This is a genomic window from Vibrio sp. 1151_11 (assembly GCF_029478525.1).
Lineage (GTDB): Bacteria > Pseudomonadota > Gammaproteobacteria > Enterobacterales > Vibrionaceae > Vibrio > Vibrio anguillarum.
Window position 1 is genome coordinate 1 of record NZ_SHMN01000015.1, and the last position, 57,671, is coordinate 57,671.

General features: G+C 44.6%; 49 protein-coding genes and 1 pseudogene (1 of these 50 running past the window's edge). 25 read left to right on the forward strand and 25 right to left on the reverse strand.

What is annotated here, in order from left to right; translation table 11 throughout:
* Nucleotides 1-604: retention module-containing protein (locus EXZ60_RS11830; RefSeq protein WP_277435737.1), on the reverse strand; the 604-nt coding region annotated here is incomplete at its 3' end.
* Between the two features lie 432 nt (nucleotides 605-1,036).
* On the opposite strand from EXZ60_RS11830, the gene EXZ60_RS11835 reads away from it, so the two are divergent.
* From EXZ60_RS11835 to EXZ60_RS11845, 3 genes are all read left to right on the forward strand, one after another.
* Nucleotides 1,037-2,347, forward strand: a complete 1,311-nt coding sequence (locus EXZ60_RS11835) for a TolC family outer membrane protein (protein ID WP_013856940.1) — start codon at nucleotides 1,037-1,039, stop codon at nucleotides 2,345-2,347.
* Nucleotides 2,328-2,963 carry an OmpA family protein gene (locus tag EXZ60_RS11840; protein WP_017042438.1) on the forward strand — a complete coding sequence of 212 codons (636 nt, stop codon included), beginning with the start codon at nucleotides 2,328-2,330 and terminating at the stop codon, nucleotides 2,961-2,963. The genes EXZ60_RS11835 and EXZ60_RS11840 overlap by 20 nt, the downstream gene beginning before the upstream one ends.
* 117 nt (nucleotides 2,964-3,080) lie before the next feature.
* Nucleotides 3,081-3,431 carry a DUF2750 domain-containing protein gene (locus tag EXZ60_RS11845; RefSeq protein WP_013856942.1) on the forward strand — a complete coding sequence of 117 codons (351 nt, stop codon included), beginning with the start codon at nucleotides 3,081-3,083 and terminating at the stop codon, nucleotides 3,429-3,431.
* Nucleotides 3,432-3,554: 123 nt separating this feature from the next.
* Here the strand turns inward: EXZ60_RS11845 and queC are convergent, their stop codons facing one another.
* Nucleotides 3,555-4,250 carry a 7-cyano-7-deazaguanine synthase QueC gene (queC, locus tag EXZ60_RS11850; protein ID WP_170899192.1) on the reverse strand — a complete coding sequence of 232 codons (696 nt, stop codon included), beginning with the start codon at nucleotides 4,248-4,250 and terminating at the stop codon, nucleotides 3,555-3,557.
* A gap of 10 nt (nucleotides 4,251-4,260) precedes the next feature.
* Nucleotides 4,261-4,929, reverse strand: a complete 669-nt coding sequence (queE, locus tag EXZ60_RS11855) for a 7-carboxy-7-deazaguanine synthase QueE (RefSeq protein ID WP_017047667.1) — start codon at nucleotides 4,927-4,929, stop codon at nucleotides 4,261-4,263.
* 174 nt (nucleotides 4,930-5,103) lie between these two features.
* Between queE and yidA the strand changes: the two genes are divergently transcribed.
* A complete protein-coding gene (yidA, locus tag EXZ60_RS11860) occupies nucleotides 5,104-5,922 on the forward strand; it encodes a sugar-phosphatase (RefSeq protein WP_013856945.1) in 819 nt (272 codons plus the stop codon).
* A 58-nt stretch (nucleotides 5,923-5,980) separates the two neighbouring features.
* Here yidA and EXZ60_RS11865 read toward each other — a convergent pair whose 3' ends face one another.
* From EXZ60_RS11865 to EXZ60_RS11900, 8 genes are all read right to left on the reverse strand, one after another.
* Nucleotides 5,981-7,405 carry a bifunctional NUDIX hydrolase/phosphatase PAP2 family protein gene (locus EXZ60_RS11865; RefSeq protein ID WP_277435738.1) on the reverse strand — a complete coding sequence of 475 codons (1,425 nt, stop codon included), beginning with the start codon at nucleotides 7,403-7,405 and terminating at the stop codon, nucleotides 5,981-5,983.
* Nucleotides 7,406-7,434: 29 nt separating this feature from the next.
* Entirely contained in the window at nucleotides 7,435-7,917 is a 483-nt protein-coding gene (locus tag EXZ60_RS11870) for a GNAT family N-acetyltransferase (RefSeq protein WP_017046144.1), read from the reverse strand.
* Between the two features lie 224 nt (nucleotides 7,918-8,141).
* On the reverse strand, nucleotides 8,142-10,019 hold the full coding sequence (locus EXZ60_RS11875) for a propionyl-CoA synthetase (protein WP_277435739.1): 1,878 nt from the start codon (nucleotides 10,017-10,019) through the stop codon (nucleotides 8,142-8,144).
* A gap of 27 nt (nucleotides 10,020-10,046) precedes the next feature.
* Nucleotides 10,047-11,237: a 2-methylaconitate cis-trans isomerase PrpF gene (gene prpF, locus EXZ60_RS11880; protein ID WP_277435740.1), complete on the reverse strand. Its 1,191-nt coding sequence runs from the start codon at nucleotides 11,235-11,237 to the stop codon at nucleotides 10,047-10,049.
* A complete protein-coding gene (gene acnD, locus EXZ60_RS11885; protein ID WP_277435741.1) occupies nucleotides 11,234-13,840 on the reverse strand; it encodes a Fe/S-dependent 2-methylisocitrate dehydratase AcnD in 2,607 nt (868 codons plus the stop codon). The genes prpF and acnD overlap by 4 nt, the downstream gene beginning before the upstream one ends.
* Nucleotides 13,841-13,975: 135 nt before the next feature.
* On the reverse strand, nucleotides 13,976-15,103 hold the full coding sequence (prpC, locus tag EXZ60_RS11890) for a 2-methylcitrate synthase (RefSeq protein WP_115339749.1): 1,128 nt from the start codon (nucleotides 15,101-15,103) through the stop codon (nucleotides 13,976-13,978).
* 26 nt (nucleotides 15,104-15,129) lie between these two features.
* Nucleotides 15,130-16,026 (reverse strand): methylisocitrate lyase, encoded by an 897-nt coding sequence (gene prpB, locus EXZ60_RS11895; protein ID WP_277435742.1) that lies wholly within the window; start codon nucleotides 16,024-16,026, stop codon nucleotides 15,130-15,132.
* Between the two features lie 113 nt (nucleotides 16,027-16,139).
* Nucleotides 16,140-16,850 carry a GntR family transcriptional regulator gene (locus EXZ60_RS11900; protein WP_026028009.1) on the reverse strand — a complete coding sequence of 237 codons (711 nt, stop codon included), beginning with the start codon at nucleotides 16,848-16,850 and terminating at the stop codon, nucleotides 16,140-16,142.
* 272 nt (nucleotides 16,851-17,122) lie between these two features.
* Here EXZ60_RS11900 and EXZ60_RS11905 point away from each other — a divergent pair, with 272 nt between their 5' ends.
* The 7 genes from EXZ60_RS11905 to EXZ60_RS11935 all read left to right on the forward strand — a co-directional run bounded on the left by EXZ60_RS11905 (nucleotide 17,123) and on the right by EXZ60_RS11935 (nucleotide 24,115).
* Nucleotides 17,123-17,953 (forward strand): hypothetical protein, encoded by an 831-nt coding sequence (locus EXZ60_RS11905; RefSeq protein ID WP_277435743.1) that lies wholly within the window; start codon nucleotides 17,123-17,125, stop codon nucleotides 17,951-17,953.
* 250 nt (nucleotides 17,954-18,203) lie between these two features.
* A complete protein-coding gene (locus EXZ60_RS11910) occupies nucleotides 18,204-19,175 on the forward strand; it encodes a tripartite tricarboxylate transporter substrate binding protein (protein WP_277435744.1) in 972 nt (323 codons plus the stop codon).
* Nucleotides 19,176-19,377: 202 nt separating this feature from the next.
* Nucleotides 19,378-19,875 carry a tripartite tricarboxylate transporter TctB family protein gene (locus EXZ60_RS11915; protein ID WP_176428337.1) on the forward strand — a complete coding sequence of 166 codons (498 nt, stop codon included), beginning with the start codon at nucleotides 19,378-19,380 and terminating at the stop codon, nucleotides 19,873-19,875.
* Nucleotides 19,876-19,884: 9 nt separating this feature from the next.
* A complete protein-coding gene (locus tag EXZ60_RS11920) occupies nucleotides 19,885-21,411 on the forward strand; it encodes a tripartite tricarboxylate transporter permease (RefSeq protein ID WP_017046152.1) in 1,527 nt (508 codons plus the stop codon).
* Between the two features lie 141 nt (nucleotides 21,412-21,552).
* Nucleotides 21,553-22,254 carry a response regulator gene (locus tag EXZ60_RS11925; protein ID WP_019282824.1) on the forward strand — a complete coding sequence of 234 codons (702 nt, stop codon included), beginning with the start codon at nucleotides 21,553-21,555 and terminating at the stop codon, nucleotides 22,252-22,254.
* Between the two features lie 27 nt (nucleotides 22,255-22,281).
* Nucleotides 22,282-23,583: an ATP-binding protein gene (locus tag EXZ60_RS11930; RefSeq protein WP_277435745.1), complete on the forward strand. Its 1,302-nt coding sequence runs from the start codon at nucleotides 22,282-22,284 to the stop codon at nucleotides 23,581-23,583.
* Nucleotides 23,584-23,746: 163 nt separating this feature from the next.
* Entirely contained in the window at nucleotides 23,747-24,115 is a 369-nt protein-coding gene (locus EXZ60_RS11935; protein WP_277435746.1) for a diacylglycerol kinase, read from the forward strand.
* Between the two features lie 161 nt (nucleotides 24,116-24,276).
* On the opposite strand, the gene mglC is transcribed toward EXZ60_RS11935, so the two are convergent.
* The 3 genes from mglC to mglB all read right to left on the reverse strand — a co-directional run bounded on the left by mglC (nucleotide 24,277) and on the right by mglB (nucleotide 27,915).
* A complete protein-coding gene (gene mglC / locus EXZ60_RS11940) occupies nucleotides 24,277-25,284 on the reverse strand; it encodes a galactose/methyl galactoside ABC transporter permease MglC (RefSeq protein ID WP_013856962.1) in 1,008 nt (335 codons plus the stop codon).
* Nucleotides 25,285-25,294: 10 nt separating this feature from the next.
* Nucleotides 25,295-26,803: a galactose/methyl galactoside ABC transporter ATP-binding protein MglA gene (gene mglA / locus EXZ60_RS11945; RefSeq protein WP_277435747.1), complete on the reverse strand. Its 1,509-nt coding sequence runs from the start codon at nucleotides 26,801-26,803 to the stop codon at nucleotides 25,295-25,297.
* A gap of 137 nt (nucleotides 26,804-26,940) precedes the next feature.
* On the reverse strand, nucleotides 26,941-27,915 hold the full coding sequence (gene mglB / locus EXZ60_RS11950; RefSeq protein WP_026027227.1) for a galactose/glucose ABC transporter substrate-binding protein MglB: 975 nt from the start codon (nucleotides 27,913-27,915) through the stop codon (nucleotides 26,941-26,943).
* A gap of 551 nt (nucleotides 27,916-28,466) precedes the next feature.
* Between mglB and EXZ60_RS11955 the strand changes: the two genes are divergently transcribed.
* Both EXZ60_RS11955 and nqrM read left to right on the forward strand, forming a co-directional pair.
* Nucleotides 28,467-28,952, forward strand: a complete 486-nt coding sequence (locus EXZ60_RS11955; protein WP_234913579.1) for a NifB/NifX family molybdenum-iron cluster-binding protein — start codon at nucleotides 28,467-28,469, stop codon at nucleotides 28,950-28,952.
* Nucleotides 28,952-29,155 (forward strand): (Na+)-NQR maturation NqrM, encoded by a 204-nt coding sequence (gene nqrM, locus EXZ60_RS11960; RefSeq protein ID WP_013856966.1) that lies wholly within the window; start codon nucleotides 28,952-28,954, stop codon nucleotides 29,153-29,155. Before EXZ60_RS11955 ends, nqrM begins: the two co-directional genes overlap by 1 nt.
* On the opposite strand, the gene EXZ60_RS11965 is transcribed toward nqrM, so the two are convergent.
* Nucleotides 29,152-29,430, reverse strand: a complete 279-nt coding sequence (locus EXZ60_RS11965; protein ID WP_026027228.1) for a DUF134 domain-containing protein — start codon at nucleotides 29,428-29,430, stop codon at nucleotides 29,152-29,154. The two genes, nqrM and EXZ60_RS11965, sit on opposite strands and share 4 nt — an antisense overlap.
* A gap of 39 nt (nucleotides 29,431-29,469) precedes the next feature.
* Here EXZ60_RS11965 and EXZ60_RS11970 point away from each other — a divergent pair, with 39 nt between their 5' ends.
* From EXZ60_RS11970 to EXZ60_RS11980, 3 genes are all read left to right on the forward strand, one after another.
* Nucleotides 29,470-29,877: a PaaI family thioesterase gene (locus tag EXZ60_RS11970; RefSeq protein ID WP_013856968.1), complete on the forward strand. Its 408-nt coding sequence runs from the start codon at nucleotides 29,470-29,472 to the stop codon at nucleotides 29,875-29,877.
* A 104-nt stretch (nucleotides 29,878-29,981) separates the two neighbouring features.
* Complete coding sequence (locus EXZ60_RS11975) at nucleotides 29,982-30,278, forward strand: PTS fructose transporter subunit IIB (RefSeq protein WP_013856969.1); 297 nt, start codon at nucleotides 29,982-29,984, stop codon at nucleotides 30,276-30,278.
* A gap of 6 nt (nucleotides 30,279-30,284) precedes the next feature.
* Nucleotides 30,285-31,079: a PTS sugar transporter subunit IIA gene (locus EXZ60_RS11980; protein ID WP_277435748.1), complete on the forward strand. Its 795-nt coding sequence runs from the start codon at nucleotides 30,285-30,287 to the stop codon at nucleotides 31,077-31,079.
* A 2-nt stretch (nucleotides 31,080-31,081) separates the two neighbouring features.
* On the opposite strand, the gene EXZ60_RS11985 is transcribed toward EXZ60_RS11980, so the two are convergent.
* Nucleotides 31,082-31,984: an AraC family transcriptional regulator gene (locus EXZ60_RS11985; RefSeq protein WP_277435749.1), complete on the reverse strand. Its 903-nt coding sequence runs from the start codon at nucleotides 31,982-31,984 to the stop codon at nucleotides 31,082-31,084.
* Between the two features lie 327 nt (nucleotides 31,985-32,311).
* Between EXZ60_RS11985 and EXZ60_RS11990 the strand changes: the two genes are divergently transcribed.
* Together EXZ60_RS11990 and manA are read left to right on the forward strand one after the other, a co-directional pair.
* Nucleotides 32,312-34,210 carry a fructose-specific PTS transporter subunit EIIC gene (locus tag EXZ60_RS11990; protein ID WP_017047683.1) on the forward strand — a complete coding sequence of 633 codons (1,899 nt, stop codon included), beginning with the start codon at nucleotides 32,312-32,314 and terminating at the stop codon, nucleotides 34,208-34,210.
* A 153-nt stretch (nucleotides 34,211-34,363) separates the two neighbouring features.
* Entirely contained in the window at nucleotides 34,364-35,560 is a 1,197-nt protein-coding gene (gene manA / locus EXZ60_RS11995; RefSeq protein ID WP_277435750.1) for a mannose-6-phosphate isomerase, class I, read from the forward strand.
* Nucleotides 35,561-35,654: 94 nt separating this feature from the next.
* On the opposite strand, the gene EXZ60_RS12000 is transcribed toward manA, so the two are convergent.
* From EXZ60_RS12000 to gyrA, 3 genes and pseudogenes are all read right to left on the reverse strand, one after another.
* On the reverse strand, nucleotides 35,655-35,831 hold the full coding sequence (locus EXZ60_RS12000; RefSeq protein WP_017042466.1) for a hypothetical protein: 177 nt from the start codon (nucleotides 35,829-35,831) through the stop codon (nucleotides 35,655-35,657).
* Nucleotides 35,832-35,956: 125 nt separating this feature from the next.
* Nucleotides 35,957-37,605, reverse strand: a pseudogene (locus EXZ60_RS12005) (methyl-accepting chemotaxis protein).
* Nucleotides 37,606-37,954: 349 nt separating this feature from the next.
* The gene (gene gyrA, locus EXZ60_RS12010; protein WP_019282877.1) at nucleotides 37,955-40,678 is read right to left on the reverse strand and encodes a DNA topoisomerase (ATP-hydrolyzing) subunit A; all 2,724 of its coding nucleotides are present in this window, start codon (nucleotides 40,676-40,678) and stop codon (nucleotides 37,955-37,957) included.
* A gap of 294 nt (nucleotides 40,679-40,972) precedes the next feature.
* Here gyrA and ubiG point away from each other — a divergent pair, with 294 nt between their 5' ends.
* From ubiG to yfaE, 4 genes are all read left to right on the forward strand, one after another.
* Entirely contained in the window at nucleotides 40,973-41,680 is a 708-nt protein-coding gene (gene ubiG, locus EXZ60_RS12015; protein WP_017044298.1) for a bifunctional 2-polyprenyl-6-hydroxyphenol methylase/3-demethylubiquinol 3-O-methyltransferase UbiG, read from the forward strand.
* A gap of 480 nt (nucleotides 41,681-42,160) precedes the next feature.
* Complete coding sequence (nrdA, locus tag EXZ60_RS12020; protein WP_017046168.1) at nucleotides 42,161-44,443, forward strand: class 1a ribonucleoside-diphosphate reductase subunit alpha; 2,283 nt, start codon at nucleotides 42,161-42,163, stop codon at nucleotides 44,441-44,443.
* A gap of 68 nt (nucleotides 44,444-44,511) precedes the next feature.
* Nucleotides 44,512-45,645: a class Ia ribonucleoside-diphosphate reductase subunit beta gene (gene nrdB, locus EXZ60_RS12025; protein WP_010318364.1), complete on the forward strand. Its 1,134-nt coding sequence runs from the start codon at nucleotides 44,512-44,514 to the stop codon at nucleotides 45,643-45,645.
* Nucleotides 45,645-45,923 carry a class I ribonucleotide reductase maintenance protein YfaE gene (gene yfaE, locus EXZ60_RS12030; protein ID WP_013857000.1) on the forward strand — a complete coding sequence of 93 codons (279 nt, stop codon included), beginning with the start codon at nucleotides 45,645-45,647 and terminating at the stop codon, nucleotides 45,921-45,923. Before nrdB ends, yfaE begins: the two co-directional genes overlap by 1 nt.
* Before the next feature lie 67 nt (nucleotides 45,924-45,990).
* Here the strand turns inward: yfaE and EXZ60_RS12035 are convergent, their stop codons facing one another.
* Both EXZ60_RS12035 and EXZ60_RS12040 read right to left on the reverse strand, forming a co-directional pair.
* Nucleotides 45,991-46,245 carry a hypothetical protein gene (locus EXZ60_RS12035; RefSeq protein ID WP_013857001.1) on the reverse strand — a complete coding sequence of 85 codons (255 nt, stop codon included), beginning with the start codon at nucleotides 46,243-46,245 and terminating at the stop codon, nucleotides 45,991-45,993.
* 263 nt (nucleotides 46,246-46,508) lie between these two features.
* Nucleotides 46,509-47,747 (reverse strand): CinA family nicotinamide mononucleotide deamidase-related protein, encoded by a 1,239-nt coding sequence (locus tag EXZ60_RS12040; protein ID WP_013857002.1) that lies wholly within the window; start codon nucleotides 47,745-47,747, stop codon nucleotides 46,509-46,511.
* 156 nt (nucleotides 47,748-47,903) lie between these two features.
* Here EXZ60_RS12040 and EXZ60_RS12045 point away from each other — a divergent pair, with 156 nt between their 5' ends.
* The 3 genes from EXZ60_RS12045 (at nucleotide 47,904) to EXZ60_RS12055 (ending at nucleotide 51,526) form a co-directional block, all read left to right on the forward strand.
* Nucleotides 47,904-48,842, forward strand: a complete 939-nt coding sequence (locus tag EXZ60_RS12045; protein ID WP_277435751.1) for a DUF3943 domain-containing protein — start codon at nucleotides 47,904-47,906, stop codon at nucleotides 48,840-48,842.
* Nucleotides 48,843-49,044: 202 nt separating this feature from the next.
* Complete coding sequence (locus tag EXZ60_RS12050) at nucleotides 49,045-49,557, forward strand: ACT domain-containing protein (protein ID WP_013857004.1); 513 nt, start codon at nucleotides 49,045-49,047, stop codon at nucleotides 49,555-49,557.
* A gap of 358 nt (nucleotides 49,558-49,915) precedes the next feature.
* Entirely contained in the window at nucleotides 49,916-51,526 is a 1,611-nt protein-coding gene (locus EXZ60_RS12055) for a methyl-accepting chemotaxis protein (RefSeq protein WP_026028013.1), read from the forward strand.
* A 54-nt stretch (nucleotides 51,527-51,580) separates the two neighbouring features.
* On the opposite strand, the gene nspC is transcribed toward EXZ60_RS12055, so the two are convergent.
* The 4 genes from nspC to nhaA form a co-directional block, all read right to left on the reverse strand.
* Nucleotides 51,581-52,714: a carboxynorspermidine decarboxylase gene (gene nspC, locus EXZ60_RS12060; protein WP_277435752.1), complete on the reverse strand. Its 1,134-nt coding sequence runs from the start codon at nucleotides 52,712-52,714 to the stop codon at nucleotides 51,581-51,583.
* A 64-nt stretch (nucleotides 52,715-52,778) separates the two neighbouring features.
* Nucleotides 52,779-54,023, reverse strand: coding sequence for a carboxynorspermidine synthase (locus EXZ60_RS12065; RefSeq protein ID WP_277435753.1), 1,245 nt, complete (start codon nucleotides 54,021-54,023; stop codon nucleotides 52,779-52,781).
* Nucleotides 54,024-54,039: 16 nt separating this feature from the next.
* Complete coding sequence (locus EXZ60_RS12070) at nucleotides 54,040-56,928, reverse strand: pyridoxal phosphate-dependent class III aminotransferase (RefSeq protein ID WP_129532453.1); 2,889 nt, start codon at nucleotides 56,926-56,928, stop codon at nucleotides 54,040-54,042.
* Nucleotides 56,929-57,471: 543 nt separating this feature from the next.
* Nucleotides 57,472-57,671, reverse strand: the 3' end of a protein-coding gene (nhaA, locus tag EXZ60_RS12075; protein ID WP_026027720.1) for a Na+/H+ antiporter NhaA. Its footprint extends 946 nt past the window's final position; 200 of the gene's 1,146 nt are visible here — the last part of the coding sequence; the start codon falls outside the window, past its right edge — the gene reads right to left on this strand; it ends in the stop codon at nucleotides 57,472-57,474.

The window sequence follows — 57,671 nt, forward strand, 5'->3', positions numbered from 1 at the left end:
CTGTGAAGCGGTTGTCGGTGTTGTCCACATCTTCTGAGGTCAAGGTGCCGCTCAAGGTCAACGCCGCATCGGTTTCATCCGCCACGACCGCTGTGTCGCCTGCGATCGTCGCCGCATCGTTCGTGCCCGTCACAATTGACCCTAAAGCACTTTGAGAATAGCTTTCTAATAGCGTTAAACTTTGTGTTTCAGAGAGGCCTAGCGCGGTGAGTGCTGACGTGGAGAATTCTGTTGCGGCTATGGTTTCGGAAGCGTCGCGAGCGATGCTGACTGAACCCGTCGGGCTTGAACCGTTCGATTCACCTGCTGCAGTGGCAAGTTCATCACCTAACTGGGTTGGATCTTGGCCTTGCTCTAATGCGGCAAAAATTTCATTGATGTCATTGGTTATGTCTACGTTGCGACCATCGGCGTTAACTCTTGATATTTGTACATCATTATTATTGCCTACATCGTCTTGGGTAGCGTTACTGGCACTGATGATTATTTCACCAGGCAAGGTTTTTTCTCCTGGCTGAAGTACCCGTACATTGCCATTTGCATCCACAACGATCATCTGACCGAAAGTTAATGTTGTACCTAAAGAAAAAGAACCAAGTTCCATATAATGCCTCTAATAACTTCCGAATTCACAACGATGCGACTGTTTACATTCCTACATCTTTGCTACGTAATTTGTCATTTCTAATGGTGATAAATTAGCATTTAACACCTGTAATACAAAGGAAAAACCATTTTTACACCTTCTTATGTGACGTAGGTGGAGACTTAAGTCACACATTTATAGTTTGAATCAATATCACACTAAAGATGTACTTTATTATAAAAATAATCAACAATGTTTAATAAATGTTAATTAATGGTTTGGTCTATGATTCTTTGCTAAAATCACGAATGTAATGAATATGTTACTGTTTACTGATGAGAATTTAATGTTATTTTGTTGCGTTTTTCCATCAAGCGTCTCGATAATGCAACAGCTAATGCCGTACTATTGCGGCTTAAAAGAAGTAGAAGTCCCTAGAGGAGTGCCCAAGTGAATTGGATGAACATGAAAACGTTGAGCTACGCCATCGCACTCAGCTTCCCGATCTCTGTATATAGCCAGACTCTTGAGCAAGCGGTGTCAATAACGCTTGCAACCAATCCAAATATTAAAAGTGCATATAACGAATATGTGAGTAAGCGCTATAATAGCGAAGCCTCTTCTGGTGCTTACCTTCCAAGGATCGATCTCGATGCTGGTATTGGCTACGAAGCGGTTGATTTAGCCTCTGGTACTGAAAATGAACTTACTCGTAAAGAAGCCACCATTACCTTAACCCAACTGATTTGGGATGGATCTTCGACTTTAAACGATATTGATCGTACTTCGGCTGATGCCGAATCGGTTCGTTTCCAACTCTTAGCTGACGCTCAAGATATCGCATTAGAGGTCACTAAGGTGTATCTCGATGCAACGAAAGCGTTTGAAATACTGACACTTTCTGAAAGCAACCTCTCAGTACATAAGAAAATATATCGTGATATACAAAAGCGTGTGGAATCAGGCATTGGTTCAACCGCTGATCTTTCTCAGGTTGAAGCTCGTTTAGCTAAAGCCCATGGCAATCTTTTAGCTGCACAGAATAATCTATTTGATATACATACCCAATTTAAACGGTTGGTAGGTCAACCTCCTCAAGATTTAATTTTCCCTAGAGCAGACCATTCTGCTTTGCCTTTTACCGTTGATGACGCTTTAGAAAAGGCCTACCAAGATCACCCGGTCATCAAAGTAGCGCAAGCCGATGTTGATTCCGCAAAGTTTCAATATAAACAAACTCAGGGAACAAATTACCCAACGTTATCTTTCGAAGCTGCACAAACATGGCGTGATGATGCCGGTGGGATAGAAGGTAGCAGCGATGAATTCTCGGCCATGATTAGGATGCGTTACAACCTATATAATGGTGGTTCAGATTCTGCGCGCACCGACAGTGCAGCCTACCAAATGAACAAAGCGAAAGATTTAAGAGATCGGACTTATCGTAGTGTTGAAGAGGGGCTGCGTTTATCTTGGAGCGCTCTTGATTTGACATTACAACAAAAAGAATTTTTAGCCGATCATGTTGATTCTGCTTCAGATACGGTTATTGCTTATGAAAAACAATATAAGCTCGGCAAGCGAACACTATTGGATGTGTTGAATACTGAAAATGAGCTTTTCGAAGCAAGAAAAGGTTATCTCGATGCCAAATACGATGAACAGTATGCAAAATACCGTGTTATGAATGCAACTGGGTCATTGTTGAGTTCGTTGAGAGTGGATACACCCAAAGAGTGGCATGATGCGGTGGAGTACTAACATGTTGAAATACTTATGGCCAATGATAGCGAGCTTACTCTTTATCACCTCGACGGCTTCATCTGCTAGAGATGATTATCCATATATTGATATGCCACTCGCTGATCAAATAGACGATTTACGTGACGATGATTTTGACGGCGTGATTAATGCCAGAGATTTGTGCCCCGAAACACCATTGAAGTCAGAGATCGATAATGATGGTTGTGGCACTTTCATTAAAACCGAAGAGCAACTCCAGCTTAGAATTCTGTTTGCGAATGATTCAGCAATAGTCAACCCTGTGTTTCTAAGTCAAATACGGTCAATGGCCAATTTTCTCAAGCAATACCCTTCAGCTTCGATTGAATTACAAGGTTATGCCAGTAAGGTTGGGAATCCAGGTTATAACTTAGAGTTATCGAAAAACCGAGCTTATAATGTCGAGAAGGCGCTTGTGAGTTACGGCATTAGCCATACTCGTGTCCGTATTGTTGGTTTTGGTGATACTGAACTGACAGAAAATGGTGATGATGATATTAGCCATGCGATGAATAGAAAAGTTGTCGCTACTGTCGTCGGCCACAAAGGTTCGGTGAAAGAAGAGTGGACCATTTTCACCAAACGCGAGCGTTGAAATCGATATTTATCGAGGATTGGGGCGTTTTCGCCCCTTTTTTCTGTCTAAAATTGTAATGAGTTTACTAGCACAAAATGCTATCCTTGCGCGTCATCACCTTATGAGATAAAGATAATGAGCAAATTAACTGCTGACCTTCAAGCAAACTTAGAATTGTTTATTGAACAAACAAAAGAGACCCAACTAGTATGGGGCTTAAAAAATGAAGATGGTTGGCTGGCATGCGACTCGACAGAATTTGAAAGTAGTGAAGTTATGCCCTTTTGGTCAACCAAAGAAGATGCACAAACTCACAATGTTGAAGAGTGGTCTGACTTCGAAGTGTTAGAAATCCCTCTCGATATTTTCGTAGAAGATTGGTTGATTACCCTTGATGAAGATGGTGTATTAATTGGCACCAACTGGAATGCAAGCTTAGAAGGTAAAGAAGTAGAACCTGCAGATTTGGCCAAAATGTACCTTTAGTACCTTGAACTATTTAGTACCTTGAGCTAAATAATGGGTGTTCTATTTGCACGCTATTCCATTTGCAAACACTAGAACACCCGTTTAAATTTCACTTGATCTATACGTTGATTATTAGATACATCATAAAGTTACAGATTGCTTTTGGTGAAGCGCATTCATCACCAGCGCTTTGTTTACTAAATAATCGTTTAAACCCGCTTTACGTAGCTCACATGATGGGCAATCGCCACAACCATCACCAATAATACCGTTATAACAAGTCAGTGTTTCGTGTCTTATGAGTTCGAGAGCATCATGTTGATCCGCCAATGCCCAAGTTTCGGCTTTGTTTAGCCACATTAAAGGAGTACGAATGTTGAATGGGCGATCCATCCCTTGCACCAAAGCACTGTTCATCGCTTTAACAAAGTCATTTCGGCAATCCGGATAGCCAGAAAAGTCTGTTTCACAAACACCAGTAATCACCTCATCTGCACCTATTTGATACGCGTAAATACCCGCAAGGGTCAAAAACAGAATGTTACGCCCCGGCACAAACGAGTTCGGTAACCCATTCTCTTGTAACTCGTGTGATACTGGAATATCGTCACGAGTGAGTGAACTGATCGCCAACTCATTGAGTAAGCTGACATCCATGACTTTATGTGCAGCTACACCTAACTTTTTCGCTAAGGTGCTTGCAACCTCAATCTCGAGTTTATGGCGTTGGCCATAATCAAAGGTGATGGCGTGCACTTCATCAAACTCTTTTAATGCCTGAACCAAACAGGTTGTTGAATCTTGGCCACCACTAAATACCACAACGGCTTTTTTCATTTTCCTCTCCTCAGGCAATACTTAAATATTTATGCGTTTGAATCGATAAACGCCAGTTCCTCGCAATGCATGTTTCAATGCACAATTGGGTTGCCCGCTCTTTCTGACTAATAGGCTGTAAAGCAATCACTGTTGAATCAGGAACTTGCGCTCGCAGCAATAACGCATCTAGCTGTTCAATATCTTTAGCCGTTGCGACGGGGTGCTTGATCTCATTTGCTCTTAACAGAGCTGAATCGAGTACAGGCAGTTTGCCCTTCATTGCAATTTTTGGTGACACTGTCACCCATGTATTTGCCGAGGTTTGAACCGGGAATGTGCCGCTGGTTTCAATTTGAATGTGACATCCGATTGCCTCAAATGCTTGCGCAAGTGGACGTAGATCATAAATACACGGTTCACCGCCCGTAATTACAATATGTTTAGCATGATAACCCTGTGTTTTATAGAGCGACACCATCTCTTCTGCACTGACTGAGCACCAAGTTGGGCTATCTTGGGTTTTGGCTAGCACGTCATTGATTGGGCGTTCATCTTGCGGCGTTGCATCCCACGTCTGCTTTGTATCGCACCAAGCGCATCCCACTGGGCATTCTTGCAAACGAATAAAAACCGCAGGAACGCCGGTATGCACGCCTTCACCTTGAATGGTCTCAAACATTTCATTAATTTTGTACAACGTAAACTCAGCCTAACTCAATATCAAAAAATGCAGGTCGCTGACCTTAATAGATGCCTTGCCTTAGGTCAAACTAAACCCATCACGTGCGTAAAAATTTGACTAAATCAGTGGCGATCATATCTCAACTTGCATAAGCTGCTGGCTTTCTTCTTCACTTAATTTAGGTAAGTCATGTATAAACTCATCGCTTTAGATATGGACGGTACTCTTCTCAATAGCCAAAAACAGATCACAGCCAGAACAAAACAGGCTATAGCCAAAGCTCGTGAAAAAGGCGTAAAAGTGGTGCTGGCGTCTGGACGTCCCATTGATGGCATGCGCGATAAGTTGCAAGAACTGCATTTAAACTCAAATGAGGATTTTGTCCTTTACTACAACGGCTCAATGGTTCAAAACATTGGCAGTGGTGAAATTATTCATCACAAAATTATCGATGGCCGCTCTGCAAAATTAGTCGCTAACCTTGCTAACCAACTTAACGTGAATACACACGCCTTTAGCCAAGTTCATGGTCTGATCACGCCTAAAATCAGTGAATATACCGAGCTTGAAGCAAGAATCAACGGACTGCCGATCACGGAAATGGATTTTGAACAGCTTGAAGATGATCATCCCATCATCAAAGCAATGATTGTGGCAGAGCCGAGCTTGCTACAGAAAGCCATTGAACAACTTCCTTCGGAACTCTATCAGCAGTTTACCATTGTACAAAGTGCACCATTCTTTCTTGAATTCTTAAACACACAGAGTAATAAAGGCGTCGGTGTCAAAGCGATTGCCGAGCACTTGGGGATCGAGGCTAAACACATTATTTGTATGGGAGATGCTGAAAATGATCATCACATGCTGCAATACGCCGGACTTGGAATTGCAATGGCAAATGCGATGGAACAAACTAAGCAGCTAGCCGACTATATTACACTCAGTAATGACAACGATGGTGTAGCAGTTGCTATAGAAAAATTTGTACTCGGTGAGTCTCACGAATAGGCATTAAAGACGCCTCAGTCGAGGCGTCTTTAATCGGGATGTTGACTAAACAACCAAGTTAAGCACGGCATTTTCGCATGAACCATGCAAAGATGAGCATGAGTATTGGCAAGCGGAGCGTCTCAACCATTAAAGAGAAAATACTGCTGTATGAAACGAGCGTGGCACCAAATAACACCACTTGATTGAGTGCTAATAACAAAATGATCAGCAGCCACATTCGTTGAAGAGTGATGTGTAGTGGTTCAGTGCTCTTTGTCATAACTAAAGCCGATGCCGTCAGCAAAATGGCTAACCAAGCGGTGAAACTAGGCAAGGGCCAGATCATAGCCAGCAGTGCAACCGTGATCGTTAAACCCCACCATACCCCACGCGAACCCAGCAGTGTTCTGACGTCGGTATAAGATTGTTCATCTAAACGAACAATGTGCCACGCAACCAGAGCGCCCAACAATCCACCTATCACCATATCGCTGATGAAGGCTTCCCCAATATAGAATTTGGCCAACATTAATAGCCCCATCAACACGATAAAACCCACAAACATTCGGTTGAAATCGAGATGATCAAAAGCTCGCAATAGTGATATCCCTACACCAAACCAAACTGCAATCGGTAAACTTGGAAAACCGTACCCGTAACTTTGGCAAAGTTCCAACAGTGGTATATAGGCATGAGGTCTTGGTAATGCAAATCCTTGCTGAGCCACCAATGACAATAATGAACTCACGGTAACCACAAAAAATATCTTATAAACAGACTCTTTACCCAGATAACAGGCAATCACTGGAAATAAAACTATCAGCAATAAAGTATCCGTCAATTTGGTGATCCATACTGCGATTTGATAAATCGACGAACTCAGCGTATACGGCCATTCCGCGACCGTATTCTGCAATTTCATCATCCAGCCTAATTCGATTTGGTGAAACCGAGGCGCAGCAGAAACCAGATTCTCTACATAAATCACGGGTTGGCTATCCGCTTCTTGATACATGGTTTTGATCCGATCCCATTGCTCAGGGTAACGATACTGACTTGCATCAATACGATACGGATCGATCAGCATTGCGCTAGCAACCTCGACACCATAATGAGGAGCAAACCAAATAGGCAACTCATGTCCATTACGGCTATTTTTTGACTCAAAAGCAATCACATCGGAATCACTGCGACAGCTGTAAACGACAGCCGTATCCGTATACCCCAACATGCGCCCTACCGTTACAACAAGGCCCGTTTCTTCCCATGTTTCTCTTTGCGCGGCCAATTCTGGAGATTCACCGGGAGATATCGTCCCTCCTGGCAATGAAATCTGCTTGGTGATCACCTCGTTAACGAGCACGATCTTATGATCGGCTTTAACTAGGCATAGGGCACCACGAATATTATCTGGTAGCGTTACCGGTTGTTGAGCAACACCAACACTTGACCAGAACAACGACAGCAAACAGACACTCAACAATGAAAACTGTTTTAACACATTAAAAATCCATGATTATTATTATCGAATTACTTGCTATCGATTGACTTTCTTAACCAATGTATATGCGATGAGAAACCAGAACGTTGATAAAAAGATTGCGCTCCTTGGTTAAAATCCCACACTTCGACAAATACTTGGGTAATACCGTACTCTTTTAATGTCTGTTCCATTTTTTGAAACAGCTGCTGTGCGATATGCTGCTGGCGATATTGTGGCTCAACGTAAAGCTCATCAATACTGCCCATTGGTACCGCTTTGCTCACGCTTGAAATTAACTCGCAAAAGTGACCCGATATAAATCCCACAATTTGACTGTCTATTTTGGCAACGTAAACCAAACATTCCGGATCATCTAAATAACGAGCAATACTTTTTTCTTGTTCAATCTCTTCTGCTGTTTTGAAATGCTCAGGGCAAGCAAGGTGATGCTCATGATGAAGGTCATACATCAACTGATTCAGTTGCGGTAAATCACGATCACAAGCAGGAGTTATGATAACTAACGACATATTTCGCGCTCTGAATGAATAAAGCTTTGGCCGTGATTCTATAAGATAGTGATTAAAAAATATATCTTCATGCGTAGTGTTTTTGGTCGATTGAGCGCTAATCTCGTCTTAGAACTAAGACAGATGAACTAAGAGAAACAAATAAAATGCGGATTGCAAATTGGCAGTAAAAACGCCTCATTCATCTGAGGCGCCTCGATTAATCGTCAACTATAGGGTAGCCGCTAGTGATGGAGCGCTTTTTCTAACTCACTCAAGCTCATTGGGTCATCAATTGTTGAAGGGACAGCATACTCTTCGCCATCGGCAATTTGTCGAATGACGCGACGCAGAATTTTACCAGAGCGCGTTTTGGGTAAACGATCAACAATTAACGCATGCTTAAAGCACGCTACCGCACCAATTTCACTGCGCACTTTGTTAACAAGTTCTTGTTCCAACTCGCGCTCATCCACCTTAACGCCATCTTTAAGCACCACCAACCCTAGCGGCAACTGCCCTTTCAGCTCGTCATACACTCCGACTACAGCACATTCGGCAACCGCAGGATGAGCACCGACGATTTCTTCCATCTCCCCCGTAGATAAACGATGGCCTGCAACGTTTATCACATCATCAATTCGCCCCATGATGAAGAGATAACCTTCTTCATCCAAATAGCCACCATCACCAGAAACATAGTAACCGTCAAATTGAGCAAGGTAACCGGACTCAAATCGTTCGTGATCACGCCATACCGTCGCTAAACAACTTGGTGGTAAGGGGCGTTTCAACGCCACAAACCCTTGTTGATTGGCGGGCATCACTTCACCTAGCTCATTGAGAATCTCGACCTGATAACCGGGAATCGGTTTCGTTGCTGACCCCGCTTTAATTGGCATTGACTCAAGCCCTATCGGATTTCCAGCAATCGCCCAACCGGTTTCGGTTTGCCACCAATGGTCAACTACCGGCTTTTGAGTGTGCTGCTCTACCCATTCAAGTGTCGGCGGGTCAAGACGTTCTCCGGCCATAAAAATAGTGGTTAAAGTGGATAAATCATAATGTTTGAGTAGATCGCCATTGGGATCTTCTTTTTTGATGGCGCGAAAGGCGGTAGGCGCAGAAAAAAGTACGTCCACCTTATACTCTTGGCACACTCGCCAAAATGCAGCCGGATCGGGTGTGCGCACCGGTTTACCTTCATACAAAATAGTGGTGCAACCGTGAATCAAGGGCGCATAAACGATGTAAGAGTGACCGACTACCCACCCCACGTCCGACGCAGCCCAAAAAACACCTTGTTGAGGCATATTGTAGATGGTTGACATGGAGTACTTCATCGCGACTGCATGACCACCGTTGTCGCGCACCACCCCTTTGGGTTTGCCTGTTGTACCTGATGTGTAAAGAATATAAAGCGGATCGGTCGCCAAAACCGGCACACAATCATGCGGCGGCGCTTCTTTAACGGCTCGATTCCACTCTAGATCTCGCTCATTATTTAAGTCAGCCACATACTCCGAGCGTTGTAACACCACCACTGTTTCCGGCTTCCATTTGCTGTCTAAAATGGCACGGTCAACTAAGGGTTTGTAGGGTAAAATCTTATTGATTTCGATACCGCAAGATGCCGTCATAATCACTTTCGGTTCAGCATCTTCAATACGTACCGCTAATTCATTGGGTGCAAAACCGCCAAAAACGACAGAGTGAATCGCGCCAAGCCGTGCACAAGCGAGCATCGCCATCACTGCTTCCGGAATCATTGGCATATAAATGATCACCCGATCGCCTTTAGCAACACCTTGCATTGCCAGCATTCCCGCCACTTTCGCTACCTGATCTCGTAATTGTGTATAGCTGTATTGACGCTTTCTTCCGGTTACTGGGGAATCATAAATCAGCGCGGTTTGCTCACCTCGCCCCTGCTCACAATGAAAATCTAGCGCCAACCAACAGGTATTGAGTACACCATCGGTAAACCAGCGTTCAATGCCATGCTCATCTTTTTGTAAGATAGTTTGGGGAAACTCAAACCACTCAATCTGCCGAGCTTGAGCCTGCCAAAATGATTCAGGTTCAGATTGAGCCCATTGATATTCCTTTAAATATGCCGACATAACATTTCCCTTAACATGATTTGAGGCTTAACGATGGACTCGCACCCAACCTTCCATTAACACCCGCGCGCTGCGGCTCATACTGGCTTTCTCTATTCCCCAATGACCCTCTCGTAAAACGGCTTTAGCGCCCACTTTCAGCGTACCGGATGGATGACCAAAAGTGACCGCTTCTTTTGCTCCACCGCCCGCCAACATATTCACTAACGTTCCAGGGACACTGGCCGCTGAAGCGATGGCCACGGCGGCCGTTCCCATCATCGCATGATGCAGTTTTCCCATAGACAGCGCGCGCACCACAATATCGACATCGTTCGCCGATACCGCTTTACCACTGGATGACAAATAGGATTGCGCTTTTGCTACAAACGCTACTTTAGGCGTATGTTGGCGCAGTTGGGCTTGTTCAATATGCTCAATCAAACCCATTTTCACAGCGCCATAAGCGCGAATTGCTTCAAACATCGCCAAGGCATGATCATCATTGTTGATCGCCTCTTGCAGTTCAGTACCTTGATAACCGATGTCGTGAGCATCGATAAAAATCGTCGGAATGCCCGCATTAATGAGCGTTGCATTCAAGGTTCCCATGCCGGGGATTTGCAGTTGGTCGAGCACATTTCCGGTTGGGAACATCACACCGCTATCATCGGCAGGATCGAGAAAATCAACCGCAATTTCAGCGGCGGGAAAGGTCACCCCATCGAGTTCGAAATCACCACACTCTTGCACTTCACCCTGCTCAATTGGCACATGAATAAGAATGGTTTTGCCAATGTTGGCTTGCCAAACGCGAACCGTCACTACACCGTTATTAGGGATCTGTTCTGGGTCGAGAAAACCGCTGTGAATCGCAAATGGCCCTACTGCCGCAGAAAGGTTACCGCAGTTGCCGCTCCAGTCTACAAACGCTTTGTCTATCGAAACTTGGCCGAATAGATAATCGACATCGTGATCGGCTTGCTCACTTTTGGAGAGAATCACGGCTTTGCTGGTGCTAGAACTTGCGCCGCCCATGCCATCAATTTGTTTGCCATAAGGATCGGGGCTACCAATGACACGCAACAGCAGTTGATCTCGTGCCTCTCCCGCTTGCTGAGCCTCTTTGGGTAAATCTTCAAGCCGAAAAAATACGCCCTTACTGGTGCCGCCTCGCATATACATCGCCGGAATTTTTAATGAGTTACTCACGTGATACTCCTTTATCCTTAGCGTCATTGAGCCAGAAAATCTTGCGCAAAACGCTGCAATACGCCACCAGCCTGATACACACTGACTTCATCAGCCGTGTCTAAACGACAAGTCACCGTAACCTTCTGCTGTTCGCCCTTATTTGCGCCTTGCGTACGAGTGATCACCAAGCTTAAGTCGACGCTCGGCTTAATATCTCCCACCACATCATAAAGCTCAGTACCATCGAGTTGCAGTGTGTGGCGGTCTGTTCCCGTTTTAAATTGCAGTGGCAGAACACCCATCCCGACTAAATTCGTGCGATGGATCCGTTCAAACCCCTCGGCAACAATGGCTTCAACTCCCGCCAAACGTACACCTTTCGCCGCCCAATCACGTGACGAACCTTGCCCATAATCGGCTCCAGCAATAATGATCAATGGCTGCTTACGATCCATATAAGTCTCTATCACTTCCCACATGCGGGTAACCAAGCCTTCAGGTTCAATACGCGCTAACGAACCTTGCTTTACTTTACCCTCCTCTTGCACCATCTCATTAAACAGTTTGGGGTTAGCAAAAGTGGCACGTTGCGCGGTCAGATGGTCACCACGATGCGTGGCATAGGAGTTAAAATCTTGCTCCGGAACGCCCATTTTGAGCAAATATTCCCCAGCGGCACTGGTCGCTAAAATTGCGTTCGATGGCGATAAATGATCCGTAGTGATGTTGTCACCTAAAATAGCCAAAGGTCGCATGGCTGACAACCGACGTTCACCCGCTAACGCACCTTCCCAATAAGGCGGACGACGGATATAAGTGCTCATGGGGCGCCAAGCATAAAGTGGCTTTTGTTTGGCCATGTGCTCATCTAATTTAAACATCTGAATGTAAATTTGTTTGAACTGTTCGGGCTTAACATGGCGCACCACCACATCATCGATTTCTTCATCGGTTGGCCATAAGTCATTGAGGTAAATAGGCTTGCCTTGCGCATCTATTCCCAACGCGTCTTTTTCAATATCAAAACGAATCGTACCCGCAAGTGCATACGCCACCACCAATGGCGGAGAGGCAAGAAAAGCCTGTTTCGCATAGGGATGAATGCGGCCATCAAAGTTTCGGTTACCTGATAGCACAGCCGTCGTATAGAGATCGCGTTCAATGATTTGCTGCTCAATCATAGGATCAAGCGCGCCACTCATACCATTACAGGTAGTGCATGCATAAGCGACAATGCCAAAACCGAGCTGTTCTAGTTCAGGCAGCAGGCCAGCTTCCTCTAAATAAAGTTTGGCTACTTTTGAGCCCGGTGCAAAGGAGGTTTTGACCCAAGGTTTGCGAACCAAACCCAATAGATTAGCCTTTTTCGCCAGCAACGCGGCGGCCACGACATTGCGCGGATTACTGGTATTGGTGCACGAAGTAATGGCGGCGATGATCACTGCGCCATCAGGTAATTCGCCTTCTTTGGTTTGCCACGCCCCCGCAATACCGCGCTCGGTCAGTTCGCTTGTCGGCAGACGGCGATGAGGATTCGAAGGCCCGGCTAAATTGCGCTGTACACTTGAGAGATCAAACTCCAGCACCCGTTCGTATTGCGCTTCAATCAAATCATCGGCCCATAAGCCGGTTTGCTTAGCGTATTGTTCAACCAAGGCTACTTGCTGTGCGTCTCGACCCGTGAGTTTGAGGTAGTTGATGGTTTGCTCATCAATATAGAACATACCTGCGGTTGCACCATATTCAGGTGTCATATTGGAAAGCGTTGCACGATCGCCAATCGTCAATGCGCGAGCGCCTTCTCCGAAAAACTCCAGATAACAAGACACCACGCGCTGATTTCGCAAGAACTCCGTAATGGCAAGCACAATGTCGGTCGCGGTGATCCCCGCTTGGCGTTGACCGGTTAGTTTAACGCCGACAATATCGGGCAGACGCATCATCGAAGGGCGACCTAACATCACCGTTTCGGCTTCTAACCCACCGACACCAATCGCCAGCACGCCTAATGAATCGACATGAGGAGTATGGCTGTCAGTACCGACACAAGTATCTGGAAATGCTAAACCGCTTTTCACTTGGATGACGGGCGACATTTTTTCTAAGTTAATCTGGTGCATGATGCCATTACCCGCCGGAATAACGCTGACATTTTCAAAGGCGGTTTTGCACCATTCGATGAAGTGAAAGCGATCTTCATTGCGGCGATCTTCAATCGCACGGTTTTTTTCAAACGCGTCCGCTTCAAAGCCGGCATGTTCAACCGCGAGTGAGTGATCGACAATCAGTTGCGTTTCCACCACAGGGTTTACTTTGGATGGATCACCGCCTTGCTGGGCGATCGCGTCTCTTAACCCCGCCAAGTCCACTAAAGCGGTTTGCCCTAAAATGTCGTGGCACACCACACGCGCCGGATACCACGGGAAGTCGAGATCGCGCTTACGCTCAATCAGCTGTTTCAGCGAATCAACCAATGTGTGCGGCTCACAGCGGCGGACTAAGTTTTCCGCCAGTATTCGTGAGGTATAAGGCAGCCGATCATACGCTCCGGCTTGGATATCATTGACCGCTTCTCGTGCATCAAAATACTCCAGCGCGGTCACTGGTAATACTTTTTTGTATTGGCTGTTGATCGTTTGATGACTCATCAATTCCACCCATAAAACTGTCTATTCGAAACATTGCCTGTTCAAAATATTGTCTACTCAAAACATCGTCTAGCGAGCTAGGTTTTACCTACCATCAAACCATACACCAAAGGAGCATGGCTTGATTTCATCCCATTAACGCTGCTCTATTGGTATCCACTCTTGATGTTCAGGGCCGTCATAATCGGCACTTGGGCGAATAATTCGGTTATTAGCGCGCTGCTCAAACACATGAGCGGCCCAGCCGGTTAATCGACTCATCACAAAAATAGGGGTAAATAATGGCGTAGGAATACCCATAAAATGGTAGGCCGAAGCGTGGAAGAAATCCGCATTACAAAATAGGCCTTTCTCACGTTTCATCACCGCTTCAACACGTTCTGATACCGCGTACAAATGCGTATCACCCACCGCTTCAGATAACGCTTTTGACCAACGTTTGATCAATGCGTTACGCGGGTCACTTTCACGATAAATAGCATGACCAAAGCCCATAATTTTGTCTTTATTAGCCAACATTTGCAGAATATTGGCCTCAGCTTCGTCCGGTGTTTGCCAGCGTTCGATCATCGCCATCGCCGCTTCATTGGCTCCACCATGCAACGGGCCACGCAGTGTGCCAATCGCCCCGGTTACGCAAGAGTGAATATCTGACAGCGTAGAAGCACAAACGCGCGCGGAAAACGTTGATGCATTAAACTCATGCTCTGCGTACAGAATCAATGAGCAATGCATCACCTGCTTATGCAGCTCGCTCGGTGCTTTTCCTGTCAGCATTTTTAAGAAGTAGCCACCAATGCATGCTTCGCTTTGATCTTCAGTCTCAATCCGGATGCCTTGGTGGCTGAAACGATACCAATAACAGATAATAGCGGGGAAAAGTGCCAACATCCGTTCGGTCGCACTCAACTGCTCAGCAAAACTGTGCTCAGTTTCAAGGTTGCCTAAAACTGAACAGCCAGTGCGCATTACGTCCATTGGATGTGTACTGGCTGGCAGCAGCTCTAGCGCGGCTTTTAACGGCTGCGGTAAACCTCGTAATCCCATTAAGCGGGTTTTGTACTGGTCAAGTTCACTTTGATTAGGTAAATGGCCAATCAATAACAGATGAGCGACCTCTTCAAACTGTGCATGGTTGGCAAGATCGGTGATGTCATAACCTCGATAAGTTAGACCCGTCCCAGTTTTTCCGACAGTACATAAAGCGGTGACTCCCGCGCTTTGACCGCGCAGACCTGCGCCGCCCAGTGGTGCGTTTGACATGTTGAACTCCTTTTCCTTTGTTTTTATTATTCCTTTGATGAAAAAAGCTCGTCGAGCTTATCTTCGTAATCGTGGTAATTGAGATAGTCATACAGCTCGCTACGGGTTTGCATGCTATCGAGCAAAGCTTGTTGGTTGCCCTGCTCTAATAAATGGCGATAGACATTCTCAGCCGCTTTATTCATCGCACGAAACGCACTCAATGGGTAAAGCACCATATCCACTTTCACTTGAGCAAGTTCTGCACATGGGTAGAGCGGCGTCTGACCAAACTCAGTAATGTTGGCTAAAATCGGCACTGACTTACCACAAGCTGCGCTTAACGCGCTGGAGAAACGATCGTACTGCTCAAGAGTGGTCATCGCTTCGGGGAAAATCATATCGGCTCCGGCCTGCACGCAAGCAATGGCACGTTCAATGGCGCTATCAATTCCTTCCACCGCTAACGCATCGGTACGCGCCATGATCACAAACTCTGGGTTCACTCGTGCATCTACCGCGGCTTTTACGCGGTCAACCATCTCTTGCTGGCTGACGATCGCTTTATTAGGGCGATGCCCGCAGCGTTTCTGCGCAACTTGATCTTCCATATGCACGGCAGCAGCGCCCGCTTTCTCCATCGCTTTGATAGTGCGAGCAATGCTAAATGCGCCGCCAAAACCGGTATCAATATCCACCAACAAAGGCAAATCACACGCATTGGTGATGCGCTCAACATCCACCAGCACATCATTTAATGTGGTGATACCTAAATCGGGCAAACCATACGAAGCGTTAGCGATGCCACCACCCGACAGATAAATGGCTTGGTGGCCTAAACGTTTGGCCATCATTGCGCAATAGGGATTGATCGTGCCGACAATCTGCAGTGGATCATTTTGTTGAACAGCGAGTCTAAATTTCGCCCCCTGACTTAAGCTCATGAGATTCTCCTAATCAGTCGCTTGGTTATCGCCCTTATTCAAGGCCGCTCTATGCGTGGTTCTTGGTTTGCTTCATTGCAGGCATGATTATTTTCTGCCCACCGCCCTGTGGCTTACTCTTTTACTATCTGCTGTTCAATCAAGATTCGACTGCCCGAAATATGGCGTCGCATCAACATCTCAGCCAGTTCTTCATCGCCGTTTTTGATCGCTTGTAGAATGTATTTGTGCTCATCCAACGCCTCCTTCGGGCGTGAATGTGAGCGTGGCGATTGATAACGATACATGCGCAGTAAGTGATAGAGCTCATCACACAATAAAGTCACTAATTTATGATTACGGCTGGCTTTGATGATGCGGTAATGAAAGTCAAAATCACCGTGTTGATGAAAATAGGAAGCCCCTTCGACTTGCTCAATATGATTCGAATGTGTCGACAATAATGCCTCTAGCCCTTGTAATTCAGAGGGCGAAATGTTGCGCGCCGCTAACCTTGCCGCCATACCCTCTAACGCTTCGCGTACTGCATAAAGCTCCACCAACTTACCGGGTGACAACTCAATAACTCGCGCGCCCACATGTGAAACACGTTCGATCAACCCCAAGCCTTCCACACGCATTATCGCTTCACGCAGTGGCCCACGGCTGACTTGAAAACGTTTGGCGAGTTCGGGTTCTGAAATCTTGCTGCCCGGTGCTATACGCCCCTCAACAATCGCCTCAATCAGATACTCCGTAAGGTTTTCCGATTTGGTGTTCTCTTTTTCTCGTTCAACAGCGTGTGATTTTGTATCAGTACTGTTTAGTGTTAGTGCACTATTCATCTTGTTATCGCTCACAGGTTGGATTCATGCTGAGACGCAAAGCACTCACACACTCATATGTGTTAACAATCATTAAAACTTATTGTTAAAATAGACCATAAAACCATCAATAATCAATAAAATTGTCGACACATTAGACTAATGTATAAGAAACTTAATGATTAAATTTGAACCAGAAGAAGATAAAACTCTGTGAGCTTGAAAAGAGAAAAGTGTCGATTTCGCAGATAGAATAAGCAGTGCAACCCATTACCGATGACCGGCCGTCACTTATGAATCTTTACAAGAGAATCACGCACTCTCCTTTTGGTTACGCTCTCGCCTGCTCGTTGCTCTTATCTGGATGCATTGCCTACAACAGTAAACCGAAAAATCCGCGCAGCTACCCACTACTGAGTGAGGCGATCTATTCTGAAGATGATCTTTCATTGGCAGACAGCCCAAATATTATTCGCACGGCAATAGAGCAGAATCAATCGGTTACGATCAATGACCTCAACGCGCTAACAAGCCAGTTACCTATTGTTTTTCCTGAATTAAATTTACACCTTGAGCAAGAACACTCATTTGATGCTCGCTTATTTCAAAGCGCAGCACAGCAACTTATTGCTCAATTTGCTTGTGAATTGTACAGCAGCCAGCAAATGTCCGATTCGGTTCAAATGTGTGCAAACGATGGCCGTGTAACACCGAACAACTTAGGTTATTTGCCTTTCCAGCAAGGCAAGTATTCGGGTGAGCGCTTAACGGTTCATCGACATTCTCAACCGCAAGGTTCTCAATCGCAAAGTGTAGCCGTTGATCTCTATCTTAAAAGCACATCGGAGCGACCATTGAGCTCAATATGGGGCTCGACGCATACTTTAGGGCGGTTCCATGGTTCGCACTTTTCATCGGACAGTGTGGTACTCACCGTCTACTTCGAAGGGCATGTGTTAGATGAGCGCCATCAATGGCAAGCCCAATATCCCGAACCTTTGATCTTTTTCTTACTGCTGCCCAGTATCACGACCTTACTTCAACAAGGTAATGACGCCTCAGCTGCGCAATTTGCAATGAATAACACCCGTTTACTGCTCGTAGATAGTGAGACAAGACGCTAGCGAAGACTCGTCACACAACGCAGCAAAATAACGCCGTGAACTTTATGAACAAAAACGTTTTTATGCCCTATATTGTTTTTATCTACGCATTAGAGACAAACCTGTAACAGGTTATTAACTTAACGTATCTGCATTAGATCATTGATGCAGTCATGATAACAACGATAAGCACCCTATCTCCGCCTGTAGCATTCAGTCACAAACGCTCCAAGGTAAAGATGAAGATGCGCCCTACATAAGGAACGTGAATATGTTTAAGCAGTTCAAACCAACCCTCACTGCATCCATTCTGGCTGCAACCTTTTCTATTAGCAGCTTCGCCGCTGATATTGAGAAACTTCACATTTTAGTACCCGGTGGCGCGGGTGGTGGTTGGGACATGACGGCTCGTGGTACAGGTGATGTACTGATGAAAACCGACATTGTCGGCAATGTGTCTTACCAAAACTTATCCGGTGGTGGTGGTGGTAAAGCGATTGCACACCTAATTGAAACCGCAGACCGCCAAGAAGATACCTTGATGGTCAACTCTACACCGATTGTTGTTCGTTCTTTATCCGGTGTTTTTCCACAATCCTTCCGCGATTTAACACCGATTGCCGCCACCGTTTCTGATTATGGCGCTATCGTTGCTGCGGGCGATTCAAAATACAAAACGTGGGAAGATGTGGTTGCCGATTTCAAAGACAACCCGCGTAAAGTGAAAGTCGCTGGCGGTTCTGCTCGTGGCAGTATGGATCACTTAGTCGCCGCAGCCGCTTTCAAAGGGCAAGGGTTGGATCCAAAAGAAGTTCGCTACATCGCCTATGACGCGGGTGGCAAAGCCATGGCGGCACTACTTTCTGGTGAAACACAACTGCTTTCAACAGGCTTAGGTGAAGTGCTTGAAATGTCCAAGTCTGGCCAAGTGAAAATTTTGGCGATCACCGCCCCTAAACGTTTGGAATCTGCCCCGAATATTCCAACATTAACTGACTATGGCAACCCAACCGTCTTTGCTAACTGGCGCGGCTTCTTCGCAGCCCCAGGGATCAGCCAAGAGAAGATTGATCAGTGGAACGCAGCATTAGCGAAAATGTACACCACCGATGAATGGAAAATCGTCCGCGACCGTAATGGTTGGATCGATAACTATCAAGCGGATAAAGAGTTTTACGCCTTCTTAGAAGCCCAAGAGAAAGAGATGGGTGATCTGATGCGTGAGCTCGGTTTCCTGAAGTAAGGTCGCTAAGGGGACAGTTCCTTGCCTTGTCCCCGCTAGCAACACTTTTGCCGTGTGCAGTTATGCTCAATACTCCTTTGTTTATCAGGCAAATATGAATAGGAAAACCTCCATACACCTATCCCTTTGCCCTTAGTTAATCAATTCATTAACTCGCTGCTACACGGCTCTTTTCTCCCCTATTTTTACCATGGAGTTGGATATGTCGGATCTGCCAACCAAATTTTTCAGCAAAGAATATTTACTGTGCCGCGATCGCGTTGGCGCGTTGATCTTCCTTGTTCTTAGCCTTTGCTACGGCTATCAAACGACTCAAATACCGATGTTTCCCGGTGATGAATACGAACCGTTTAACGCCCAAACCTTGCCGACTCTGCTGACTTACGCTGGAATTGGCCTCTCTTTGTTGATGCTGGTTTTAGGGCAGCACGATAAACAAAGCGGCGCGGTATTGCACTTCAACTGGAAATTGTTGATTGGTTTTTTAGTGTTGATGGCGCTGTACGGACTTGGTCTAACCTATTTAGGCTTCGTACTGGCCACCAGTTTCTTTCTACTCGCTGGCTTTTATATTTTGGGTGAAAGACGCAAATCAGTGTTATTTGGTGCTTCTTTTCCCTTTGTCATCGCGTTTTATCTGCTGCTTACTCAAGGTTTGGACATTTACCTTGAGCCCGGCGTTATTTTCACACTCTGGTAGGAACTGATTATGTTAGATGGAATTTTACAAGGGCTTTCTACCGCCATGATGCCAATGAACATCTTCATGGTGATTGTGGGCTGTTTCGTCGGTACTTTTATCGGCATGTTACCCGGGCTTGGCCCGATTTCGGCCATCGCGTTGATGATCCCGATCACCTATGGCCTTGAGCCATCTTCAGGTTTGATTTTAATGGCCGGCGTTTATTACGGCGCTATTTTTGGCGGCTCCACTTCCTCCATTTTGATTAATGCTCCCGGATGCTCGGCAACCGTGGTCACCGCGTTTGATGGCTACCCCATGGCGCAAAAAGGCCAAGCTGGTAAAGCGTTAGCCATCGCCGCTTACGCCTCTTTTACAGGCGGAACCTTGTCAGCGATTATGCTCTTGGTCGCAGCGCCTGCACTGGCCAGCGTGTCACTGAGTTTTCAATCCTCTGACTATTTTGCGTTGATGCTACTCGGTCTATCGGCGGTCGCCGCCTTTGCTGGAAAAGGACAAGTCCTTAAAGCATGGATGATGGTTGTTCTTGGCTTGATGCTCTCTACCGTTGGTATTGATAAAGGCGTAGGTGTGGAACGTTTTACCTTTGGCTTAACTGATTTAATGGACGGTTTTAGCTTCCTCTTGCTGGCGATGGCGACATTCGCTTTAGGCGAGACATTAATGGGTATTTTAAAACCGGAAAACGACACGCGTACAGATGAACAGAATAAAATCAGCAACTTGGGCAGTATGAAAATCACCAAGGCAGAATTTAAAGAAGCGGCTCCCGTTTCAATTCGTGCTTCCATTTTAGGTTTTTTCACTGGCGTGTTGCCCGGCGCTGGCGCAACCATCGCCGCATTTTTGAGTTATGGTATGGAGCGCAGCTTAGCGCCCAAAGATAAAAAAGAAGAGTTCGGTAAAGGGTCTTTGCGTGGGCTTGTTGCACCAGAGTCAGCCAATAACGCCGCCTCTAGCGGATCTTTTGTTCCGCTGTTGACACTCGGCATTCCCGGCTCTGGCACCACAGCGATCATGCTTGGAGCCCTGCTCTCTTACGGCATTCAACCTGGCCCTCGTTTATTTGTTGATCACCCTGATGTCTTTTGGTCTGTCATCATCTCAATGTATCTCGGTAATATTGTACTTATCATCCTTAACTTACCGCTTATTCCATATATTTCAAGGCTATTGGCGGTGCCAAGAACCGTATTGCTGCCGATGATTTTGTTCTTCTCAATTACCGGTGTTTATTTGGTTTCGTTTAACACTATGGATGTTTACGTAATGTTGATCGTCGCGATGGGGGCGATTGCTCTACGGTTAGCCAACTTCCCACTGGCACCACTGCTGCTTGGCTTTATTTTGGGTGGATTAATGGAAGAGAACCTTCGCCGCGCGTTGATGATCAGCGATGGGGAGTTAAGCTTCTTGTGGGAACGTCCGATCACTTTCGTGTTTACCGTGCTTGCAGTCGTGATGTTGACTAGCCCACTTGTGGTGATGCTGGCGAACAAACTTCGCTCTTCACCGACCAAAGCAGTTGAATAACAAGAGATTGTATCAATAGAAACTCATCCAACCATACAAAGACCTAGCGAAAATGCTGGGTCTTTGCTTTACTATGCACTTCAAATTTTTCCAATGTCAGCGATTGTCATGTCGTTCATCGTACCTAATCTAGGAGTCTCCATGACGGATAGACACTCTTTAATCATCGTTGAAGATGATCTAAAACTCAGAGAAATGTTAACAGAATACTTTGAAAGTCAAGATATTAGCGTCATTGCCCTTGCTGAAGGTGCCAAAGCGAGCGCGGTCATTTTAGAGCAACAACCAGATATCGTGTTACTGGATTTAATGCTACCCGGTGAAGATGGGCTGACAATTTGTAGACAGATCCGTCCTATGTACAACGGTAAGATATTGATGCTGACCGCCAGTGATGACGATTTTGATCACGTTGCAGCACTGGAAATTGGTGCCGATGATTTTGTGACAAAGCCGATTAAACCACGCGTCTTGCTTGCAAGAATGCGTATGCTATTGCGCAGAGTCGACAGCGAGCCAATTCAAACCGCGAAAACCGTGCTTGAATTTGGGGCCTTGTCTCTCAATCAATCTCGACATCTGTGTGAAATGAATGGTGAGGCCGTAGCGATGACCGACAGCGAATTCGACTTGCTGTGGCTACTGGCATCAACACCAGATCAAGTCCTATCACGGGATGTATTAACCAAAGCGTTACGCGGGATTGAATACGATGGGCTTGATAGAACCGTCGATAACAAGATTGTCATTTTGCGTAAAAAACTCGGTGATGATTCTTCCACACCGAAACGCATTATTACGGTCCGAGGGAAAGGATACCTTTTTGTACCAGACACGTGGTAATGACCACGTATTTTAGAAGAAACCTGTATGCATCGTATCTACGTTGAATCTTTTGTTGGTTTATTGCTCTTTTTTTTAGCGACACTCATTACCATTGAACTGGTCGTTTACCAGCTTGGTACTGACTACGATTACGTACTTGAAGATTATCAAGCTGAAGCATTTCATGACTTGGTCACTCGTATTTATCAGCATGAAGGTGAAGCTAACACCTTAAATGTACTAAAAGAATATGCCGATAAAACGCGACAACTGATAGAGACGCATACTGAAAAGACCTTACCTTCAGATGTGCGAGCGTTTTTCTTTACTACCGCCCCCAATGCCTACACTTACTACGATGATGACCGTTTTTTATGGTTGCGCCTTACATCCACCTCACCAATTTACAGCTTTAAACCCGATGAAGAATCACCACTGAGGCAAGCCATTTTCTTCGCAGATAATCTCTCACTTTTGCTGCTTGTCGTCGGCTTTGCACTGTACTGTGTGTTGCTGATCTGGTTCATCAGTCGGCGAGTGCGTGAATTGGAAAAAGTGACCTTAGCCTTTGCCGCTGGTGATCTGACCGCTCGCGCCTCCATCAAAAGCGGCGATAAAGTCGGCTCTTTAAACAAAAGCTTTAACTACATGGCGAGCAAAATTTCCGCTTTGGTGCTCAGCAATAAAGCGCTGAGTAATGCCGTAGCTCATGAGTTACGCACCCCTATCTTTCGGATCCAATGGCAAGCAGAAATGTTGGCCGATGAATCTCTGACACCAAAACAAGCGGCGAAAGTCGCCAGTATCATCGAAGATACCGAAGAGATGGAAACGATGGTCGATGAACTTCTTTACTACGCGAAAGTTGAAAGGCCAGAAAACGAACTCAATATGCAGACAATTCAGCTCAATTACTGGCTCGAACCAATACTAGATAAATGGCGCAGCAACAGCGTAGTCGAGATCCAGTTGCTGCCATTAGCACAAGTCGCCACTTTACAAGTCGATCCATACCTTCTCAAAAGAGCTCTGGATAATTTATTGGGTAATGCTCAGAAATACGCCAAAAGCAAAATAGCCGTTGAAACCTCCGTGATCAACGCAGGTCAAGCAGTGCAAATTGATATCCATGATGATGGAGAAGGGATTGACCCGCAGCACTGGCCATTCATTTTTGATGCTTTTTACAGCGCGGATCTCTCACGTGGAGAGCGACAATCAGGCTTCGGATTAGGTTTGGCCATCGTCAAACAGATCGTTTTACGCCACAACGGCCAAGTATCGGTGGCTAAAAGTGTGTTCGGAGGCGCTTGCTTTACTCTTGTACTACCCGTGGTGGGCGTTTAATATCGGGCCACTTAAGAGAATCCGTGAACTGACGTCATTGATTCTCTTTTTTAACATGAGGGTGCGGGGCGAAGGCTATTTTACGTCTACACGTAATTCACTCATGCTCATTGTCATTGTCATTGTCATTGTCATAATTATTCATTATTAGGTTGTTCATTTTATGAAACCAGGTCGTACGGGTATAAAGCGTCTGTTTTATGCCACAGGTTATTCAATACAAGGGCTGAAAGCCGCGTGGCTAAACGAAGCCGCTATTCGACAAGAAACTGTCACTTCAATTTTGTTGATTACCATTACTTTCGTTTTGCCTGTCACTAAAATTGAGCAAATCATAATGATTGGTTGCTTAGTCTTAGTTGTGATTGTGGAGTTGATGAATTCCGCCGTGGAAGCCGTGGTTGACCGCGTCGGTAGCGAATGGCACGAACTCAGTGGCCGCGCCAAAGACATAGGTTCGGCTGCCGTACTGATCGCATTGATATTTTCAGCATTTGTGTGGGCCTTTATACTATGGCCACACTACTTTTAGTTCATTTATCTAACCATCAGCATCACGTATCAATCATCAATGCTTTGATTATTGCCGAAAGGGCTATAACAAAGAGCGCCGATAAAAGCGCTCTTTGTTTATTTTATTTCGATAATTTTCGGCGATTAAATGTCGAAAATTGTATTTCTGCTCTTAGGCGGCTATTTCTTATTCGCGTACTTCATTGAGTCCAACGCGACAGCGAAAATAATAATGCCGCCTTTAATGATGTACTGCCAGTAAGGGCTCACGCCAATGTAGGTCATACCATAGTTGATCACAGTGAAGATAAGCACACCCGTGACCACACCCGCAATGCTTCCGACACCGCCAGCAAATGACACGCCACCCACAACACAGGCTGCAATCGCATCCAATTCGTACAAGAAGCCAAGATTATTGGTCGCACTGCCGATACGGCCAGCTTCCAACATACCGCCAAACGCATAGAACACACCCGATAAAGCATACACTTTCAGTAGCGTCAGTGGCACATTAACACCAGAAACTTTTGCGGCTTCTGGGTTACCACCGACCGCGAAAATGTTCTTACCAAAAACGGTCTTATTCCACAAAATCCATGTAAAGATAATCGCGATAATGGCGTAGAAGGTTATGTACGAAAACCTAAAATCCCCAAATCGAATAAAACCTTGAGTGAATGAAGAGAAACGCTCATCAAAACCTGCAATTGGAGATGCACCCACCGAATCGTAGTAGAGAGAGTTAATCCCGTAGACGATGATCATGGTGCCTAATGTGGCGATAAACGGCGTTACTTTTAAATAAGCAACAATCACACCGTTCACTAAGCCGATGATCGCGCCGATCGCGCACACACAAAGAATCACCGCCACAATCGGCACGTCACCAATGCTGGGGAATACTTTGTTGACGTTATCAATTGATTGTAAAAGCGTTGCCGAAATTACAGCGGCTAAACCCACTTGACGTCCAGCAGAAAGGTCGGTTCCTTGCGTTACAATCAGCCCCGCCACACCCAATGCAATAATAACGCGCACTGAAGATTGCGTTAATATATTACTAAAGTTGCGTAAACTTAAAAATGATGGCTCCTGAATAATAATAATTGCCAGAAGAATAAATAGAACCGCATAGATCGCACCTTCCTTTAGGTGCTTCATTGCAAATGTTTTAACTGAATCCATAATAATTTTCCTAGAGGTAACGAGAGGCCAGCTCTAATATTTCATTCTGTGAAGTATCTTTAGTATTAACGATTCCCGCAGCTCGGCCATTACTCATCACCAATATTCTATCGGTAATGCCTAACAACTCTGGCATTTCGGAAGAGATAATAATAATCCCTTTATTCTTTTTCGCTAATTCCAATATCAATTGATAGATTTCAAACTTTGCTCCGACATCAATACCCCGAGTCGGCTCATCAAGCATTAATATTTCTGGCTGAGTTAACAACCAACGGCCAATAATGACTTTCTGCTGATTACCACCAGACAAAGAACCGATTGATGTTTCATGAGAAGGTGTTTTTACACTCATGGAGTCAATTACCCACTGTGTATCACTCCTCATTTTTTTATTACTCAGTAAACCTAATTTGGTTTTGTATTCATCCACATTGGCAACCAAAGAGTTAAAGGTAATATCTAAATTACTGTAAATGCCGGTTGAACGACGCTCTTCTGTCACCAACGCAAAACCACTATTGATCGCTTCATGTGCATCACGGTTTTTCATCTCTCGGCCATGTAAGATAATGTGGCCGTTACTACGCTCACGAACCCCAAAAATGGTTTCCACAATATCAGTGCGTCTTGAACCGACGAGCCCAGCCACACCTAAGATTTCACCTTCTCTGAGATCAAACGAAATATCCTGAATAGAGGGTTGGTTCAGTGCTGTTAAATTTTTGATTTCGAGGATAATTTCTTTTGGCACATTGGTCTTTGTGGGAAAGCGCTGTGTTAATTCACGGCCAACCATCATCGAAATGATTTTGTCCATATCGAGCCCTTTCAACGACCTCGTATCAACCCATTGCCCATCACGCAAGATGGTTATCTCATCACAAATAGTAAATATTTCTTCCATTTTGTGAGAGATGTACACCACGCCACAGCCTTTTTCTTTCAACTTGTTAATGATAGTAAAAAGATGCGATACCTCTTTTTCAGTCAAAGAGGACGTGGGTTCATCCATGATCACAATGCGCGCGTTGTAAGAAAACGCTTTCGCTATTTCGACCATCTGCCTTTGTGATACCGATAATTTAGCCACTTTAATTTTCGGGTCTATATCAATATCGAGTTCATCAAAGATCTCTTTGGTATCGCGATACATTTTATCGTGATCGACAAAGAGTCCTTTCTTTGGGTAACGCCCTAGCCAAATATTATCCATTACAGAACATTGTAATACTTGGTTAAGCTCTTGGTGGACCATGGAAACACCCGCTTCCAAAGCTTGCTTAGACGATTGAAAATTCACATGTTCGCCTAAAAATATAATATCACCTTCGTTTTTTTCATAAATTCCAAAAAGGCATTTTAATAGCGTCGACTTACCTGCACCATTCTCTCCCATTAACGCATGAATAGAGTGTGGTCGAACTTTCAAATTAACTTTATCTAATGCCTTAACCCCGGGAAACTCTTTACTCACTCCTGTCATTTCTAACAGAAATTCATGCTCTTGATTTACCATGGCATCACTTATTTATTCTTTGATTAATACCATTCAATATTAAATAAAATTTAATCAGCAATTATTTATTATTGATTGTATAAACACCCTATAAGTTAGGGAGTAAAGGGGGAATGACTTCCCCCTTGAACTTTAGGTTACTCGAGTGTCGATTTATCCACACCAACATAAGGAACACGAACAATCTTATTGGCCATTTCCCATTGAGTGCCTTCGGTTGCAGCTTTGCCGTTGGCTAAATTACGTGCAAGTTCAAATGTCGCTTTGGCTTGTGAATCTGCATCATTAAGCACAGTGCCTGCCATGTCGCCAGATTTAACTAATGCTAATGCTTCTGCTAACGCATCAACACCGAATACTGGTACTTTCGCACCCGCACCACGTAACGCTTCAATCGCACCCATCGCCATACCATCATTATTGGCAATCACGACTTCGATTTTGCTGCCGTTGGGGCCAGATAACCAAGCATCCATTTTATCTTTTGCCATGGCGGTATCCCACATACCAGTATCCATGTGTAGCTCTTCTGTTTTGATGCCATTTTCGTTAATGGTTTTCACAGAATAAGAAGTACGAGCTTCCGCATCTGGGTGACCTGGTTCGCCTTTCAGCATTACATACTGCAGTACACCGTCACCGTTTTTATCCCAAGCAGGATTGGCTTTCCAGTGTTGCGCAATGAGATCGCCTTGGATGATGCCCGACTCTTTTGAATCTGTACCCACATAATAGGCTTTGTCATATGAAGCGAGCGCTTTAGCACTCGGTTCTTTATTGTAAAAAACGATAGGAACATCATCCATTTTCGCTTTTTGAATAATACTTGGTGCAGCTGCAGGGTCGACAAGGTTGATCGCCAGTGCTTTCACGCCACGAGCCAACATGACATCCACTTGGTCATTTTGCATTGATTGGCTGTTTTGTGAGTCATTCATCAAAACCTTGGTGTTGCCGTCATTATTTGCCTGTTTTTCAATCGCTTGGCGAACAACTGACATAAAGTTATCATCGTACTTATAAACGGTCACACCGATCGTTGTGTCAGCCATGACTTGAGTGCCGAAACTCATACCAGCCGCAAGCATGGCTAAAGTAGTTAACTTTCTCATTGAACAAGTCCTATTTGTTAGTGTTGTTATTACGTTGTGTAGGGGGAGAAACGTTAACTCTGAGAAACAGCAGTGAAAACGTTTACCTTTCAGAGTATAGTAGTAAAACAAACAATTAATGTGAACCAGTTAAAATTTCAGTTTTGAAATCGCATTTTCATGCAGTTTCTTGTGAATAGTTTGATAACTATTGCAAAACTAAGTAATCATACGTAACGCAATGTAACATCGAGACCTATTTCTCTTTTTAAAAGTGCGATCCACCACGAAAGAGATCATACCTCTCAAAACACCAAATGTTAACGTTTACACTTGCGAGTTTCCAATATGCAATAGATTTAACTTTCATTTGACTGCTCACAAAGTGTAGATGAGGCTTGTTACATACGACTGCAATTTATTCGCGTATTTTTACGCCATATCGGGTCTCAATTTACCAAACAGCACCACGACTTTTAATTAATGAACTCTTACATTGTCATTTTTATTATTGGCATATGCCAATAATAAGGTGTATTTTAAATACAAGAACCCGATAAACTTTAGGAGCCATGATGATTTATGCCATCCCTTGTGATCAAAACTCGCCTTTTAATCACTTTGCCAAAGCGCCTCAATTGATGATTGTGGACGATACCACCGCCACTAGCCAACGTATTGACGTTACGAAAACCGAGGGCAGTTGTGGCCACAAAAAACAGCTACTTGCACTGCTAAGAGAGAATAGAGTGGACGCTGTTATCGCCCGCAATATCGGACAAAATATGTTAGCCGCGATTTTAGAAAAGAAGATTGCGGTATATTACGCACCAAGAGGCAGCCAATTAACATCACTTCATCCAAACCATCTTCTGCCCGTCACCGACGTCTCTTTTGGCAAGCCTTCAGCCAATAAATCGAAGAAACGTTGTGCTAGTCAATGTGGATCGAAGAAAGTGGGTAAACATAACAAACTGGCACCCAGAATGCTGTCACCAACTACCATAGAAGCGTTGAAGAAAGTGCTGAAAGTAAAAGCGATTGTCGAGGGAAAATAATGACTTATGTTATAACCTTTGCGTTTTTTATTGGCATTATTGTCTTGATGGCGATCGGTGTTTTGTTTCGCCGCCGCTCGCTGCAAGGCAGTTGTGGTGGATTAGCAAATATCGATATTGAAAGAGAATGTAACTGCGTAGACGTTTGTGATGAGCATCAGAAGGTGTTGTATCAAATTCAAGAACCTGATCACGAGCGTTAGCGTTCAACCAACATCAACGCATGACCTTCCACCAAGCAAGTCGCGACTTTCGCTCTTGCTTGGTTAACGATATTACCAAAGGTTTGTCGCGATATGCCCATCTGCGTAGCCGCTTGCAATTGGCTAAGCCCCTCTTTATCAGCCAAACGCAGCGCTTCAAGTTCTTCTGGCAGTAAATCTACTGTGTTCAATTCAGATAATTTGACACCGTTGGGTTTGAAGCATGCATACGCCGCTTGACCACAAACACGACGAATTTTTTTGGGTCTTGCCATTTTCTTCTCCTAATAATTTAAAAACAGTTTGGTGAACTTATGAACATTCAGCCTCCCCTACAACATTGCCACTGCGCGGTGTGTTGTGCCCCGTTCTTTTCTGAAACGCACACACTGCAATTTAACCAAACAGAAACGGGGAGCGTATGCGCACAGATTGTAGCAACAGAAAAGATGCAAGGCTATCAAGGGGTCATGCAGGGTGGACTTATCAGCACCTTACATGACGCTGCCATGACGCATTGTCTGTTTGCACAGTGCATTTATGCGATGACGGCAGAGCTAAACGTACGTTATCTGCACCCTATTCCACTGAATGTACCATTACAAGTCGAAGCGCATCTTATCAAACAAAAACGTCACATTTACTATCTGTGCAGCACCATTTTTTATGATGGGCTTCCCTATTCTACGGCCAGTGCAAAGTTTATGTGCAAAGCCGAGTAGCCTGAGTGCTACAGTCATTAGGGTACTGGCTTAGCGTAAACTTCGGTTGAGTCACGCTTTCATCCTCCTTATACTCACTCATCATTTCTCTATTATCTTTCGTTATGAAAATTATCGCAGTAACCGCTTGTCCAACAGGCATCGCGCACACCTATATGGCCGCAGACGCACTCAAAAAAGAAGCGAATAAGCGTAATATCTCAATCAAAGTCGAAACCCAAGGTGCAATGGGTGTCGAGAACCCACTGACAGTGGCAGATATTGTCAACGCGGATCTGATCCTCATCGCTTCAGATATCGACATTGAACAGCGTGAACGTTTTGTTGGTTGCAAAACGGTTCAGGTGTCCATTGAAGAAGTGTTGACGAACGTGCAATCTGTTTTAGATCGTCATTTGTAACCGCCGATGATCACAACACGCATCACTTTTGTTTTAAAAGCAGGCGGTCTGGTCAGCTGGCAATTAAATGAATTGAAAGATCTCAACCGCCATTTTCGCTCGGTGGTGGTGCTGTTTAACATCACGCGTGACAACAAGGCAATGCTCAACCATACACTGCAAGTGTTAAGCCTTGGTTCAAACCCGGGAGATGTATGCCAAATTGCCATTGAAGGGCTCGACGCCGAGTTGGCCTGCATGGTGATGACAGAGTATTTGCGCGAGCACACACTGCTTATTTCAACATCGCACAAACAAAATGCCAAAGCGGAATGGGCGTTTGCCACCCACTCTGCTTTTAAACTGCCCTTTTCGCTACAGTGGCATTACGCCACATTAGGCCCTGAGCTTAGCAAATCAGAGGCACTCGACACGATTGCTAAGCAGATCATGCCCGCACATTGCCATGATATTTTGCATGCGCTGGAAAAAAGAGAAGCCATCTCCCCGACCATTATTGGCCGTGGAATAGCGCTACCCCATATCATTCACGCACGAGTTGCCCAGCCAACACTGGCGGTTCACTGGTTAGCAAACCCGCTATCATGGTCAGAAAAATCCGGCGATGTGTCGCTGATCATCACCTTATTACTGCCGACATCAGCGCCGCGAACCGTGATTAAACCGGTCACGCAGTTAACTCGTTGGTTGCTGGAAGAGGAACATCGTCAATGGCTACTTACGGCAAAAAGAGAAGAAACCCTTAAAGCCATTTTGCTGCACGTGATGGCTAAGCCGTGCGACCCAATACAAAATGAATAGCTTTATTGCGACAGAGTTCGATATTCAGATGGAGTCATACCCGCTTTGCTTTTAAATACGCGGAAAAAATAATTCACATCTTGAAATCCACAGCGCGTGGCCACTTCGGCTAAACGAAAGGTATATTTCTTCAACATAAATTTTGCCCGTTCAATTCTTACCCAAGTGATGTAATCAGCAAGAGTCATGTGTCCTTGTTGGCGAAACATGCGCGATAAATGGTTGGCAGAGATATTAAACCGCTGTGCGATGCTGTCACGGCAAATATTGCGATGAAAATTTTCTTGGATATAAATGCAGATACCTTGATATAAATCTTCACTGCGCTTTTTAGGAGAAGCGGTCGGTTGATCGAGCATTGTGGCGCTGTAACTCAACAGAGCCAGCAACAAATGTTCGTCCATTGGACTTTTCTGAGGCTCACGTGCTAATGCATTTAGCCCTTCGAGCATGTGATCAATCGCGTGCCCAGTACGCGTTGGGATACTGTGTTTCTGAACATCATAAAAACCACTCTCGCCTTTGTGTTTACTGACCAAACTAAACCCCATTTGACGACGGCCAAATAGCAAACTCAAGACCGAACAGCTCTCTTGCCAATCAGGTTTATTCCAGCAGTTCGGAGGTATATAAAGCGCATCACCAGATAAGATGTTGACCTTACTAATACCTTGTTCAATCTCTTCGATTTCGTTGCTATACACGCCGCTTAAAACCAATTCTAGACGAGGAAAATTGACTTGGTAACTGAACGCTGGCGGCGTTATTTTGTCCCCAGCAAACCATATTCGATTAAAACTTTCTCGCTCCGAGAGCAGCACTTCAATCACATTTTTAAATACTGGGATCACAAAATTCACCCTATACCCATCAATAAACGAGGCAACTATAATCCAATACCTCATGAATCACCAATCATTACGCATTCGATAATTCCGATCGAAAATGCAAAATAATCAATTTATCTAATTGAATTAAAATAAAAAATTAATCATAAATTCAAATTATCACCCTAAAACAAAAATAAGAGCCTGATCACGTTTGCAGCCACAGGTTACAATAATCCAGTAAATGCCAGTTTCGTACACTACCACTGTTCACCCGAGGCGCTCACAATATCTCCAACAAAAAGCGCGGTGCGCAATAACAATATCCCCAAACAGTTTGAAGTTGCAGCCAACATGGCTCAGCTCTAAGTGCGAAGGGGATAAAAACCATATAGGGGACGAAACATGATCACTCAACTCATTAATGAGAACTTGATCCGGCTTGATTTGAAAGCAACATCAAAAGATGGCGTTTTCTCAGAGCTGGTCGATGTACTGTTAGAACAAGGACGCATTAGCGATAAATCGCAGTTTTTAGCCGATATCTATGCTCGTGAAGAGCTTGGTAACACTGGATTTGAAGATGGTGTCGCGCTGCCTCATGCCAAAAGTTCCGCCGTTATCTCGCCTGCAGTTGTGATAGGCATCAGCAAAAGCGGTATCGAATATGGCGCGGAAGATGGCTTACCTTCTAAATTATTTTTCATGATAGCCTCTCCCGATGGTGGTTCAAATCATCATATTGAAGTGCTGGCAGAGCTCTCTTCCAAGCTGATTGAAGAAGGGTTCATCCAACGTTTCTTAGACGCCAAAACAGAGCAAGCAGCGCTAGATTTGTTGCTACAAAAAACCGAAAAAACAACCGATGTTGAAGCTAATAAAGGCTTCTTGATTGGCGTAACGGGCTGCCCAGCCGGTGTCGCACACACTTATCTTGCCGCTGAAGCGCTGGAAAAAGGGGCCGCCGCGATGGGTTATCAAATTAAAGTCGAAACCAACGGTTCGATTGGGGTGAAAAATAGCCCAACGGATGAAGAGATCGCTAAAGCTGATGCGATCATCGTGGCTTGCGACAAGCAAGTTGACATGGTGCGCTTTGCGGGTAAAAAACTGATTGAAACTGGTGTTAAAGCGCCGATTCGTGATGCAAAAGGGTTGATTGAAAAAGCCCTCAGCGCACCAAAATATCAAGCCGATGCCAGTACCAAGACTTTAGATGGAAAAGGCAAAGCGGCGCAAGCTCGCTCCGATTTATACCGCTATTTGATGAATGGTGTATCGCATATGATCCCATTCGTTGTTACTGGCGGTTTGTTGATTGCTTTAGCACTCGCTATTGGCGGCGAGCCAACCGAAGCTGGTATGGCCATTCCTGACGGCAGTATGTGGAACCAAGTGCTGAACGTCGGTGTGGTTGCTTTTACGTTGATGATCCCCATTCTTGCAGGTTACATCGCGTATGCGATCGCCGATCGCCCCGCTCTGACTCCTGGCTTAATTGGTGGTTGGATCGCTAACAACGGGTCATTCTACGGCGCAGATGCCGGTACAGGTTTTATCGGTGCCATTATTGCAGGCCTTTTAGTCGGTTATTTCATCAAATGGTTAACAAGCATCCATTTTCACAAGTTTATTCAACCACTTGTGCCAATCATGATTGCACCCATCGCAGGCTCACTCTTTATCTCTGGGCTCTTTATTTTTGTTATCGGCGCGCCGATTGCAAGCTTGATGGATGGCTTAACCGCACTACTTACGAGCATGAGCTCAGGTAACGTGATACTGCTCGGTATTGTGCTCGGTGGCATGGCTGGCTTTGATATGGGTGGCCCATTTAACAAAGTGGCATTCCTCTTCTCTGTTGGTATGATCGCCAGCGGTCAAACTCAATTTATGGGTGCAATGGCGTGTGCCATTCCAGTCGCGCCACTCGGTATGGCTTTAGCAACCGTTTTGGGCCGTAAACTGAACTTGTTTGAAGCCTCTGAAATTGAAGCAGGGAAAGCTTCCGGTGCAATGGGCTTGGTTGGTATCTCTGAAGGGGCGATTCCATTTGCCGCACAAGATCCGATGTCAGTCATTCCAGCAAACATCTTGGGGTCGATGGTTGCAGCGGTTATGGCGTTCACTTTTGGCATTACAAACAGTGTTGCCCACGGCGGTCCTGTAGTAGCATTGCTCGGTGCTATGAATAAGCCTTTGCTAGCTTTGCTTTGCATGGCAACCGGTGCTGTAGTGACAGGTGTTGTTTGTATCACTCTGAAAAAAATGCGCCAAGCGAAATTACAACAAGCAACGGCTTAATGATCAAGCACTCTCCCCCGAGAGTGCTTGATGTTCATCAACGCTGAGCTTCTGATTTTATGTTGTACTCCCGCTTTAACTCGGGAGTTTTTTATTTCGCTTACTCTATGTACTGCTGCTTTGTTTTTATTTTGATTTTTTGTGAGATGTACTATGACCAATAACAAACAACCTTTCTTTTTGATGGACAATGTCATCCAAAACTATGCGTGGGGAAGCACGACTTCGATTCAGCACTTGTTTGATATTGCTAACCCAAACAACGTTCCACAAGCAGAAATTTGGATGGGAGCACACCCAAATGGATGCTCACAAATTCATGTGAATGGAGAACCTGTTTCGTTGCTTGAGATGATCAACCAAGATAAAACAGCGTTTCTTTCTGCTGCTACTGCAACAACCTTTGGTGAGTTACCTTATCTTTTCAAAGTACTTGCCGCAGCGAACGCCCTTTCGATTCAAGTTCACCCAAGTAAGCAAGAAGCGGAAATTGGTTTTGAGAAAGAAAACCAAGCGGGGATCCCACTCAATGCCGGACATCGCAACTATAAAGATTCTAACCACAAGCCGGAATTGGTTTACGCCCTTACCCCTTATCAAGCGATGAATGGGTTTCGCCCAATCACAGAGATTGTTGAACAATTTCAAACGCTGAATATCAATGCGATTTCAACCCTGGTCGATGCTTTTGCACACAACCCAACATCACAAGGTTTAAAAACCTTTTTTAGTGCATTGCTATCATTAACTGGCGAGAAAAAAGAACATGCGGTGAATGCATTATTAGCGTATGCCCATCATCATTCAGATGATGATCTTTTTGAGCTCATTTTAGAGCTGGCACAACAGTACCCCGGTGATATCGGTCTATTTTCTCCATTAATGCTCAATGTACTCACTTTAGCTCCGGGTGAGGCCATGTTTTTAGACGCCAGAACGCCACACGCCTACTTGAAAGGTACCGGGCTTGAAATCATGGCCAATTCAGACAACGTGTTGCGCGCTGGCCTAACACCCAAACACATGGATATTGAAGAGCTCGCATCATGCACGCTATTTGAAGAAAAACCCGCTTCAAGCCTGTTATTGAAACCAATCGAAGAAAATGGAGCATTACTGTTCCCTGTCCCAGTCCGCGATTTTAAGTTTGCGATTTACCTCAATGCCGCGCAAGTTAACGTGAAAATCAACAGTGCCGAAATTATCTTTGCCATTGATGCTGATGCGACCTTAACCCATGACAATGGTGAGTCTCTAACCGTGAAAAAAGGTCACTCAATCTTCATCCCCGCATACGCTGAACATTATCAACTGTCATCACTTGGACGTGTCGCACGCGCGTATAATTAACAGCCGACGTGATAAACAAAAAAGCCAGCATCTGTTCTGCTGGCTTTTTATTTGGGATTATTACGAAAATTTGCGCTAATCGATTTGTGGGCAGTTAGATATTCTGCGACTGCTTCCAAACCGCCAGTTCAACCCACATTTGTTCAAGTTGTTGCAACTCTTCTTCTGTGAGCAGTGCTAAGGTCGTTTGAGATTCAGATGTCGGACCGTCTTTGAGAGAGCGAATCTGCGCATAAAAATCCTTCTTTAATTGCGATATCACAGGGTCCACAACCGATTCCTATAAAAATACTAAAATTCTCAAAAATAATACCATTTTTCATAGACATGTCTTATGTCGTGTTAAGTTATGGAATAGTTATCACATTTCTAATATCTAAGCCTAAAGTATCAAAATTACAATTTAAAATTATTCACTAGGCTATCGAGTTGCTTAGAAACTTTTTTCAAATGTTCGCTACTGACAGTGAGCTCCTCAGCTACTGTTGTTGTTTCCATGGTGAGATGATTAATATCTTCAACGGTGCGGTTGATTTCACTGACCACACTTGATTGCTCTTCCGTTGCCGTCGCCACTTGAATGTTCTGATCACTAATATTCTCTATATAAACGCGGATCTGTTTTAGCGAACTATTGGCATTTTCAGCTTGTTCAACCACCAACAAACTCTGCTCTCGGCCCTGGGACATTGCCCCAACCGCCCGTTTCGATTCTTCCTGTAAGTTATTAATGACTCTTTGAATTTCTTCGGTTGATGCAGCAGAACGGCTTGCTAAATTTCGCACCTCATCGGCAACGACCGCAAAACCTCGACCTTGCTCTCCCGCTCGCGCCGCCTCAATCGCTGCGTTCAATGCAAGTAAGTTCGTTTGCTCGGAAATGCTACGAATAGTCTCAAGTATCGAGCTGATGTTAACCACTTGACCAGCCAAAGAGCCTACGACTTGTGCAGCTTGCTCTAATTCAGTGATCAAATCTGCAATTTGCACTTGTGCTTTCTCTACTACAGTGGTGCCATTTTCCGCCTGATGAGTGGCCTGTTTCGCAACGTCGGCAGCTTGAGCTGCGTTGTTTGCAATTTCGCCTACCGTTGCGCCTAATTCATGAATGGCAGTGGCCACTTGAACTGTTCTATCACGTTGCGAAGTGCAGTTGTTTTTGGTTAATAGTGCCCGAGCTGAAACTTGGTTAGCCGTATTCGCTAATTCATAAGAACTCGAAGCCACTTGCTTGATCGCTACATGTACTTTCTCAATGAAGTCGTTAAAACTGTCACTAATTTTCGATAACTCATCTTGACCACCTAAATCAATGCGAGCATCTAGCGCCATGTTTTCAGCTGCCAAAGCAATGGATTTTTGTAGGCTGGCCACTCTCGTTTTTAGGCCGATAACAATAAAGAATGAAGTGACAAACGAAATTAGCACGCCAATACCAATAATGATAAACATGTGATTTTGCCCTTGGGCATAACTCTTTTGGCTATTGACGTTCTGCTGTTTGGCCTGCTCTAGTAGCGAATCGAGGATCACATTGGCTTTTTTACGCAGTTCACCATAGGTAACCGCATATTGATCTCGGTATATGTTGCGCGCCGTATCTAGATCGCCCTTTTCAAATGCCGCCAACATAGGATTAAGCTGAGTACTGACCATTTTTTCAAAGTCAGTCAACAGCTGCTGAACTTGTCTACGCTGTTCTGGATCCACTTGTGACTGAACTGCGTGCTCGACAGACTGCCTCATTTCAGGGATATCTTCGTCACGTGTCTCTTTCACGCGTGTGAGGACACCCTTTTTTTATCTCTTAACGACGTCTCTTGAAGTAACATCATATCGATACCAACCCGCATACGGGGAATTCGAGAGGCAACTTCAGCCATTGAACGCATTGGCGCGGCCGTATTGAGATAGAGCTGTTCTGCCTGTCGTTGAATCGTCGACATGCTATTGAAGCTCGCCATTCCAACAATAATCAACGCAACGCAAGGTAATAACACCGCAAAAATTAATCGCGATTGTAAGGTAAACCGATTAGCAAACATCTTTTATATCCTTTTTAGTTGTAGCGCCATTATGTTATGGGGACAGATCTTAACCAATGAATGGTTTCTTATTTATTAAAAAGTTATCTTTTCTAGAAATTAAATTAATGACTTTTATGACGTTAACTCAATAGCTAAGTATAGGCAATTTTAGGTTGAATGAGAGATGTGGAGTCAGCCGTATTTGTGGCACAGATGATCTTTTCAAAAAGACCACCACGATTTCAACGCTGAATGGAAATCCTTCACTTGTTAGATGGGCTGCTCGCTAGAAGTAAAAAGCCGAAGCAATCAATGCTCCGGCTTTTATTCTTTATCACCTTAGAATAAAGGTGGATATGTGAAACGATTACTCGTCTTCAGAATCGCTGCTCGGTTCAGAGTCAGCCTCTTCTGCGTCACGTTGTACTTCTAAAATTGCAACGCTCGCTTCACCTTCTGGCAATTCCTCACCTTCTGGTAACTCAACATCTTCAATTTCTTCAATACGTTGTAAACCTACGACGTTTTCATCTTCAGCGGTGCGAATCAAGGTCACACCTTGAGTATTGCGTCCCACTTGGCTCACTTCCGCGACGCGAGTACGAACGAGCGTACCGGCATCGGTGATCATCATGAACTCATCGCCTTCTTCAGTTTGCACTGCGCCGACAACTTGACCATTACGCTCAGACACCTTGATTGAAACAACGCCTTGAGTTGCACGACCTTTAGTTGGGTATTCCCCTAAGGTTGTACGTTTACCATAGCCGTTTTGTGTCACTGTTAAGATGTCGCCATCATTTGAAGGAACAATCAGCGATACCACTTGGTCGCCTTCTGCTAGCTTCATACCACGAACACCGGACGCTGTGCGTCCCATGGCGCGAACACCTTTGAACTTAATTTCTGGCTGGCCATGTTCATCAAGAACAGGCTGACCATTTTCATCCAATACTGGCGTTTCTTCTGATTCTTTAAAGCGAACCACTTTACCAAATTTAGAAAACAGCATAATTTCACTGTTGCCATCGGTAATGTCCACACCAATCAAAGAGTCATCTTCACGCAAGTTAACCGCGATCAAACCGTTAGAACGCACGTTGGCAAAGCTTGAAAGTGATGTTTTCTTCACTGTACCGTCACCGGTCGCCATAAAGATAAACTTATCATCACTAAACTCAGTGACTGGCAAAATCGCAGTAATACGTTCCCCTTCTTCCAGAGGAAGAATGTTAACGATAGGTTTACCACGCGCTGTACGGCTCGCTAGCGGTAATTGATAGACTTTCAAACGGTATGTCTTACCACGAGTCGAGAAGCAAAGAATATGGTCATGAGTATTCGCCACAAGAAGACGCTCAATGTAGTCTTCTTCTTTCATCTTCGTCGCGCTCTTACCTTTACCACCACGGCGTTGTGCTTCGTAATCGCTGAGGATCTGGTATTTCACATAACCTGCATGAGAAAGTGTAACGACCACATCTTCACGAGCAATCAGCTCTTCCATGTCGATATCGTGAGTTGCCGCGGTAATTTCAGTGCGTCGTGCGTCACCAAAAGCATCACGAACAGTTTCAAGCTCTTCGCGGATCACTTCCATCAAACGTTCAGTGCTAGCAAGGATATGCATCAGTTCAGCGATTTCTTCCAGAAGAGCTTTGTACTCATCAAGAATTTTTTCGTGCTCTAAACCTGTCAATCTGTGCAGACGAAGTTCAAGAATTGCTTGGGCTTGTTGCTCAGTTAAGAAATATTTGCCATCACGGATACCGTATTCTGGTTCAAGCCATTCAGGACGAGCGGCATCGGTTCCAGCACGTTCAAGCATTGACGCTACGTTGCCAAGATCCCAACCACGAGCAATCAAGCCTTCTTTTGCTTCTGCTGGCGTTGCTGCGCGGCGAATCAATTCGATGATTTCATCAATGTTGGCTAACGCGAGAGCCAGTGCTTCTAGAATGTGGGCACGATCACGAGCTTTACGCAGTTCAAAAATAGTACGACGCGTCACCACTTCACGGCGGTGATCAACAAAGCATTTCAACATTTCTTTCAAGTTGAATAGCTTAGGTTGACCATTATCCAGCGCAACCATGTTGATGCCGAATGTTGTTTGTAACTGTGTTTGAGCGTAAAGGTTGTTCAGTACCACTTCGCCAACCGCATCACGTTTACATTCGATAACAATACGCATGCCGTCTTTATCAGACTCATCACGCAGTGCACTGATGCCTTCGACTTTTTTCTCTTTAACCAACTCAGCAATTTTTTCAATCAAGCGTGCTTTGTTCACTTGATAAGGGATTTCTCTGACGATAATGGTTTCTTTACCATTCTTCTCGACTTCGATATCCGCTTTAGAGCGCATGTAGACTTTACCGCGCCCTGTTTTATAAGCGTCGATAATTCCTTTGCGGCCACTGATTAATGCTGCTGTTGGGAAATCTGGGCCCGGAATGTAGTCCATCAGCTCATCAATGGTGATGTCTTCATTATTTATATAGGCCAAGCAACCTTCGACCACTTCCGTTAGGTTATGGGGTGGAATGTTGGTTGCCATACCTACTGCAATACCGGATGAGCCATTCACCAGTAGGTTAGGAATTTTCGTAGGAAGAACCGCAGGGATCTGTTCTGTACCGTCATAGTTCGGTACATAATCGACCGTTTCTTTGTCGAGATCGGCAAGCAGTTCGTGGGCAATTTTTGACATGCGTACTTCGGTGTAACGCATTGCTGCCGCAGAGTCACCATCGATCGAGCCAAAGTTACCTTGGCCATCGACCAACATGTAACGCAATGAGAACGGCTGCGCCATACGAACAATCGTATCGTATACAGCACTATCACCATGCGGGTGATATTTACCAATCACATCGCCCACAACACGGGCAGATTTTTTATATGGTTTATTCCAATCGTTACCAAGCACATTCATCGCGAATAGAACGCGACGGTGTACTGGTTTTAGGCCATCACGCACATCTGGAAGAGCACGACCCACGATAACTGACATCGCGTAGTCTAGGTATGAACCTCTTAGCTCATCTTCAATGTTTACGGGCGTGATCTCTCTAGCTAGATCGCTCATAGAGCCATTATCCCTCTATCTTTTGATCGTATATTCGATACGTACAAGGCCGAAAAATATAACACATAATTCACTACTTCGGCATCCCTTTCCCTTTCCTTTTATCAGGTTGTGACCTTTGTTGTGTATCAAGTGCCGAGAAATTGCACATTCATTCCATACCCGGCTGATTAATGGCCAAATTTTAGCCAAAAATTAATGAAATAAAGATAACCTGTAGCCTGTGATAATCAACTGGTTATAATACCCCACACAACTAAAGATGCCTATTTTGACAGCAAGAGCGAATCTAACATGACTAAAGCACAAAACGTTGATCTTAATGAAATTAAAAAGTTTGAAGAGATGGCGTCACGCTGGTGGGATCTGGATGGTGAATTTAAGCCACTGCATCAAATTAACCCGTTAAGATTGAACTATGTGTTGGTCAATGCCAACGGCCTATTTGGCAAGAAGGTGCTCGATGTTGGATGTGGTGGCGGAATTTTAGCCGAAAGCATGGCGCGAGAAGGTGCGCAAGTGACTGGCTTAGACATGGGCAAAGAACCGCTTGAAGTCGCTCGTTTACATGCTTTAGAAACCGGAACAAAGCTCACTTATATTCAAAGTACGATTGAAGACCACGCCGCTGACAACCCACACACATATGATGTTGTCACCTGCATGGAAATGCTTGAGCATGTTCCAGACCCATTGTCCGTTGTTCAAGCCTGCTCTGCGTTGGTCAAACCCGGCGGTCATGTTTTCTTTTCTACGCTCAATCGTAATTTTAAGTCTTACCTGTTTGCCATCGTGGGCGCAGAAAAGTTGCTACGCATTGTTCCAGAAGGCACACATGATCATGAAAAATTCATCCGCCCATCGGAACTGATTAAGATGATTGATAAAACAAACCTGCAAGAGCAAGGAATAACAGGCCTACTTTATAACCCGTTAACCGATACTTACCGTTTAGGGCGCAATGTTGATGTCAATTACATCGTTCATACTCAGCTTTTTTAAAGTCAGTGGTCATCTAATATGCCATTATCGATAGCGTATTGCTCACGTTAAAAATTAAGCCGAATAGCACATTTTTTCTCGGTTTCTAGGCTGTTTTTTGTGCTCTAGATTCCATTTTAACCACATCGAAAATCGCTCCCTTTTTTCCTCAAAGATCAAGAAGTTTTTTTTTGATTGTGGTTACATCTAAACCAAACTCAAAACGGTAATTTTCTACAATCAAATCGGCTCTTTGATCATCAGTAAGTGGGTACTAACTGTTTTTTTTATTTTTGCTAGTTATCCACAAGCTGTCCCAGATCTGTAACTTGAAATGAGCTTCAGATAGCACTATCTTGTAACTCGCAAAGCAAAGAACCCCTATATGTTGTGTTTGCACTACAATATATAGATAAATTCAGATCACAAAGCCGCGATGAAATTTACAACAATTCTACAAAAATACGGCCTTAATCAGTTTTGTTAGGGAAATGAAGCAGAATGAACCAAAAACTTACTGTCACCAAGCGTGATGGACGCAAAGAAACAATTGATCTTGAGAAAATCCACCGTGTAATCGCGTGGGCTGCGGAAGACCTGCACAATGTCTCTGTATCACAAGTAGAACTGAAAGCTCACATTCAGTTTTACGATGGTATTACCACCTCTGACATCCATGAGACTATCATCAAATCCGCTGCCGATTTGATTTCAGAAGAGACGCCAGATTACCAATATCTAGCTGCTCGTCTTTCGGTGTTCCATTTGCGTAAAAAAGCCTACGGACAATACGAGCCACCCACTTTGTACAACCATGTCTCTCGTTTGGTTGAAATGGGCAAATACGATAAGCACCTTATCGAAGATTATACTCGCGCAGAATTTGAAGAACTCGACACTTATATCGATCACGCACGTGACCTTAATTTTTCTTACGCCGCGGTAAAACAGCTTGAAGGTAAGTACTTCGTGCAAAACCGTGTGACTAAACAAATTTATGAGAGTGCCCAGTTCCTCTACATTTTGGTCGCCGCTTGCTTATTCGCGAAATATCCAAAAGAAAACCGTCTCGATTACATTAAGCGTTTTTACGACGCAACATCAATGTTCAAAATCTCGCTGCCAACGCCAATCATGTCGGGCGTGCGCACGCCTACCCGTCAATTTAGCTCATGTGTGTTGATTGAATGTGGTGACAGCTTAGATTCAATCAATGCCACAGCAAGCTCTATCGTACGTTATGTATCACAGCGTGCGGGTATTGGTATTAACGCGGGCCGCATTCGTGCATTAGGCTCGGAAATTCGCGGTGGTGAAGCATTCCACACGGGTTGTATTCCTTTTTATAAATATTTCCAAACCGCAGTGAAATGCTGTTCTCAAGGTGGTGTACGTGGTGGCGCAGCCACTGTCTTCTACCCTTTGTGGCACGGTGAAGTGCAGTCGCTACTGGTATTGAAAAATAACCGCGGCGTTGAAGAGAACCGTGTTCGTCATATGGACTATGGTGTTCAGCTCAATAAGTTGATGTATTCTCGCTTAGTCCAAGGCGGTAATATTACCCTATTCTCCCCTTCTGATGTGCCTGGATTGTATGACGCATTCTTCGAAAACCAAGACGAATTCGAACGTTTGTATGTTCAATATGAGAATGACACTTCGATTAAAAAAGAGACGGTGAAAGCGGTAGAACTGTTCTCCCTATTGATGCAAGAACGTGCCTCCACTGGCCGTATCTACATCCAGAACGTTGACCACTGCAATACGCACAGCCCGTTTGATGCGTCTGTAGCGCCTGTTCGCCAATCCAATCTCTGTTTGGAGATCGCACTGCCGACGAAACCGCTGTCTAATGTTGAAGATAATGAAGGTGAGATTGCGCTATGTACGCTTTCGGCATTCAACTTAGGTTCAATTCAATCTCTGGATGATTTCGAAGAGTTGTCTGATCTTGTGGTTCGTGCGCTAGATGCACTGTTGGATTATCAAGATTACCCACTGCCTGCCGCTTATAAGTCAACCATGAATCGCCGTACATTGGGTGTAGGCGTGATTAACTACGCTTACTATCTGGCGAAAAATGGCGTGAAATATTCGGACGGTAGTGCAAATGGTTTGACACACCGCACTTTTGAAGCGATGCAATATTACCTGTTGAAGGCTTCAGTCGCGTTAGCCAAAGAACAAGGCCGATGCCCTCTATTCCATGAAACAAATTATGCCAAAGGCTTGCTGCCTATCGACACCTATAAAAAAGATGTCGACCAAATTTGCGCAGAACCTTTGCATTATGATTGGGATGCGCTGCGCGCAGAGATCATGGAATTTGGCTTACGTAACTCAACGTTAACAGCGTTAATGCCTTCAGAAACCTCTTCGCAAATTTCCAATGCCACCAACGGTATTGAGCCTCCTCGCGGTTATGTTTCAGTAAAAGCCTCAAAAGATGGCATCTTGAAACAAGTCGTGCCGGATTTCATTAATTTGAAAGAGAACTATGAGTTATTGTGGAATATTGGTTCTAACAACGGCTATCTGCACCTAGTCGGCATCATGCAGAAATTTGTTGACCAAGCGATTTCCGCTAATACCAACTACGACCCCAGCGCGTATGAAAGTGGCAAAGTACCAATGAAACAGTTGCTGCAAGATCTGCTGACGGCATATAAATTTGGTGTGAAAACCTTGTACTATCACAACACTCGTGATGGCGCGAAGGATGATCAAAAAGACGCAGTACAGGCACAAGATGATGATTGTGCGGGCGGCGGTTGTAAGATCTAACTCTATTTTACTCAACGTATTCAATAATGCTCCCCACGCAGGGGAGCTTAAAAGGGATTGAGGCATTTATGGCTTACAGTACTTTTTCTCAAAAAAAGAATGATCAACTCAAAGAACCGATGTTTCTTGGCCAATCGGTTAACGTGGCTCGTTACGACCAGCAAAAGTTTGAAATTTTTGAAAAACTGATAGAAAAACAGCTCTCGTTCTTCTGGCGTCCAGAAGAAGTCGACGTATCGAGTGATCGCATTGATTACAACAAGCTTCCAGATCATGAAAAGCACATTTTCATCTCGAACTTAAAATATCAAACGCTACTGGATTCAATCCAAGGTCGCAGCCCTAACGTGGCACTGCTACCGCTGGTTTCGCTTCCTGAAGTGGAAACATGGATTGAAACCTGGTCATTTTCAGAAACAATCCACTCACGTTCATACACTCATATTATTCGTAATATTGTGAATGATCCTGGCATTGTGTTTGATGACATCGTCGAAAATGAACATATATTGAAACGCGCAAAAGACATTGCACACTATTACGATGATCTGATCCAACTGTCTAATGACTACCACCGTTTTGGTGAAGGAACACATCAGATTAATGGTGAGAGCGTCAAAATTAGCTTGGGTGACCTGAAACGCAAACTTTATCTTTGCTTGATGTCAGTCAATGCGTTGGAAGCGATTCGTTTCTATGTCAGCTTCGCCTGCTCATTTGCCTTTGCAGAGCGCGAATTGATGGAAGGTAACGCCAAAATCATCAAGTTGATTGCACGTGATGAAGCTTTGCACCTGACTGGTACACAGCATATGATCAACTTGCTGCGTAATGGACAAGACGATTTCGCTTTCTTACAAATCGCTGAAGAGTGCAAGCAAGAATGTTTTGATTTGTTCAAAGCGGCTGCTGAACAAGAAAAAGAGTGGGCTGAATATCTGTTTAAAGATGGTTCGATGATTGGTTTAAACAAAGACATTCTGTGCCAATACGTTGAATACATAACCAACGTTCGTATGCAAGCGGTTGGTTTAGATATCGCCTACCCCGGCGCAACATCAAATCCAATTCCTTGGATTAATGCGTGGTTGTCTTCAGACAACGTACAAGTTGCACCTCAAGAAGCAGAAATCAGCTCCTACCTTGTAGGCCAAATTGACAATGAAGTTCGTGCCAATGACTTCGAGGACTTTGAGCTGTAATGGCGACCATTAAAATCAACAAAGTTACAACCATAGAATCAAACTCTTCCAATACTTTATTGGAAAGTATGGAGAGTGCGGGGCTAGAGCCAGAGTACAACTGTCGCGATGGTCACTGTGGTGCCTGTCGCTGCACGCTCGTTAAAGGCGAAGTGGAATACGTTGGTTTTGCGATGGCTTACACAGAGCGCAACGAAATATTGCCCTGTATTTGTAAAGCCAAAAGCCACGTGGAACTTGCTGGTGTTAATTATCGACCCAAAGCAAGGCGAGCCTAATCTCGATCTGCCAATAGTGCACTGTTAACGCATCACACATTGGCGCGTTAAAAAGGTAAAGCCAGAGCTATGCTCTGGCTTTATACATTCCTAGAAGAATGCCATCAGCTGTACCCATTGATACGGATTTGTTAGCGATTTCTCTGCCATCCCCATCAAACAATGAAAGTCTATATCCTTGATAGCTAGGCGTATCTAAGTCTGATGGAGCGTTGAGCCATAAAGAAACAACATCACTCATTTCATTACTCAATGCCTCACCTAAGATCACTTTTTGACTTGCAACTTTATACCAAACTAAAATTTTCGATTGGTTAAACATGTCAGCCTCCTGCTGAATTTCATCGAGCGGACTGACAGTGTACAGAGAAAAGATGTGTAAAAAAGACCCAATTTTGAAACAATTTTATCTGATGCGTGAAATCATGAGCTTAGTCTTTAGACGAAATAATCATAAGCTAAGCACCTCACCGAACCTACGGAATAAGCCAAAAAATCATGCAGTTACCACCCGATACAATTTAAACATAAAGAGCCTCATTATCAATAACTTAGATTTAAAAACACGCTAACACATTGAGTTAATTAGCCAATAACGCTCGCAGGTAAAAACATCTCTTTGACGGAGATCAATGCCCCATACTGAGCAAAAATAGGCTTATTCGATAAATAGCGGCGTAACATATCAGCCGCGATGGTCCCCATTAACTCCCTCTGCTCATCGGCGCTGTAACGACGCTTGAATTTGAGGATCTGTCCCCACTCTCCCTGCGGAGCCGATAAAGCTAGGCTAAATTGATCATCATTTAATACACCAGTCACGAGCGATAACGAAGTAGAACACTTTTCCTTCGTTGCGCCAGCAAGCGCTAATGACGCCGCGAGTGGATCTTGATCGCCTAAGCCCGATTCAACGTTGCGGCTCAAAATCCAGCAGTGACCGCTCAACGCTTCCACTTGCTCGTTACTTAACAACCAACTGGCAAGCCAACCTTTGGTCGCTTGTTCTGCAATAGAGATCGATAATCCTTTGTCTTGCATTAAATGACCGATATGCGTGAGCATAGGTTCATCGACACTCACAACATGTTGTTCCAAATGCTGGTAGATGATCTGTAGTAGTTTTACTCGGCGTTCTAAATCACTTTTCGGACCAAACAATTTCACCTCAATAAAAGGCAGATAAGAACGATACCCCAGCATATACCCTTCCGGTAAGACTAATTTATCCAACTTATCTGAAATGGCCGATTCCGATGAACCCAGAGTGAATAAACGGCTGCACTCTAATCCCGTTTGTTGTGGGTATGTCGCTAGCAAGTCAGGTAAAATCTGTTCAGAGACCATCAACTTAAACTCTTTGGGTACTCCGGGGGTGAAATAACAAACACAATCATTAATCTGAACTTTAAAGCCGCAAGCCGTCCCTATTGGGTTATCAATGATGTCAGAGAACTCCGGTAACATCGCTTGTTTGAGGTTACTTTCTGGCATCACAACACCACGCTGCGCAAAAAATTCGTCCAGTTTTTGCTTCCACAGCACAGACAACACCAACTTTTGGTCCGCCGCTTGAGCCGCCGCCGCCGCACTTAAATCATCAGACGTTGGGCCGAGCCCGCCATTTACGATCAATACATCATTATTGAAACTAAGCATCAGTAACTCTTCAACCAAGGCTTGCTGGCTATCGCCTACCGTTGATCGTTTTACTAACGAAAAACCCTGCTGGAAGAACTCACTGGATAACCAAGCAGCATTGGTATCGACAATATCGCCATGGAGCACTTCCTCACCCGTGCTTAACATTGCTATTTTCAACATATCATGGTGTCCTTTTGTGTACGCTTACAGGTGTGCTATCAATCAATACGGCAGAGAATAAAGTGCAATATATAACGCTTTGAATGCTATTTTTCTCATAAGTTTCCTTATTTACATAATTTGCTGTTTTCATCACCGCCGCTTTAATAGATAATTGTGATTCTGATCATTAAAAACAAAACTTTGGAGCCCTCCGTGTCAAAGAAAAGCATCATACCATTGATGTTATCGTTTTCGGCTTGTGCTAGTGCCACTGCATACGATTTCAACCAACACATTGAGTTTTCCTATACGGTCGACTGCAATCAAATTTCTTGTTTTAATGACGATCCGAATATTTACCAATCGAACTCTCCATTTTTAGCAAGCTTAGCAGAGTCGCAACCGCTAAACCTTGAAGAGCCCGCGCTGCCTAAATATCTTACCGTGCAAGATACAAAAGACTGGGACTATCTCAAAGGCCAAACCTATACCATCTTAGGATTAAGCGTAGCAACCGTTGGTTTAATGACATTTTTGCCTGCATCCATTACTAAATGGGATGAAGAGGATCGCAGCATAAGCGGCATAGGCAGTAAATGGAAAGATAACGTATCATCCGGCCCCACTTGGGATAGAGATGAGCATTATCTCAACTACATTATGCACCCCTACTTTGGCGGCGTTTACTACACAGCCGCAAGACATGCTGGATTTAATGAGTTTGAATCTTTTCTTTACTCCGGTGTTATGTCGACTTTCTTTTGGGAATATGGCGTAGAATCGTTTGCCGAGATACCGTCATGGCAAGACTTATTTATTACGCCCTTTTTTGGTGCGGTTGTCGGTGAGCTGATGTTTGAAGCGGAACAAGATATTGTTACCACAGGTGGTGAAGTGTTGGGTTCATCGACTCTGGGTGATGTCACACTTTTCTTCCTCAACCCTGTTGGACATATCCATGGCTGGGTATCAAATGCTTGGGGAGGCGATGCCGAAGTAAAATTTAATGGCACGCCTTGGTTTGGCAACCAAGATGCCGCAAAGTTTGCTTTGGACTCAGGCGCTAGCTATGATTCGCAATTTTATGGCCTTAACCTCAAAGTCAGTTTCTAAAAAACAGGGCTAAACACAAGGCCAATGCCTAAAGCCAAGGCTATTTTTGTGGCCCAAGTATGAATACTGACAAGCAAGAGACTGCGTAAATGTAAAAAATTGACTCTCATCAAGTCTTATCTAAGATAGGCCTCTACACTGAAGTGAAAGGAATTCAAGATCAACGATTTATCTTTCGTTAGCTTGCTATGGGAGGCCTATTATGAACAGTACTTTTATCGTCAATTTCGTCGGCAGTGCAACACCAGCCACAATTAAACATCTTGCCGCTATCACTCATGAAAATGGTGGAAAATGGTTAATAAGTAAAGTGAACTTTATTGAAAACCAAGTAGCTGCCGTCATTAAAATAGAGTTACCGACCTCAAATGCCGTTATCGTTCAACAAGCATTTAGAGAACAACCCGATCTTTTGGTGCAGATTGTTGATTCTGACGTACATCAACACGAAAAAGAAACGATTTACCAACTGCGGATTGATGCAAACGACCGTGCAGGCATCGTCAACGAAATCACCCACCTTCTTGATAATCAAGGTATCAATATTTTAGATATGGATTGCCAACGCGTTTTTATTGCGGGTGGTGGCGGTGTCAGCTCAAGTTTATTTACCGCCAACCTAGCCATCAAGCTCCCTGCTGCGATACAAATTGAAGACGTAGCCGATGAGCTTGAAGCGCTCAGTGAAGATACGCGCGTGATATTAGAAGTGTAATCTCGTTTACGCCCCCGAAAAAAGGAAGCTGATGCTTCCTTTTTTATCGACCTCACTATCTATTAAGTAAGATTAAAGTTGTGATTCAGTTAACAAAATCAACTAATTGCATTCGCGAAATGACGACCATATTCCAATATTAGAGAGCGGGTAACCATAATTAATCTAAGCCTGCAAATCCTAGATGCCGAATAACTTGAAGACGCCGTCAGATGGATAAACGGATGATTACTAATGAGCATTAACAAACCTTGTGACTCTGGCAATCAACGTAACCAACATCACGGTAACCTCAAGTACAACAGGTAAACCAATATGCCCAGCAATAAGGTTGGGTTGTTTTAATGGTGGTAACGTCATGTTGAAGCTTGAAAATATTAAGGTCAGCTACAAGCTGACCGCTATTATCGCGGTTGCAATTGTTGGCTTATTGAGCTTACTGTTCATTGCAACTAGCGCGCTGAGAAGTAACTTAGTCGTAGAGCGTGAAGCGAGGTTGAACGCAGTTATCGATACTCTCCTCTCACAAATCTCACACCTTCAGAAAACACTCCCCGAAGACGAAGCTAAATCACAGGCGAAAATACTCATCAACAACACACGTTTTGACAGCAACAACTATCTTTTTGCTATCGATGAGTCTCGTTACACCATTGCCCATCCGATTCGCACTGATTTGGTTGGCAAACAGATGGGAAGCCCAGGAAAAGATACGCAAGGCGAGTTTTGGTTCACTATGGTTGAACTTGGCAAAAATGGTCAACAAGGCACGTTGACATATCCTTGGCAGACTAACAGTGGAACACCCGCAGAGAAATTATCGGCAGTCCACGGGTTTGCGCCGTGGCATTGGATTATCGGCTCAGGCATGCTCATCAATGACATTGAAGAGGCAATCAACAAACAGATCCTCAAGATGGGAGGAGCGACATTGGCAGTTGTGTTTGTGATGGCAACGCTTGGGGTGGTCATCAGCCGAGCCATCATTATGCCGTTAGAGTCCATTAAAGAAGTCATGAAAAAAGTGGCAAGCGGCGATTTAACCGCACAAGTCCCAGTAATGGGAGAAGATGAGATTGGCATTGTGGCATGTCGTATCAATGACAGTGTAAGCGCAGTGCGTTTAGCATTAATCGAGTCGGTCACCTCAGCAAACCTGCTTGCAGAGGCCGCCATTCGCATCGCTTCTTCTGCGGAAGAAACTAGCCAAGCGGTGACCAGCCAACGTGACCAATTAAGTCAGCTCGCAACCGCGATGAATGAAATGAGTGCGACAGTTGCCGATGTTGCAGGCCATGCAGAAGAGACAGCAAGAGACACATTGGATGCCAGCAAAGAAGCCGGCTTAGGCGATAAAGACGTACATTCCAGTGTGGACAGCATTAAAGCGCTCTCAAAAGAGCTGGAAGTGGCTACTGAGCAAGTGCACAAACTCAAAGAAGGCGTGATGCAAATCAGTGAAGTTACCACAGTGATCAGCGGCATTTCTGAACAAACCAATTTACTTGCACTAAATGCAGCGATTGAAGCCGCACGTGCTGGAGAACAAGGTAGAGGATTCGCAGTGGTCGCCGACGAGGTCAGAAATTTAGCTAGCCGTACCCATCATTCCACTGACCAAATCCAAACCACCATTAACCGCTTACAGCAACTGGCCGTTAGTACATCAAACGCGATGCAAAAAAGCCAAGATCTCGCTTATAACAGTGTGGAGCGGGCAGAAAATGCAGGCAGCGATCTTTCCTTGATCGTCAGTCATATTCAGCATGTGAGTGATAAAGCAATTCAAATCGCCACTGCGGCAGAAGAACAAAGTGCAGTGGCCGAAGAAATGAACCGTAACGTCAGTGGCATTAACGATTCAGCATTGGAGATGTCACAATCGGCAAACTATTTGGCAGAAGAGAGTGAAACCTTGGCCGCTCTTTCACGCCAATTAGACGAAAGAATGAAAAGCTTTAAACTCTAAGGTGTGATTTTACAAAAATAGGCCTCACCCACTGTATGGTGAGGCCTATTGTCATCAGTTTACCGACCATTGAGATAATGAACGTTTAAAGTCTTCATAGCCAAATTCATTCAGTTTCTGAAGCTCTCCTGTACTGCGTTGACAATACACGGAAGGCATTTTAAGGCCATTAAACCAATTCAATTTCACCATGGTATAGCCCGCGCTATCCATGATATGCAACCGCTGACCAATCGATAATGGCTGTTCAAATGAAGCCACACAAAATTGATCACCCGCTAAGCAAGAACACGAGCCAATGACATACTCATGTTCACCGTTCGCACTCGCTTCTAAGATAGCCGCTGGCTCTTTGTAAATCAGTGTGTCTAAACGATGCGCTTCAGTTGCCGAATCAACAATCGCTGTTTTCATGCCATTTTCAACGATATCGACGACAGTCACCACTAAATCAGCCGTTTTCGTGATGATCGCCTCACCCGGTTCAAGATAAAGCTGAACCTGATGCTTTTCTGAAAAGGCCTTAAGCGCTAATGCTAATTTTTCTAGCGGATAACCAGGCCAAGTGAAGAACACACCACCGCCTAGGCTGACCCAATCTAACTTATCCAGATATTGGCCAAAACGCTCAGAGATCGAATCTAATAACGCAATGAACGCATCAGCATCTTTGTTCTCACAGTTCATATGGAACATCACGCCATTGATAGTATCGAACATTGAGTTATCAATATGGTCTGTTTGAACACCTAAACGAGAAAACTGACGTGCGGGATTGGCAAGATCTTGCCCAGCGTAACTCACGCCGGGGTTTAAACGTAAACCCAATGACGCCTTGCCTTCAACTAAATGACGGTAAGCGGCCAACTGGGATTGCGAATTAAAAATCATTTTGTCGCAAATATCGGCCACTTCTTTAACATCAGCTTCACTGTAGCCAACGCTATAGGCGTGAGTTTCACCACCAAACGTTTCGTAACCTAATTTTACTTCAAATGGGCCACTGCTGGTTGTGCCATCTAGGTAAGGTTTGATGATGTCAAACACTCCCCAAGTAGAGAAGCATTTTAAAGCTAAGACGAGTTTGACGCCCGACATCTCTTTGAGCTGCTTCGCGATTTCTAGGTTCGCGATCAACTGTGATTCATCAATCATAAAATAGGGCGTTTGGAGTTCGCTTTTTTGCATCTATTTATCACTCTCAAATTGAAGAAAGCCGACACATCTGCATCGGCTTAACTATCGAAAACTCTTATTTTAGAATTTTAATCTCTGGTTGCCCGATATCGAGCTCTTGAACATGCCAATCCAAACCTAATTTCGGCATCGTTTCTAAAAACAGATCAGGGTCAAGCTGCTCTAGGTTAAACACGCCCGCTTGTGCCCAATGCCCTTGGAAATACTGCAATGCCGCAGTAATGGCAGGAACGCCCGTGGTGTAAGCGATGGCTTGGTGCTCTACATCATGGTATGCCACTTCATGGTCTGCATTATTGTAGATAAAGACACTGCGCTGTTTACCATCCTTCCAACCTTGCACCCAAGTACCAATACAAGTCAGGCCTTTGTAACCAGGAGCCAAAGAGGTTGGGTCTGGCAGCATCGCTTTAAGCACTTGAAGTGGTTGAACCACAGTACCATCTTGCAGCGTCAATGGGTTTGGACTCAATAAACCAATATCACGCATGCAATTGAAATAGTTGAGATAACGATCGCCAAAACCCATCCAAAATTCAATACGTTTGGCCGGAATAAACTCTTTCATCGAACGCACTTCATCGTGCGACATGGAGTACACCTTGTGCTGGCCGCACTGAGGAAAATCAAATTCTAGCATTCGTGAATGGCAAGGAACACGCTGCCACTGCCCTTCTTCCCAATAGAAAGAGTCGCCTTGAATCTCTAACATATTGGTTTCTGGATCAAAGTTAGTCGCAAATTTCTTGCCGTGATCGCCTGCATTAATGTCCATCACATCAATACTGTCGATTTCGTCAAAGAGGTGCTTCACCGCATACGCGGCAAACACGCTGACCACGCCCGGGTCAAAACCAGCACCGAGAATGGCGGTAATGCCTGCTTGCTTAAATTTTTCACGAAATGCCCATTGAGGATCATACGCTTCAGGCACTTGTTGACCTTCAGAGCAAAGGTCAACAGCAACCGATGTATCTAGATAGGAAATCTTGGCTTGATAACATGCTTCCATGATTGGCACGTTTACCCAAGGAGGGCCAGCGTTGATCACAAGATCAGGCTGGACTTCTTTAATTAATGCAACTAACGAGGCTACGTCATCCGCCTTGACGGTGCGTGCCTCAAGTTTTTTAGTTGGATCTTTAAGGTTATTTTTTCCTTTGATCGATTCAATGATCTTCTCGCACTTTTCAAGAGTACGAGAAGCAAGAACAATATCACCGAGTATGTCGTTGTTTTGGGCCGCCTTATGTGCGACAACCCAGCCAACGCCTCCCGCGCCAATTTGTAAAATAGACATGGTTGTTTGTATTCCTTTATGCCTTGGCTAGCTCAGAGGCTAGTACTTCAATCTTATTAAGTAATGCTTTGAAATCTGACAGTTGTAAGCATGGGTTTAAAATGGTGAATTTAAGCGCTGTTTTGCCATCCACAATCGTCTCGCCCAACACCGCGACACCACGTGTCAATGCTTCTAAACGCAACGCTTTGTTCAACTCGTCAAAATCTACCGCTTGTTTATCCACGGAACGGAATAACACGGTGGAGAGCGCAGGCTCAGCCAAGAGTTCAAAAGCATCGTGATGCTGAACTAAATCTGCCACTTGCAGTGTTTGTTCTAGCAGATGATCGTACATTTCACCCAAAGCCTTAGGGCCTACATTTTGCATTGTCATAAACACTTTCAATGCATCAAAACGCTTGGTCGTAGAAATAGATTTATCCACCAAGTTTGGCAGTTCATCATGTTCACGGTTAAGGTAATCCGCATGATGCAGTAGATACTTGAAGTGACTTTTATCTTTGAGCAACACCGCGCCACAACTGATCGTTTGGAAGAACAATTTATGGAAGTCGACGCTGACCGAGTGCGCACGCTCAACGCCTTGCAAACGTGCTTTATGGCTACTTAGAACCAATGCGCCGCCGTATGCTCCATCCACATGCATCCATAGATCATGTTGCTGTGCTACATCCGCGATCGTCGACAGATCATCAATCGCACCGTGATCCGTTGTGCCTGCCGTTCCAACAATAGCAAAAGGAATAAGACCTTCCGCTTTCGCTTGTGCAACAACCGCTTCCAGTTTGGTGACATCCATTGTGCCGTTTGGATTCGCATCAACCGCCAAAATGGCTTTCTCGCCCAACCCCATCCAAGAGGCCGATTTTTGCACGGTGAAATGCGATTTTTTCGAGCACACAATACGCAGCTTATCGGCATACTCAGGTAAGCCCAGCTTTTGAATAGAATGACCACTTAATTTATCGGCAATCCAATCACGAGCTAACATTAAACCCATTTGGTTACTTTGCGTGCCACCACTGGTGAAAATACCATCCGACTGAGCGCCGAGTTCGTATTTCTCACACATCCAATCAATCACTTTCTGTTCAACATAGGTAGCAGAAGACGATTGATCCCATGAGTCCATGGACTGGTTTAATGCACCAATCATCGCTTCAGCCACTACTGATGGCATCAAGGGTGGCGTGTGCAGGTGAGCAATACAATCTGGGTGTTGAACGATAATGGAATTTTTGGCTACCAGATCTGCCATTTCAGAGATCACATCCTTCAATGGCGCATTTTTGTTATCCAAATCTACTGCGTAAATCGCTTCTTCAAGCTGCTTTGGATCCAAACCTGAATAAGGCGCTTTGGCTTGTTCAAAAACAGCTTTCATCGCAGAAGTGGCATGGTTCATCACATCGGCAAATTCATTGCTGCCCATTTCACCAGTTTGGATAAAATGCTTCTTCCACGCTTGATTTTCTGGCTCTGGATCTTTCTCGCCGCCACCTGCGGCTAAAATCGCCGCTTCAAGAGTGCGCAGGGCAAAATCGATCTGCTCGAATGAGATGATAATCGGTGGTAAGAAACGAATAACGGATCCTTCACGGCCACCTTTTTCAACCATCAACCCACGCTCAAGTGCTGCGCGTTGGATAGCGAGTGTTAATTGACCATCGGCCATTGGCTCGCCAAATTTGTTCATTTCACCGTTTGGTTTACGAATCTCGAGGCCGAGCATCAAACCTTTGCCACGAACTTCCGCAATACAATTCACGCGGCGTTGAATCGCTTCAAGACCTTGGCGTAGGTACTGACCCGCGACATTAGCGTGTTCAACGAGGTTATCACGTAAAATAATTTCTAACGCTTTCGCACCAGAAACCATGGCCAATTGGTTACCACGGAACGTGCCTGTGTGCTCACCCGGTTTCCAAGTATCGATTTCTTTCTTGAACACAAGAATAGACATTGGTAGACCACCACCAATGGCTTTAGATAAGCAAAGAATATCAGGACAAATACCAGACTCTTCAAATGCAAAGCGGTAACCCGATTTACCCACGCCACATTGAATTTCATCGAAAACTAATAAAATACCGTGTTCATCACAGATACGGCGTAGCTCACGCAGCCAGAATGCTGGAGCGGGAATGACGCCACCTTCACCTTGAACAGGTTCAACAATAATGGCCGCCGGTTTCATGATGCCTGCTTCGTCATCGTTCAGCAGACGTTCGATGTAGCGAATGCTCGCTTTGGCACCTTCATCGCCCCCTAAACCAAACGGGCAGCGCAAGTTGTATGGGAATGGCATAAAATGCACATCCGACATTAATCCTGTGCGACGAGCTTTAGTATTCAGGTTGCCCATCATGCCCATCGTTCCGTTGGTCATACCGTGGTAAGCACCGCGAAACGCAAACATGGTGTTACGACCCGTTGTCTGCTTCACTAGCTTGATAGCCGCTTCAACGGCATCCGCACCAGAAGGTCCACAAAATTGAATCGCGGAATTTTTTGCAAACTCTTCAGGCAAAAATGCTTTTACTTGCTTGATGAATTTGTCTTTAGCGTGCGTTGTCATATCCAATGTCTGATATGGCAGACCTGAATCTAACTGCTCTTTCAGTGCTTGGTTGATCTCTGGATGGTTATACCCAAGCGCCAACGTTCCCGCGCCCGCTAAGCAGTCGAGGAAAATTTGTCCGCGCGTATCTTCTACTAACGCACCATAAGCTTGCTTGATGGCAATCGGTAGACGGCGTGGGTATGAACGAACTTCAGATTCATGCTCAATTTGATCGAGTAGAATTTGGTCCGGTGTGAGATCATAAATACCTTCAACAACAGGTACCTGAGATGAAAAAATGTTTGCGATAGTGTTATCGACTTCAAAGGCTGTGCTCATTTCCCTTCCCCTTGAATGTGAAAATTTCCGTCTATTTCCTTGGTTTGGTTTGAATATAAGGAAATATGACATAGCAATAAGCTCCGTATTAGCCAAAAGGCAAAAACGGAAATTGGTTCATCGTCTTCGATGAAAGATTACTAAATCAAAGAATCAAGGTTCGGTGATAGAACTGTCTTCAAGCACAGGGCATAGAGGAAGTACAAAGCTGATTAACGTCAGTGTGTTAAGTGATGATGAGTTCAATGTTGGGTTTCCCATTCACATGCAGCTCCCGCTGCAAGAGTATCCCGTCTATCAACAAAAGGACTTGCTGATACCTACCCTACGTAATGTCACAATCAGCCTGAATGGTCATTACGCGTGTCCCCCAGAAGCTACTGTCCGAGATTGGTGCGAAAAATATCAAAAAATAATTACGCTGGCAATAATTTTCAATAAATCGATAAAAACTTAAATTTTCTATTGATTAAGAATATTGATAAATCAAATGGTTAGTTTATAAAATGAATCAGCCCTCGTATTACGGAGGGCTGATTATTCTTATGCGTTTTTTGGCAAAGATAAACGAAGCAATATATAGCCTACAATCGCGGCAGTGGTTGAGCCCATTAATATACCGAGCCGTGCAAACGTATCAAATTCAGCATTGGTCGGTCCAAAAGCCAATGACGAGATAAAAATCGACATTGTAAAGCCAATACCACATAGCACTGACACGGCAAAAATATGCTTGAAATTGA

Bases quoted from the DNA above. Each gene is read 5' to 3' on its own strand.
- gyrA (WP_019282877.1), bottom strand. From the start codon at position 40,678: ATGAGCGATCTAGCTAGAGAGATCACGCCCGTAAACATTGAAGATGAG.
- EXZ60_RS11955 (WP_234913579.1), top strand. From the start codon at position 28,467: ATGATGATTTATGCCATCCCTTGTGATCAAAACTCGCCTTTTAATCAC.
- yfaE (WP_013857000.1), top strand. From the start codon at position 45,645: ATGGCGACCATTAAAATCAACAAAGTTACAACCATAGAATCAAACTCT.
- EXZ60_RS11875 (WP_277435739.1), bottom strand. From the start codon at position 10,019: ATGTCGGCATATTTAAAGGAATATCAATGGGCTCAATCTGAACCTGAA.
- EXZ60_RS11845 (WP_013856942.1), top strand. From the start codon at position 3,081: ATGAGCAAATTAACTGCTGACCTTCAAGCAAACTTAGAATTGTTTATT.
- EXZ60_RS12055 (WP_026028013.1), top strand. From the start codon at position 49,916: ATGTTGAAGCTTGAAAATATTAAGGTCAGCTACAAGCTGACCGCTATT.
- EXZ60_RS11980 (WP_277435748.1), top strand. From the start codon at position 30,285: ATGATCACAACACGCATCACTTTTGTTTTAAAAGCAGGCGGTCTGGTC.
- mglB (WP_026027227.1), bottom strand. From the start codon at position 27,915: ATGAGAAAGTTAACTACTTTAGCCATGCTTGCGGCTGGTATGAGTTTC.
- EXZ60_RS11985 (WP_277435749.1), bottom strand. From the start codon at position 31,984: ATGAGGTATTGGATTATAGTTGCCTCGTTTATTGATGGGTATAGGGTG.
- nspC (WP_277435752.1), bottom strand. From the start codon at position 52,714: ATGCAAAAAAGCGAACTCCAAACGCCCTATTTTATGATTGATGAATCA.
- EXZ60_RS11970 (WP_013856968.1), top strand. From the start codon at position 29,470: ATGAACATTCAGCCTCCCCTACAACATTGCCACTGCGCGGTGTGTTGT.
- prpF (WP_277435740.1), bottom strand. From the start codon at position 11,237: ATGACGCTAAGGATAAAGGAGTATCACGTGAGTAACTCATTAAAAATT.
- mglA (WP_277435747.1), bottom strand. From the start codon at position 26,803: ATGGTAAATCAAGAGCATGAATTTCTGTTAGAAATGACAGGAGTGAGT.
- EXZ60_RS12050 (WP_013857004.1), top strand. From the start codon at position 49,045: ATGAACAGTACTTTTATCGTCAATTTCGTCGGCAGTGCAACACCAGCC.
- EXZ60_RS11965 (WP_026027228.1), bottom strand. From the start codon at position 29,430: ATGGCAAGACCCAAAAAAATTCGTCGTGTTTGTGGTCAAGCGGCGTAT.
- EXZ60_RS11930 (WP_277435745.1), top strand. From the start codon at position 22,282: ATGCATCGTATCTACGTTGAATCTTTTGTTGGTTTATTGCTCTTTTTT.
- manA (WP_277435750.1), top strand. From the start codon at position 34,364: ATGACCAATAACAAACAACCTTTCTTTTTGATGGACAATGTCATCCAA.
- EXZ60_RS11920 (WP_017046152.1), top strand. From the start codon at position 19,885: ATGTTAGATGGAATTTTACAAGGGCTTTCTACCGCCATGATGCCAATG.
- EXZ60_RS12065 (WP_277435753.1), bottom strand. From the start codon at position 54,023: ATGTCTATTTTACAAATTGGCGCGGGAGGCGTTGGCTGGGTTGTCGCA.
- EXZ60_RS12035 (WP_013857001.1), bottom strand. From the start codon at position 46,245: ATGTTTAACCAATCGAAAATTTTAGTTTGGTATAAAGTTGCAAGTCAA.
- acnD (WP_277435741.1), bottom strand. From the start codon at position 13,840: ATGAGTCATCAAACGATCAACAGCCAATACAAAAAAGTATTACCAGTG.
- ubiG (WP_017044298.1), top strand. From the start codon at position 40,973: ATGACTAAAGCACAAAACGTTGATCTTAATGAAATTAAAAAGTTTGAA.
- nqrM (WP_013856966.1), top strand. From the start codon at position 28,952: ATGACTTATGTTATAACCTTTGCGTTTTTTATTGGCATTATTGTCTTG.
- EXZ60_RS11900 (WP_026028009.1), bottom strand. From the start codon at position 16,850: ATGAATAGTGCACTAACACTAAACAGTACTGATACAAAATCACACGCT.
- EXZ60_RS12040 (WP_013857002.1), bottom strand. From the start codon at position 47,747: ATGTTGAAAATAGCAATGTTAAGCACGGGTGAGGAAGTGCTCCATGGC.
- nrdB (WP_010318364.1), top strand. From the start codon at position 44,512: ATGGCTTACAGTACTTTTTCTCAAAAAAAGAATGATCAACTCAAAGAA.
- EXZ60_RS11840 (WP_017042438.1), top strand. From the start codon at position 2,328: ATGATGCGGTGGAGTACTAACATGTTGAAATACTTATGGCCAATGATA.
- yidA (WP_013856945.1), top strand. From the start codon at position 5,104: ATGTATAAACTCATCGCTTTAGATATGGACGGTACTCTTCTCAATAGC.
- EXZ60_RS11975 (WP_013856969.1), top strand. From the start codon at position 29,982: ATGAAAATTATCGCAGTAACCGCTTGTCCAACAGGCATCGCGCACACC.
- EXZ60_RS11915 (WP_176428337.1), top strand. From the start codon at position 19,378: ATGTCGGATCTGCCAACCAAATTTTTCAGCAAAGAATATTTACTGTGC.
- prpC (WP_115339749.1), bottom strand. From the start codon at position 15,103: ATGTCAAACGCACCACTGGGCGGCGCAGGTCTGCGCGGTCAAAGCGCG.
- mglC (WP_013856962.1), bottom strand. From the start codon at position 25,284: ATGGATTCAGTTAAAACATTTGCAATGAAGCACCTAAAGGAAGGTGCG.
- queC (WP_170899192.1), bottom strand. From the start codon at position 4,250: ATGAAAAAAGCCGTTGTGGTATTTAGTGGTGGCCAAGATTCAACAACC.
- EXZ60_RS11990 (WP_017047683.1), top strand. From the start codon at position 32,312: ATGATCACTCAACTCATTAATGAGAACTTGATCCGGCTTGATTTGAAA.
- EXZ60_RS11910 (WP_277435744.1), top strand. From the start codon at position 18,204: ATGTTTAAGCAGTTCAAACCAACCCTCACTGCATCCATTCTGGCTGCA.
- EXZ60_RS11935 (WP_277435746.1), top strand. From the start codon at position 23,747: ATGAAACCAGGTCGTACGGGTATAAAGCGTCTGTTTTATGCCACAGGT.
- EXZ60_RS11870 (WP_017046144.1), bottom strand. From the start codon at position 7,917: ATGTCGTTAGTTATCATAACTCCTGCTTGTGATCGTGATTTACCGCAA.
- nrdA (WP_017046168.1), top strand. From the start codon at position 42,161: ATGAACCAAAAACTTACTGTCACCAAGCGTGATGGACGCAAAGAAACA.
- EXZ60_RS12070 (WP_129532453.1), bottom strand. From the start codon at position 56,928: ATGAGCACAGCCTTTGAAGTCGATAACACTATCGCAAACATTTTTTCA.
- EXZ60_RS11905 (WP_277435743.1), top strand. From the start codon at position 17,123: ATGAATCTTTACAAGAGAATCACGCACTCTCCTTTTGGTTACGCTCTC.
- prpB (WP_277435742.1), bottom strand. From the start codon at position 16,026: ATGAGCTTAAGTCAGGGGGCGAAATTTAGACTCGCTGTTCAACAAAAT.
- EXZ60_RS11925 (WP_019282824.1), top strand. From the start codon at position 21,553: ATGACGGATAGACACTCTTTAATCATCGTTGAAGATGATCTAAAACTC.